Raw genomic sequence first — 57103 nt, 5'->3', positions numbered from 1 at the left:
TATAATCAAGTCTTATATTTCCTCCATACTGATAGCGGGGTAAAGCTCCGCCAAGCAACACCTTATCGTCGGTAGTGATCTTTCCATCATTATTCAGATCCTGGTAGCGGATATCTCCTGCTTTAGTGTTTGCATTTAGCACTGGTGCTCCCGCAACTTCTGCCGCTGTCTGAAATATCCCATTGGCTTTATAACCAAACCATTCATTGTATTCGCTGCCATTACGGATAATCTGATCACCTCTAAATTCTGTCCCTTTTAGATCTCCGATTTTTGATTTGGCGTCTGAAACGTTCGCTGCAACAGCGTAATTCACGTTCCCGATCTTATCTTTCCAGCCCATTTCCAGTTCCCATCCCTTCACATTTAATACCCCCGCATTTTGGTTAGGCTTGTCATATCCTAAGTAAAGCGGAATATCAAGCGGCAAAAGGATATCGTAAGTTTTCTTTTTATAGTAATCAGCAGAAACGGTTAACCTGTTATCAAGAAAAGCTGCATCTAATCCCACATCGGTGGTCTGACTGGTTTCCCAGCTGATATTCTCTACTGCATATACCTGTTGTCCGCCTCCAGTTAACGGGGTAACAACTCCATTCTGATAGAACAGTGCATTTGTAAAATCTATGGTTGCCTGGTAAGGATAGTAAGCGGGGTTATTGTTCCTGTCTAACAATCGTTCATTACCAGCACGGCCCCATGATCCTCTTAATTTAAGGAAAGAAAGCCAGTTCATACTTTTCATAAAGCTTTCTTCGGTAACTGTCCAGCCTGCCGAAACCGATGGGTATACCGCATTTCTGAATTTATCAGCAAATCGGGAAGATCTGTCTGAACGGATATTTCCCTGGATGTAATACTTGTTTTTATAATTGTACTGCAAGCGACTGAACAGGGAATGTAATCCTGATTCGTTTGCACTGCCCGAGTTGTCTCTCAGTTCTGTACTTCCGGCATTTAAGTAAGGAAAATCAACAAGGGCAAAACCGGTTCTGGAAGCACCCAAAGATTCAAGTGACCTGTAATTTTCTTCATAACCCACAAGCACATCAATGGTATGGTCTTTTGCAATCTCTCTGGTATAGTTAGCAAGCAACTGCCCGTTAATGCTAAAAGCCTCATTTCTGCCTTCGCTCAGGATAGTTTTAGGCTGGTTCACAATGGTACTTACACTGCCATCGGCATTGGTAAACTTTATTTGTTTAGAGAAATACTTGTCCTTATCCAGATCAAAAGTTGGTGCTACCTGCATGGTCAGCGTAAGTCCCTGAATGGGTTTGTAATTAAACATAATGCGACCGCTGATTTGATTTGCAAGGGTTTTACTAAATCCTCCCTCATTGATCTGGGCAATTGGGTTTCTGCCATCCTTTCCAAAAGCCAAAAGCCCGTTGGAATAGAAATCATCATAAATTGGAGGCATAATACGCGCCTCATAAATGGGATTGTAGTTGTTACTTAATTCATTTGCATTGCCTTTGTTGGTTGTTCTTTTATAGGCAACATCTAAGTTGATATTCATTTTGCTGTTCAGCTGCAGGTCGTTGTTGATACGAAACAGGTATCTGTTGTAAGATCTGTTGTCGTAAAATGCTCCGGCATCTGAATAGCCCAGCGAAGCCTTGGTTTTTATTTTATCAGTTCCCATGGTAAACACCAGATCATGGCGTTGGCGTGGGGCCGATTTATTGGTCATAACGGTTTCCTGCCAATTGGTATTTGGATACTTATCCGGATCTGCCAGGTTGTTTTCCAGGTACTTGTCGATACTTGATTGTGGAAAAGGGCCGGTAGAAGCACCATCATTAGTAGCCTGCTCATTAAAGTAGCGCATATAATCCTGTACGCCTGCATATTCAGGTAATGCGGTTGCTCTTTGCACGCCATACTCGTAGTTATATTCCAGACTGCTCTGCCCCTGTTTAGCTCTTTTAGTAGTTACTAAAATTACGCCTGCCGCCCCTCTTGATCCGTAAATTGCAGCCGAGGCAGCGTCTTTTAGTACCGTAATGTTTTCAACATCATTTGGGTTTACATTATCAATATTGCTTACAGGCACCCCGTCCAGAATAATTAGCGGGCTGTTTGTTCCAATGGTAGTAATCCCCCTGATAGAGATGTTGGATCCGGAGCCGGGAGCACTGCTGGTACGGGTTACAGAAACACCGCCAACACTGCCTTGCAGGGCTTCAGAAACCTGAAGTGTTTGCCGCCCTCCTACATCCTTTGATCCTATTGAAGTTACTGCGCCGGTAAGGTCCTTTTTTCTTTGCGTACCATAACCAACTACTACAACCTCGGTGAGGTCCTTATTATCGACCAGCAGACCAATTTGAAGTGGTTTACCCGTAAGTTCAACAACTTGGTCCTGGTAGCCAACAAATGTTAACAGAATGGTTTTTGCTTCGGAAGGGGCATTTAAGGTAAACGCACCTTCCGCATTTGTACTTGTTCCCTGCCTGGTGTCTGTAACAGTAATACTAACACCCGCCAGAGGTTGTTTTGTGGTGGCATCGATAACTTTACCCGATACTTTTTTGGTTTGCGCGACGGCTGCATATTGCAGGCCTAAAAACATCGCCAGAAGTAATAATTTTCTTTTCATTTATATTTGGTTAAGTTTTAAAAAAGATTGTTATTTGTCAATCTGATTTAGTTTTGATTGGTTTAGTAAATTTATATCCCGTTTTACAGAATGAACCGCCAATACCATATCCAAAATATTGGTCAATATTTTAGATAACCTAACCAACTATAAAACAACCACTTACACCAGATGAATAGGTATTCTGAACAAGCTGAAAATTCAATATTTTTTCAACAGCTGGACATATGCTGTCAGAAGGTAGCTGAGCAGATCGGTGAAAAACCAATTTCTGATTGGACGAACAGCGACTATGTAAGGTTAAGTGGTTTATTGTCACGTAAAACATCCATTCATTTAAGCGAAAGCACCCTTAAAAGAATCTTTGGAAAATCTAAAACATCTACCCGGTATTATCCACAAAAGGCAACACGCGATGCCCTTGCGAAATTTATAGGCTACAGAGACTGGTACGAATTTGAGTTTAAGAATCCCATTATAGATGTAAAAACCGGATTAGTACAGAAGGCACCTGCAAAAACCCCTGAAACGCATAAGCAGGAAAGCAATAAGAAAATGTTATACTTTATTGCTTTTATAGTACTGGTTACGTTTATTGCGATAGTACTATTAAGAAAACCAGATACAGGCACGGATCTTTTTGCCCAGAACGTAAAGCTGAAGTGCATAAACCCCGAAGGACTTACTCCACATTCGGCTATATTTAAACTGGACGCAGCAGGACCATTGCCTGATTCATCTTCTAATTTCTCTGTTGATTTTGGTGATGGTAAGATAAAGAGGGTTAACCTCTCAGACAGCCTTTTTAATCATTATTACGAAATCCCAGGAAGGTACTACCCTGTGCTGTTGTATAAGAAAAGACCCATCGATACCGGATATGTTTATCTGCAAAGTAAAACCTGGAGTGCCATTACTTCTGTGATGCAGGATACCACAAGAGTATACCCGGTTTTAGTAAAAGATTTAGGCCTTAGAACGCCAATTACGGTATCAGCAAGAGAAGTTTACAGTGCCGGTGTGGATACCAACCGCACGTTCTTTGTTCATTTTTCACACGTAAGACCTACCAATATCAACGGAGATAATTTTGAACTGACGGTGCACGTTGCCTCTTCCGAAAACAGGGCCGGTGTAAGATGCTCACAAGCAGATCTGTTTATTTACGGAGAAAAGGATAAGCATGTGTTTGGCATCATTAAACCCGAATGTGTGGCCTGGGCACATTATCAGTTTTCTGAAGATGTTAAAGATGGCGCAAAATATGACCTTAGGGCGCTTGGACATGACCTGAGTACCGGCGCTGATTTAAAGCTTCGAATTGAAAACAAACAGGTTAAACTATACATCAACTCTAAAGAAGCTTTTAAAACACAGTACAACAAATCAATTGGTAAGATAATGGGAGTTAAACTGACAATAGCAGGAATAGGCTATTTCGAAAACTTACATATCTCAGACCTGAAGACAAAAGAAACATTCTGATCTTATTTAACAGGAACCGCTTTAAACTCGAATACGGAAACTTTTGTGTTATTGGTACTCACCGTTACAGAAAACGCATACTCCTTCCCTTTTTCAAATACCTGATCTGTAAGCAAACTAACTTCTGTTTTACCGTATGGCTGTAGTACCGGAACCGCTGCTATGCCTAAAGTTTTCTTCTCGTTACCAACAAGACAGGTAACTTCTAAAACGCTTTTTTTAGACACTACCTGGCCAAAATTTTCTACCTCTATTTTTAGTTTGGTTTTATTATTCTCTGAGCTAAATACCGGTTTACGGGCTGAAAGAATGGCCTCATTATAGTTTAACCATGGCACACGGGTGTATCCGTAAAGCAGCTTACCTGCGGTAGATTTCCCGATCAGCTTTGGTGCAAATTCCTCTTTTGTGATGCCACTGCCTTTGGCATCAAAATTTACAATCAGATCTTTGTTTGATTTTACCACACTTAATACCTTGCTGCCCCTGCCAAAGTTAACTTCTGTTGACGCCCCAAAACGAAGGGATTTAACATCTACATCTATTTGCGGGTTAAAGCCTTTTTCGGCTGCAATTTTAACGCTGATCACTTTGGTTTTAGCTGTCGGCATTTCCTTGTTCAGCATGGTCAGCAAAACCCCCGGGTTCAACGGTACGCTGATGTTTTTGGAACTATGGCGGTCGCTGGCTTTATCATCTGCCTTAGAAGTATCTATTACTGCAAAGTTCGCCTGAATAGCTCTTCCATAATTATCCTGAAGCACTTTAATACGTTCAAATTTATACCAGTCTTCCACCTGTCCGTCTTCATGTTTAGCTACTCCAATGGTATATGCCTCTCCGGGATCTGTAACCCAGTTAACCCCATCTTTTGAGCGTTGGTAAAAGGCGATTCTGCCTAACCAGTCGTTCACAATTAAATGGTATTGAACATTGTCGCGCCACACCACCGGATCCTCAAACTCGCCCTTTACATTGGGGTATACCCTTCTGTCGGTAATTTGATTGTAAGCAGAAATTCCTGTTTTACTGATCCATACACCACCACCTCTGCACACCATAAGGTAAGAGCCGTCTTCTCTTTGCGCAAAGGTTAAATTAGACAGGCCCTCGATAATCGGGCGATCTCTTTTCTCAAAATCAAAATGCTTTAATTCCCATGGCCCGTTTAAACTATTTGAAATGTAATATCCGTCAATAATATAAATCACATATCTGCCGTCTTTGATCCGGAAAACTTCAGGATTATGCCCTTTGCCTATAGTGTCTTTTACCACAAAAGGGCCAATTGAGTTATCGCTTACCGTATGGTAAACAATTGAATTTGGCCACTCGGCATGACCTTTCGCCGAACTTTCGAGCCAGCCGGCTACATAAAGGTGATAGAGTTTATCCGATCCTAAAATTATTTTCCCTCCCCAATAAGATCTGATGCGGTCTTCAATGCCATTATCTACGTACCTTGGCAATACACCTTTGGCACCCCAGGTATCACTGCTGAGCTTGCCTTTTGGCATAGGTAACAAACGATCTTTAAACCGCCCGCCTTCTACCAGCTGATCCCATTCAACAGGTCTTGGCCTTTCCGTTATTTGGGCAATAAGCATGCAGGGTGTTAAAAATAAAACACAAAGGATGAGGGGAATAAACAGGTACTTTTTCATTTCATGAGATCAACTAAATTCGGCAACAAATAAAGCACATTCTGAAACCCGTAATTTTGATTTCTTATCCATTCATTAAGTAATATTAACATTCAGTGATAATACTCGCCTATACGTTTCAAAAATTCTTCAGATTGTATCAATTTACATATAAGAGCTGAAACAGTAAATATTTTATAATAAACTTGTTCTTTAAACACACAAAGCCATTTATAAACATGAACGTTAAGAAATCACTCATCTTGGCATTTGCTTCGATCCCGTCATTGCTCTTTGCGCAAAACAGCCCTGGAAAGCAATATATATACAACCGTGCGCCGCTAACCGCCGACACGTACATACAGCTTCCCCTTGGCAGTATAAAAGCCAAAGGCTGGTTATTGAAACAATTGGAATTGCAAAAAGATGGCGCAACCGGACATGCCGAAGAACTTTATCCGGAGGCATCTAACCTTGGCCCTGAATCTGATTGGCTGGGTGGCAATGGCGAAGGTTGGGAACGTGTTCCTTATTACGTAAAAGGACTTATAGCACTGGCTTATACATTGGATAATCCTGAATTAAAAGCAAAATCGCAGAAATGGATAAACTGGACATTAGACCACCAGCAGGCGAACGGAGCTTTTGGCCCAGCAAAAATGAACGACTGGTGGCCAAGAATGCCAATGATGTATGCCATACAAAGTTATTATGAGGCTACCGGCGATGAACGGGTGATTGGTTTTTTTACCAAATATTTTAAGTATCAGCTGGAGAACCTGGATAAAAAACCATTAACGGAATGGAGCAAATCTAGAACCGGCGACAACATAGAATTGGTATTGTGGTTATACAACAGAACTGGCGAAAGGTCGCTGCTAACCTTAGCAGAAAAACTAAAATCACAGGCCTATCCTTGGGCAGATATCTATACAAATAACCAGTTCTACCATTATGGCGATGATTTCCATACCAAACACAGCGTTAGTGTTGGTCAGGCGCTTAAACTTCCGGCAATTTACTCACAGTTGAACAACACTCCATTTTACAGAGATGCAACTGAAAAAGGAATCTATAATTTAATAAGAGATCACGGACAGGCATCGGGCATTGCATCGGGAACAGAATTCCTGGCTGGCAGAAGTTCCTTTCAGGGAACGGAGACTTGTACCGTGGTAGAATGGATGCAAAGTCTGGAAACCACAGCCCGAATAGTTCATGATACACAGATTGGCGACAGACTGGAGAAAATTGCTTTTAACACCTTGCCATCGCAGTTTAGCAGAGACATTAAATCTCATTTATATTATACACAGCCCAACCAGGTGGTATGTAAGCACGGTAACTCTGGTTTTGATGAGGACTACGATGGAGGAATCCTTTTAAGTCCGTACCCCGGCATGGGATGCTGCAGGTACAACATGCACATGGGATGGCCTTATTTTGTAAAAAACAGCTGGGCAGCAACTCCTGATAAGGGTTTGGCCGTAATTGCCTATGCCCCGGTTGAGCTGAATGCTTTTGTAGCTGATGCCGTTCCCGTTAAATTGAATGTGGTGACCAACTATCCTTTTGAAGAGCAGATCAGAATTAAAATAGACTTAGCAAAGGCTGCCACTTTCCCATTGAAATTAAGAATACCCGAATGGTGTAAAAATCCGCAAATAGCGGTGAATGGCAAAGCATTATCGAATGTTAAAATCGGTCAGGTTTATACCGTAAACCGATCATGGAGCAGCAATGACGAGGTAGTACTTAATTTCCCAATGGAAGTAAAAGTATCAGATCAGGTAAACCAATCGGTTACTGTAGAACGTGGCCCCTTGGTGTATGGATTACAGATGAATGCTAAATACAGTATTCGTAAAAAACATCCTGTAGAAGGCTTTTTTGACTATGAGGTGTCCTCTGCTTCGCCCTGGAACTATGGATTGGTGATAGATCGTAAGAATCTGGCTGCTTCGGTAAAAGTTCAAAACACAGCTATGCCCGAGAATCCGTTTATCCAAGCCACTACGCCTGTTAAACTGAAAGTCTCTGCAAAGAAAATACCTTCATGGACCATGGCTTATAATAAAATGCATGCCTTTGAAGTACCAAGAAGTCCGGTTGCTTCATCGGAACAGACAGAAGAAATAACCCTTACTCCTGTTTAAAGAAAACTTTGACAATGCTACAGTTAAAGACTGGTTGTTATATGGCGGCAGCTGGTTTATTAAAGATGGAGCAATCCACGCCGCATCTAACAAAGGTTCCTGGGGATATGGGATCCATGGTTCAAAAGCGATTGCGAGCAGTACCATGTTTAAGGACCTGAGCTACGAGGCCACCGTACAGCTAAACTCAAAAGGAAATGCCGGTCTGGTTTTTAGAGTGACGGATGCGGTACTTGGTGCAGATATGTATAAGGGCTATTACCTGGGAATTGATGCAGAAACAGGCACGATCCAATTGGGCAAATCATCTGACCAGAAATGGGTTGCACTTGCATCAGAACAGCAAAAATTAGAAATAGGAAAGTCATACAAGGTTAAAATAGAAGCCAAAGGCAGTGACATTAAGGTATACTTTAACGGATCAGAAAAGCCATTGATATCTGTAAAAGATTCAGAATTTAAAAGCGGTATGATTGGCGTTAGGGCCTATGATTCACTGGCAAGCATTGATAATTTACTTGTTAAAGAAGTGAAGTAAAAAAAGGGGTATCAAATTGAAACCCCTTTTTATAATTTATACCCTTCCGGCAAATTAAACCTTTTTAGGAGGCAGATCAAACGCCACAGCCTCATGCTCAAAATGACCATTATGAGATCCATCGCAAAATGGTTTATTTTTTGAAAGTCCGCAGCGACAAATTGATAGCACAGTTCTGCCCTGCAATCCGTACACTTCACCATTCTTGTCAACGATTTCAAAATCGCCTTCTATCTTTACCGATCCGTTATTGTTAATTGTAAGCTTCGTTTTTGACATCTATTTTTAATTTTGGCCAAAGCTAAAACAAAGTAAACAGACCAGGCAAGATCATTTCAATTTAGAAACGTTCTCTGTTTAATCCATATTGCGGACACCCTTCGCCACCAATTCCAATTTTGAACTATCGGTTTCAGGAAACGGTATCTCTTAATAATTTAGCCTTGGCTGGGGCGTAATAATATTTAAACCATAGCTTGTCTGCTAAATAAAGTGTAAAGCCAAGTGGGAACGAGAGTAAAACAAGCGCCTTACCCCATCCGGTTCCTATGCTGTTATACTGGCGCAAAAAAGATTCAGAATGCATTCCGTAACGGGAGAGCTGAGCGGCTCTTTTGAAAAAGAATACGGGCGAGCTGAAAAACCAATGTGGCAGGTCTTCATTCACTACATCAACATCACACATAGTTAAACCTTTGGCATTTCGGATTCTGTTTGCTTTGCCACTCAGATTGCCAAAACCAGAGCCTGTTGGGATAAAATAAGTTCGCACTACTGTATTGATGCAGATGTACTGGTATTGTCGCCCCAACCTATTCCAAATATAACTTTCGGGTACAAATTTATAGCCCTCTGCTTCTGGATATGGATTCTTCTTTAACAATGCGGTACGCATTAAGCCAAATTTTTCACCTATTATTTTATACTTAAACTGAAATTCACCTCCTGTAATGGTGATGTGATCTGCAGGAAATAAGTCGCCGACAACCTGTTTTGTAATCGAATCCTCCACCAAAGCACATACACACCAATACTTATCCCTTACATCCGGTGAGAGGCTTTCCCATTCATCAACTAAGGTTTTAAGCCCATCGTGGCAAAGGGCATCATCGGAATCAAGTATTGCACACATTTCACCGCTTGCAAGCTTTACGCCCTGATTTACGGCAGAGGGCTTGCCCCCGTTGGGTTTCTGATAATAATTAATATTTAAAGGCGACTCACGCTGCCACGCCGACACGGTTTCTGATGTATCATCTGTAGAGCCATCATCAACAATAATCCACTCAAAATTTTTAAAAGACTGTTTGCTCAACGACTCATAACAACGATGAAGCGTATCAGCACGATTATAGGTAGGAGTGATAATCGATATAAACATAGCTATGCTAATAAATTAAAATATGGTGGTCCGTCTGGTCCTGACAAATGCCTGTTACGAGGTTACCGTAGCCAGCTAATCCCTATATTATCAGTAAGTTGAAATTACTAAAAAACTAATTGATATACAAGTAATATTAATGCAGCTATGCTCCTGCCGTCATAGCTGCATTAATATTGTATTTATTTTGAAAGTAATGCCAAAACCGCTTTACCAACTGCATGTGCAGACTGGGGATTTTGTCCGGTAACCAATCGCTGATCAGTTACTACATGCTCTTGCCAGGGGGCCGATTTTTCATAAATGCCACCTCGCTCAATCAGCTTATCTTCCAATAAAAAAGGAACAACTTTATCCAATTTAACGGCTACCTCTTCCTCATTGGTAAAGCCGTTCACTTTCTTACCAGCTATCAGGTACTTGCCATCGCGCAATTTAATGTTCACAATCCCTGCAGGACCATGACAAACCGCACTGACAATACCGTTATTTTCGTATATTTTAGTGGCTATTGCCGAGATTTCTTCGTTATCAGGAAAATCCCAAACCGCTCCATGCCCCCCTGCATAATAAATAGCTGAATATTCTTCGGGCTTTATCTCAGCAGGTTTTAAACTATGATTGATTTTATTGTGATAATATTGGTCGTCCCAGAATTCCTTATTTACTGCATCTCTTAAATCCAGGCCATCAACCGGAGGCTGACCTCCCTTCGGGCTAACAAAATCTATTTCATAACCCGCATCTTTTAGTACTTTCCAGGCATGGGTTACTTCACCCAGGTAATAACCTGTGGGATCACCGGTGCTTCCTTTTTTATCGTGGCTGGTAACCACAAACAGAATTTTCTTTTTCATAGTATTTGCTTTATTTTTTGATTGTGCCGCCGCAGACAAGGTTAGGGAGATGAAAATGGCACACGCAGCAAGAGCCATCATTCCTTTTTTGATCAAATTCATTCTATATAAGATAAAATATAATGATGCAAAGTTGGAACAATAATACGACAGCAAGAAGGATGCTAATCACAAAATAATTGTGATTACACGCACACTATGGATGGCTTAACCGGCTTAGGGTTTCTCTTGACACCCCTAAATAAGATGCCAGTAAAGTTTTAGGAAGACGCTGGAGCAATTTTGGATTCAGTTTAAACAGACGGTTATATCTTTCCTGAGGATTTTTATTGAGCAACAGCAGGATACGCTGTTGCAGTGCAACATACCCAACATTGGATTTTTTACGAAAGAAATTGGCAATGCTATGTAATTCATTGCACAGCTTTTCCTTATTATCTCTCGATAAAACAAGCAATTCACAGTCTTCTATACAATCTATAGCAATTGTTGCCGGGGTGCAATTCATGTAGGCCTGAAAATCGGTGATCCACCAGTCTTCCATGGCAAACTGCAGAATGTGTATCTTCCCGTCTTCGTCTGTATGGTAGGCTTTAAGCAATCCTTTTACTACCCAATACTCGTTGTGGACCTCACTATCTTCCTGTACCAGGAATTGATGTTTCTTAAGCTTTTTACTGCTGAACATTGAAGAAACATATTCGAATTCGGCATCCGTTAATGGAGTAATTTTTTCTATATGTTGCTTTAACGCACTATTCATTACAAAAACAGGTTTTTGAAGGAAAACAAATCTATTTACTTTTTTTGAATTTCTGCTCTGGCATGAAAGTAGTACTATCAATTTGTACTAAAACAAAAAGGAATGAATTTACCATCGTTTAAGCGGATCAATTTTAAAAAGGTAAGAACGGACATCCAGGGAAGCTTTAAGCAACTGGCAGCAGGTGGCTTTAAGCAGATTTTTAATCAGATTGACCAGCTGAACATCAAAAAAGGTGTGGATGCTATGGGGATCGATAAATTTACCAATCAATGTGCTTTATTGGCAGCAGGCTCAGGATTAATTACCGGAGTGGGTGGCGTTGGCACCATGCTTATTGGTACACCGCTGGATGTGATTAACATTATCACTCAGCAATTTAGGGTTACCCTGGCTATTTCTTACCACAATACCGGCAAGTATAAAATCAGTTTTGACGACTTTTTTAAGATTGTAGCCTCATCTGTTAAGGCCGATGCCAAATTGGCCATCAGCAAAAACATTATGGAAGAGGTTGCAGAGAAAATACTGATGAATTTAGGATCTAAATTAAGCAGACGCTTAGTACCGGTGGCAGGCGGCGTGATTGGCGGGACTATTAATTACTTATTTATTAAAGGTTTAGCAAATGAATTGAGAAAGAAGGGTACTTAAATCTGACTACAACAACAGTAGATTCGGCTACATACCCCTGCTTTATCCTGCAGACCTTTGGAGTATCAATAAAATTATACTCCGATGAAAATAACAATCACAGGTTCATTAGGTCACATTAGCAGACCATTAACCAAAACATTAGTACAACAAGGTCACCAGGTTACCGTAATAAGCAGTAACCCGGACAAAAAAACTGAGATAGCAGATTTAGGTGCCATACCTGCTATAGGTTCTTTAGAAGATGTAAACTTTTTGACAGAAACCTTTACCGGCGCAGATGCAGCATATACCATGGTGCCACCCAACAATTACTTTGACCATAGCCTTGATCTTCTTGCTTACTATCGCCAGCTTGGTCAAAACTACGCCGATGCCATTGAAAAATCCGGGGTAACACGCGTAGTTAACCTGAGTACCATTGGTGCCCATTTAGAACAGGGTTCGGGTATTCTGCTTGGTGCACACAATGTTGAAGGTATTTTAAATGGGTTATCGCCAGAAGTAGCCATTACCCACATCCGCCCTACATCCTTCTTTTATAATCTATATGGCTATACAGATATGATCAAAAACGGTGGCGTTATAGCCGCAAACTATGGTGCGGAAAGTATTATCCCATGGGTTTCGCCAATAGACATTGCTGCCGCGGTTGCCGAAGAATTAGTAATACCATTTACCGGCAGAAAAGTACGCTATGTAGCCAGCGAAGAACTTACAGGCAACCAAACTGCACGTATTTTAGGAACTGCCATAGGCAAGCCTGAGTTGAAATGGGTGATCATTTCTGATGAAGAAACGCAAAACGGTTTAGAATCAATTGGAATGAACCCCCGCATTGCAGCTGGCCTGACTGAAATGTATGCAAGTCTTCATAACGGTTTGTTGGCAGAAGATTATAACCGCAATAAACCGGCAGTTATGGGAAAAGTAAAATTGAGTGATTTTGCAAAAGAATTTGCCGCGGTCTTTAACTAAAATGATTAATTTGTGATATGGCCAGTACAGCACCCCATAGGTTTAAAACGATCAGCGAATTTCATAAGTTCAGGGAACTACCTAAACCCGAACATCCGCTGATTAGCGTGATTAACGTAGAAGCGATATCGCGTTTGCAAGACAGTGAACCGGTTAGTCTGGTGTTGGATTTTTACTGCATTGCGCTAAAAAGAAACTTTAATGGCAAAATGAAATACGGCCAGCAGGCTTATGATTTTGATGAAGGCATTATGACTTTTATGTCGCCCGGACAGGTTTTTAGCATTGAGGTGAACAATAACGAGAAATTGAAACATTCAGGATGGATACTCTATATCCATCCCGATTTTCTTTGGAATACCCCGCTGGCCAGAAAAATAAAGGAATACGAATACTTTGATTATTCTGTGCATGAGGCCCTGTTTCTATCTGAAAAAGAAGAGGAAATGATTTCCGCCATTATGCTAAACATTGAGCAGGAGTACCAGGCCAATATAGACAAGTTCAGTCAGGACCTTATTATAGCTCAACTAGAATTATTGCTAACTTATGCAGGAAGGTTTTACAACCGGCAGTTTCTTACTAGAAAAATAAGCAGCCATAAAACCTTAAACAAGCTGGAAGACCTACTTACCGAATATTTTAACAGTGACGATTTAATGAAAAGGGGCCTCCCTACCGTAACATACATTGCGGAAGCACTAAATGTATCACCCAGTTATTTAAGTGGGTTACTTAAAACATTAACTGGCCAAAGTACCCAGCAACATATACATGAAAAGCTGATTGAAAAAGCAAAAGAAAGATTATCTACCACAACTTTATCTGTAAGTGAAATAGCCTATACCTTAGGTTTTGAACATTCACAGTCGTTTAGCAAGTTATTTAAAAAGAAAACCAATCTTTCGCCTTTAGAATTCAGAAATGCATTTATTTAGCTAAATTATCCTAAAGAAAGCCAAACAGTAAAATATTCTTGGAAAGAAGTTTTGTTCAAATCAACTTATTGTTAACTTGGCACAGTTGATGCTTTTGTCTAAGGTATAGAAATGGCTCTTAATTGATAAATAAATACATATATGTTAATAATCAATAGTTTTGAAGAATATAAATCGCATTTAGGCAAAGAGTTAGGTATTTCTAATTGGCATAAAATAGATCAGGAACAGATTAATAAATTCGCTGATGCAACATTGGATCACCAATGGATTCATGTTGATAAAGAAAAAGCGGAAAGCGAAGGTCCATTTAAGGCTACAATAGCACATGGATATTTAACCTTATCGTTAATTCCATACTTATGGAAACAGATTGCCGATGTTCGCAACATTAAAATGGAAATAAACTACGGTATAGAGTCTTTTAGGTTTGGCCAGGCCGTTTTAGTTGACAGTGAGGTACAACTAAAGGCTAAGCTTAATTCGATAGCAAACTTGAGAGGTGTTACCAAAGTTGTTATTGAAGCTACGCTTATCATTAAAGATCAACCGAAACCAGCTTATACCGGGAATGTAGTATTCCTGTATCATTTTATATAACATATTTAAGATCGAATTTCACGACGCATAAACAGATAATAGGAAAGCGCAAAACAAGCTGCGGTTGCTCCTATAAGACCACTTACCTGAGGCCACACGATCATTAAGCTCTCTCTAAATGGCAAAGGCGCAGGTATTGCACCGGCCATTTGCTCCATCGTCATCGGGCCAAGACTTCGAACGGATGGCATCAGCATGGTTGTGCTCGCATCTGTATAAAGCTGGTTGGGTGCGATTCGCAACAGATCGAGGATAAACTCATTGTAACGCAGGATTTGGTCCTGACTCAAAAAACTGGGATCAGGCAGAATGGACCTGATTGCAAGGTTGACAATAATCTGGTAAAATACTGTAAAAAATAGCCATATACCTATAGCGGTAAGCGCTGAAGTAGCCGCTTGCCTGAACTTAATAGATAGTACGATAGACAAACTCAGCCAAAAGCCTACATAGATAAGGCTGATCACCACGAAGCCTAATATCCTTAACAGTTCCTGTGGCTCCATCCTTACCCCTGTCAGGATCAGACCTCCTCCTGTCATCAACAAAGTTAATACGAAGAATAAGGTGCCGACCATGATCATGGCACTTACAAACTTGGCCAGCAACAGGTTGTCCCTATAAAGGGGCTGTGCCATAATTCTTGTAAGCGTTCCGTTGTTCTGCTCTATATTGATCGCATCGAACCCCAGACTGATACCTAATAAGGGCCCAAGAAAGCTCAGAAACACATGGAAGGGCGGCGTGGAATTATCAGTGGTAGTTAATAACTTAAGGTATAGAAAAGTGTGATCCGGATCATTGGTATTGCTTATGGCTGAGCGGATATTACCTAAGGACACGTACATTGACCCAATGAACGTTAGTGTGATCAACCCGATCAGCACAATAAAGCGCCAGCTTCGGATATGATCTGCCATTTCCTTGTGAAGAACTACACCAAAGGGACTGGATTTCCGGATTCCTTTTGCGGTCTTATATATATTAATTTGACTGTTCATGGTTTTCAATTAATGTCTTCAAAATATTGTTGATAGATGTCATCCAGTCCATAGTCTTTTTGACGTACCCCAAGGATGTCGTATCCGTTTTCAACAAAAAAGCGGACCAGTGCCGGTGTAATGTTCTCTTTACATTCAAACACTATCGTTTCTTTATCCATTGTAATCTGTTTAATGGCTTCCCATTGCTCCAGTTCCTGTTGCAACGACCAGGGCTGAGGAATAGCATGTGCTGACTTTATAGATACAACATGTCCCATATGACCAAACAAATCGGCTGATAAGGTTTCTATATTGCCCTGGGCCAATAATTTGCCTTTTACAAAAATCCCTACCCGATCGCATACTTGCTGAACGTGATGTAAATGATGTGAAGAAAGCAGAACGGTCAATTCCTGCTCTTTGCTTAAACGCTTTATAAGTGTCAGAAACTCTTGTACGCCGCCCGGATCAATTCCCAGGGTTGGTTCATCAAGAATGATCACATCTGGTTGCTTAATTAATACTTCGGCCAGGCCAAGGCGTTGTTTCATACCTCGGGAGAAAGTTGATGTTTTCTTGGTCATCACCGAAGAAAGCCCAACAATCTCCATCAGTTCTGACGTTCGTATTCTGATTTCATTTTCGGAGAGGCCATTTAACCTTGCGATGTACTTTAGGTTTTCAAGCGCTGTCATGTTATCATAAAAGCCTAAACTATCGGGCATGTAACCTACTTTTCTTTTTACAGCAATAGGGTTACTTGTTGCATTATAGCCACAAACAAATGCAGTACCATCTGTTGGATCAGTAAGCCCCAGCATCATGAGTATAGTTGTGGTTTTACCTGCTCCGTTAGGCCCCAGCAGTCCAAAGATCTCGCCTTTACTGATATTGAGGCTCAGATCATCTACCGCTCTTTGAGGGCCATAACATTTGGTTAGGCCCTTCAGTTGTATTATAGGATCCTTCATTTCTTCTATCTTCTACCATACTTGCGGATCAGATAATATATCAGTGAAATGGCTAAGAGGATAACCAAAATACCGATCCACCCAGAGAGTAATGAGGTTGTAACAACCATCCTGAAGGCTGCCTGGGCGTTGCCATTACTATTTGTTGCGGTAAAGGTAGCAGCGTAGTCTCCTGCGATGGTCTTATCCGGAACTTTAAGCTTTGCAGTTACATTTACGCTTTTCCCCGGCTCCACTTGTTTAAGTTTGGCAGGTTCAAAGGAAGCTTCCCAATTAGTAGGCAATTGCGATGTGAGTTCAACATCATTCAATGGCAGCGTACCCGAGTTCTTTACCTCTAGAAGGATTTCCTTATGGTTACCGGAGGTAAGCTCTTCGCTCAGCTTCCCGGTTGGTGTAGTTAAGGTTATTCCATAGGACCCTTTTACAACTGCCTCCAGATTTAGGGACAGGGTATCCTTATTTGCAACTGCCTTTACAGGTATTTTGTACTTGCCGGGTGTGGTGCTTGCTGTGGCATTGATCTCTATAGATACATCTCGGGATGTACCCGGGTCAATATTTAAAGAGGCCACCTGATTACCATCTACCTTGTAACTGATCATCCAGCCGATCGGCAAACTCGTTTTGAACTCGTACAGGGCCTGCTTTGCAGATCCATTACGTAAGGTCGTATTGTAACGAAATGTCTCGTTCGTTGCGGCTTCGATATTGATCAGCCTTGCCGTAAAAGCTGATTTGCCGTCGATAGTTGCAACCTGACCTTGGGCATGCAATCCCGGGTGTAATCCAAAAAGGAATAGAAAAAACAATAAAGATTTGCACCTTCCATGAAGGTGGGTAAGTGAGAAATTTACTAACATGATCTAAACACTAGAATTTATAATAATAGCCTAAAAAAATGTCGGTTCAATAGTTTGTCTGTGAGAGCAAATCAAAAAAACAAAATAAAATTTTCAAACTGATTTAACATTTTTTAACATTTATAGGTCCTCAGCCAATTAATACGATTTCAACAAACAATCATGTACATCCATTGAAAACTACGGATCAATCCCAAAACTACCAGAGTGAGTGCTGTAGGTTTAAAAGTCGACGTTTAGAAACGGAAAAAGCCGTTCTTCTTATCGAAAAACGGCTTTTTTGTTAGTGGGCCATGATGGGCTCGAACCATCGACCAAAAGATTATGAGTCTTCTACTCTAACCAACTGAGCTAATGGCCCTGTAAAATCTTATTAGATTTTGCGAGTGCAATGTTACATATTTGTATCCAATTATGGAAACAGTTTTAGCACAAAAAATAAAAAATATTATTTTCGATTATGGCAACGTTATATTCGAAATAGACTTTGTAAGGACTCAAAATGCTCTTTTACAATTAGGTATAACCGATGTTCAGCAGTTCTTTGCCCATAAAAATCATAATGAAATTTTTAATGATTTTGAAACAGGATCTGTCTCTCCGGCCCAGTTTCGCATTAAAATACGCGAAGCAGCCAACAATCCAGGGCTGACAGACGAACAAATTGACAGCGCATGGAACAGTTTATTGATTGGTGTTCCCTCTGCTGCGGTACACGACACGCTGCTTAAAGTAAAAGAAAAATACCGCACTTTTCTACTTAGTAACAATAACGAAATTCATTACAACTGGATTGTAGATTACCTGAAACGGGAATATAATGTCGAGGATAATAACCACCTGTTTGAAAAAACATATTACTCTCAGCAAATGTTCCTTCGTAAACCAAATGTTGAGATATTTGAACAGGTCATCAAAGAAAACAACCTTATACCAGAGGAAACATTGTTTATTGATGACAGCCCACAGCATCTTGTTGGAGCTAAACTGGCAGGGCTTAATACACTTCTAATGGATAAGCACCCTAAAGATCTGGAGCAATTTTTAACTGATCATCATATCTTATAGTTAAATTTGCCGCATGACCGAAAAAAGATATAAATCTCTTAAGGAATTTTATCCTTTCTACCTGAGCGAACATAGTAATCTTACTAGTCGGATATTACATTTTATCGGAAGCCTGTTAGCCGTATTACTATTGTTTACCGCTGTATTGTTTCACGACTTACGCTTTATGATTGGCATTCCAATAGTTGGATATGGCTTTGCCTGGGTAGGTCATTTCTTTTTCGAAAAAAACAAACCTGCTACGTTTCAGTATCCGGCCTATAGTTTAGCCTGCGATTTCATTTTATTCTGGGACTTACTAACGGGGAGCCAGCCTTTTAAAGTAAAGAAGTAAATTTAACTTCACTCCGTCATCTCCTTTTAACCAAAGGAGATGACGTATTACAATCTTCTTCTTTTCTTTTCTTTTATAATCAACCCAAGCTCGCGGCTCGTTTGTCCGGCAATGGAAGTATTTTCCTGAGCTCTTCTGAAAAGATACGGCATTACCGCTTTAACTGGCCCGTAAGGCACGTATTTCGCTACGTTATACCCGGCGTCAGATAAGTTAAAGCTTAAATTATCACTCATTCCCAATAACTGGGCAAAATAAACATGAGGATGATTGTGCGCAATCTTATTCTGATCAAGCAAATCTGCCAATAACCTGCTGCTTTCTTCATTGTGAGTTCCGCAGACAAAAGCGATTTCATCAATATGAGCCATGCAATACCTTAACGACTCGTTATAATCAATATCAGATGCTTCTTTAGTAGGTTGTATTGGTGATGGATAACCCATTTCTTCAGCTCTTTTACGCTCCTTTTCCATGTAAGCACCTCTCACCATTTTAACCCCTAAAATATAGCCGGCAGCCTTCGCAATAAGGTGGTCTGCTTTTAAATCGGCAAGTTTATCATGACGGTACATCTGATAAGTGTTGTAAACAATAATGGTTTCTTTATTAAACAAACGCATCATCTCTACGGCAAGCTCATCAATTGTTTTCTGGATCCAGGTTTCTTCGGCATCAATCATTACAGGTACCTTTTTATCAAAGGCAGTTCTGCAGATCTTTTCGCAACGTTGCTTTACTTTTTCATATTCAGCTTCTTCATCTGATGTTAGTGCCTGTTTTGCATCCAACTTCTCAAGCAAAGCAAAACGGCCAATACCTGTAACTTTAAATACGGTAATTGGAATACGTTTGTCTTTAGCGGCCTGATCTATCGTTCTGATAATCTCTTCGCAGGTAAAATCAAAAACAGCTTCTTCATCTTCACCCTCTACAGAATAATCCAGAATGGTGCCTACTTTACCTGAATGAAGCTGCGTAATTGTTTCTGCACATTCGGCAATCGTTTCACCTCCGCAAAAGTGTTTAAAAATGGTGGCTTTAATAATACCCTTAATTGGTAAGCCAATGTTCAAAAAGAAATTGGTAACCGGAGGGCCAACTTTAGTTAAAAAATTACTGCTTATTATTTTAAAAAGCCAATAGGCGGCGTTTAATTCAGAGTTAGATTTGTTGCGGAAAGCAACTTCAGTATCATCAAAATTCAATGATTTTTTGGGGAATGTCTCCATTAGTGAATGTCAGTTAGTCAAATCGTTTGCAAAAGTATAAATTCCATAGCTACCACTGGTAGAACACACTATAAATAATTGTAATTTTGGCAGTAAAAAATTTTATCTAAGTTTGTCTTATAATGATACAATTTAAATTAGAAGGCGAATTCATTCCCCTTATTCAGTTGTTAAAAGCAACTGCACTTGTTCAAAGCGGTGGCGAAGCCCAAACTGTTGTTGAAGACGGTCTTGTAAAATATAACGGCAAGGTTGATTACCGCAAGCGATTGAAGGTGCGGGTTGGAGATGTAATTGATTTTATGGGTCAGAAAATAACAATCATTTAATGAACAAATTAAACAGTGCCGGACATACCATCCATTTTGAAGCAAATCTTGCCCCTCTGGTAGAAATTATAGAAAGCAGCAAATACAGCAAGATCTTTGTATTTGTGGATCGGAATACCGCAGAATTATGCTTACCTCAGTTCCAGGAAATGCTGGGAGATTTTACAGGATTTGATCTGATTGAAACAGATCCTGGCGAAGAGAACAAAAATATAGATTTTTGTATTGGCATCTGGAAAACACTATTGGATTTTGAGGCAGACCGCAAATGCTTGATGATAAATTTAGGCGGGGGCGTGATTACCGATATGGGTGGCTTTGTGGCTTCAACATATAAACGCGGGATAGATTTTATTAATATCCCTACTACCCTGCTTTCGCAGGTTGATGCATCGGTAGGTGGTAAAACCGGTATCGATGTAGATAATGTAAAAAATATGGTTGGAACGTTTACCCTTCCTCAAGCTGTATTTATTGAAACTTCCTTCCTTAAAACGCTGCCTAAAAGAGAACTGCTTTCTGGTTTTGCTGAAATGATTAAACATGGTTTAATTGTAGACAAAGACTATTATGCAGAATTGCAAAACAGCGATTACGAACAAATTGGGGCCAACGCTATTTACCGTTCGGTAGAGATAAAAAACGAGGTTGTAACAGAAGACCCTCATGAAAAAGGATTAAGAAAAATATTAAACTATGGGCATACTATAGGCCATGCGGTTGAAACCTATTCTTTAATAAACGATAAAAACCCTTTAACACATGGCGAGGCAATAGCCATAGGTATGATATGCGAAGGCTTCTTGTCGGCCAAAAACAATACGCTTAGCGAGGATGAGCTTAACAACATCGGTACCTATATTTTAAAATTATATCCTAAATATCACATTAAGGAAGAAAGTTTTGACCAATTATTGGAATTTATGCAAAGCGATAAAAAGAATGAAAACGGACAGATCATGTTCTCATTATTGAGCCGCATTGGAGCGTGTGATTTTAACTGCAGGGTATCAAAAAACGACATTTTGGATAGTTTTGCTTACCTAAACACCTTAACTTCCAAGTCAGAAAATGCCTAATATTTTGAACCACAACAAGAACCTTATAACAAACAATAAATAATTTTTTTAAATTAACTATTGACAAATTAAATTTTGTTAGTACATTTGGCGAAACGAAAAGAAAATTTTGAAAAATATCACTACATATTGGTTTGGTTACTTCTACTACTTTAGTAAGAGCCGGGACTAATATGCACTAGAATCTAATAAGATAAATGTATACGAAAAGTCCCGGTCTAAAGCCGGGACTTTTTTCGTTTAGAGAAAATAACAGTTATGATAATTTCATAACCATTAAAAAGGGAAAATATTCTAATGAAAAAAGGAACAAGAGTAGCAATTCAAGGCATTAAAGCTTCATTTCACGAAGAGGCCGCATTCAAGTTTTTCGGAAAAGACATTCAGACCATTGAATGTACTTCCTTTAAACACACATGCGAGGTTTTAGAAAACGATGGCGCAGACTTCGTGGTAATGGCAATTGAAAATTCAATAGCCGGAAGTCTTCTACCGAATTACACCTTAATACGTGAATACAATTTCGCTGTAGTTGGCGAAGTTTACCTGGCTATTCAACTTCACCTGATGGCACTGCCCGGTGTAAAGTTTGAGGATATCAAATATGCTACTTCCCACCCTATTGCTATTCGCCAATGCGTTGATTTCTTTGAAGATTACCCACAGATCCAGATCATAGAGAGCAATGATACTGCTGCCTGTGCGAAGCGCATTAAGGAAGAACAGCTTACAGATACAGTTGCTATAGCAAATACGCTTGCAGCGGAATTGTATGGGCTAAATATCATTGAAAGAAGAATTGAATCAAACAAGAAAAACTTTACCCGCTTTCTGATCCTTAAAAAAGGAACAGCTGAAGAAGGGGCTCCAATCAATAAAGCATCTATTTGCTTCCAGGTAAGTAACCATGTTGGTGCACTGGTTAAGGTGTTAAACATCTTTGCTGACCAGCAGGTTAACTTAAGCAAAATACAGAGCATGCCTGTGCTTGGCAAAAGAAATGAATATTACTTCTATGTAGATATGGAATGGAAAAACATGGAGGCTTATGATAAAGCTGTCCGCCAGGCCCTTAAATACACCGTGAACTTTAATATCATGGGTGAGTACCAGAAAAACGACAAAGTATAATTAGCATAAATAATCCAATTAAAATAAAATATTAACACATATAACCCCAAAACAATGAAATTACAATTAAACATTCAACCGCTTAACACCTGGCTTAACATCAACAATGAGCCTTTGATCATCTCAGGACCTTGTAGTGCAGAAACTGAAGAGCAATTATTAACTACAGCTCATTTATTGGCTGCAACAGGAAAAGTATCTGTTTTAAGAGCAGGTATCTGGAAACCACGTACTCGTCCTGGAGAATTCGAAGGAATTGGAAGTATAGGTTTAGAATGGTTAAAAAGAGCTAAGTTAGAAACTGGTTTACCAACAGCTGTAGAGGTTGCAAATGCTAAACACGTTGAAGAAGCTTTAGCTGCTGGTGTAGATATCCTTTGGATTGGTGCACGTTCAACAGTAAATCCATTCACAGTTCAGGAAATTGCTGACGCTTTAAAAGGTGTAGACATTCCTGTATTAGTTAAAAACCCTGTAAACCCTGATTTACAATTATGGGTTGGTGCTTTAGAGCGTATCAATGGCGCTGGTATCACTAAATTAGGTGCAATTCACCGTGGCTTCTCTTCATTCGAGAAAAGCTCGTTCCGTAACGAACCAATGTGGGAACTTGCTATCCAATTGAAAACATTATGCCCTGAGTTACCTATCATCAACGATCCAAGTCACATCTGTGGTAACAGAGAGTTAATTCCTTACATCTCTCAAAAAGCATTAGACTTAGATATGCAAGGTTTAATGATCGAGTCGCATGTTGATCCTTCTGTTGCGTGGACTGATGCTAAACAACAAGTAACTCCAGCTGCTTTAGCTGAGTTGGTTGATCGCTTAACAGTTCGTGAACCAGAAACTAAAAATGAAGCGATCTCTGATCAATTAGCTGAATTCCGTAAGCAAATCGATAAAATTGACGACATCTTATTACAAAAATTAGGTGAGCGTATGTCTATCGTTGCTAAAATCGGTGAGTACAAACGCGATAACCAGGTTACAATTTTACAGGTTAACCGTTGGGATGCCATCATTCAAAAAGGTATCTCATTTGCAAAAGCACTAAAGTTAGATTTAAACTTTACTGAGAAATTTTTGGAACTTGTTCATGGTGAGTCTATCCGTAAACAAACTGAGATCATGAACGCAGGCAAAGCCGAAAAAGGAATTGCAGCAGAAGCACACACAGAAGTTAAGTCTTAATAATGAGTAAACATGCGCTTGTTTCTTTTAAAGGAAGCAAACAAATAGATACAGAAATTACACTTACAGGCTCTAAGAGTGAGTGTAACAGAGCATTAATTATCAGCTCTTTGAGTAAGGGGACTGTAAAGGTTGATAATATGTCTAATGCTGCTGATACTGTTACTTTAAACAGTATATTAAATAATATCTCGCAAAGCAACCCACATCAACAAACCGTTGATGTGGGCCCTGCGGGTACTGCAATGCGTTTTTTAACAGCCATGCTCTCTACCCTACCTGGTAATTTTTTATTAACAGGAACAGAAAGAATGAAACAACGCCCCATTGGTATTCTTGCTGAAGCATTAAAAAACATCGGTGCTGATATTACTTACCTTGAACAAGATGGATTCCCTCCGTTAAACATCAATGGTCCGTTAAAACAAAGCACTGATACCGTTAAGATTAAAGGTGATATAAGTAGTCAGTATATTTCAGCTTTATTAATGATTGCGCCTATTTTACCGCTAGGTTTAACGCTACAGATTGAAGGTGAGTTAACCTCTCTTCCTTATGTTAAAATGACGTTAGACATGCTTCAGGAAGCTGGTATTGTGCATGAATGGTCTGGAAACAACATTACCATTAAACCACAGACTTTTGAAGCGGCTACACTTGCAGTAGAACCCGACTGGAGTGCAGCTTCTTATTGGTATAGCATAGCAGCGCTTGCTGAAAATGCACAGATCGGTTTGCCTTATCTAAAAGATAAAAGCTTGCAAGGCGATAGTCGTATCAGAGAAATTATGAGTGCCTTTGGGGTACAAACAGCAAAAACCAGCAAAGGAATTAACCTTACAACCACTGAAACAAACTTTAATGATGATATTCTTGATCTAAAAGATTGTCCGGATTTAGCACAAACCATTATTGTATGTGCCGCTGCTTTAAGAAAAAACCTTAAATTCACGGGTCTGGAAACCTTAAAGATCAAAGAAACTGATCGTGTTTTGGCTTTACAAAATGAGCTTTCAAAGATTGGTGTAACCTTAAATGAAGACAACTTTATTTATACACTGAACTGCGATCAGCTAAACTTCCCTGAAAGGGTATCTTTTGCTACTTACGAAGACCATAGAATGGCGATGGCTTTTGCTCCGCTTAGTCTGGTCATAAACGAAGTTGTTCTGGAAGAAATGGATGTTGTAGAAAAATCTTATCCTGATTTCTGGAAAGATTTAGTAAAAGCAGGGTTTACAGTTACAGAGATTTAATTAAAAACATAAAATAATTCTAAAATGGCAGGCAACACATTCGGGCAATTATTTCGCATCACTACCTTTGGGGAATCACATGGTGTGGCCATTGGTGTTATTCTGGATGGATGTCCGGCGCAATTGCCCATCGATCTTGATTTTATTCAATCAGAGTTAGATAAACGCAAACCGGGGCAATCTAAGATTACTACTCAACGAAAGGAGAGCGATACCGTGCAGATTCTTTCAGGAACATTTGAAGGAAAAAGTACAGGTACGCCAATTGCAATGCTTATTCCAAACGAGGATCAGCGCAGTAAAGATTATAGCCACAATACTGATGTTTATCGCCCCTCTCATGCCGATTATACTTATGATGCTAAATATGGCATTCGTGATCACCGTGGCGGCGGACGCTCCTCAGCTCGTGAAACAGCTGCCCGCGTTGCAGCAGGAGCTATTGCCAAGTTGTTGTTAAAACATCATGGTATTGAAGTTTTTGCACACGTATCTTCAGTAGGCAAAATCGAAGCACCTAATCTTGAAAGTAAAAACATCGCTGATTTGCTAGCTATCCGCGAAGAAAACATCGTTCGCTGTGCAGATCCCGCTATCGCAAATCAAATGATCGAATTTATTGATGGCGTTCGCAAGGATGGCGATACAGTAGGCGGAAAGATCAATTGTATTGTTAAAAACTGCCCTGTTGGCTTAGGTGAACCTGTATTTGATAAACTTCATGCAGATCTGGGTAAAGCTATGCTAAGCATTAATGCTGTTCACGGTTTTGAATATGGGTCTGGATTTAGCGGAAGCGAAATGAGGGGATCAGAGCATAACGATATCTTTTTAGCAAATGAAGGTCGGCCTAAAACGCTTACCAACTTCTCTGGTGGAATCCAGGGAGGTATTTCTAACGGAATGGAAATCAATTTCACAGTAGCCTTTAAACCGGTTGCAACAATTATGCACAATCAGCAAACCATAAATGCTGCAGGCGAAGCTGCAGAAATTAAAGGTAAAGGCCGACACGATCCATGTGTTGTACCTCGTGCAGTTGTAATTGTTGAGGCAATGGCAGCATTAGTGCTAGCCGATCATTTGCTTCGAAACAGATCAAGCAAATTAGCATAACAGAAAATCAACAAAGTTAATTTAGACTCTCCTTAGATCATGGTCTAAGGAGAGTCTAAGTTGACTCTGATCAGAGTCTGAGATAACTCTGAAGAGTTATCTTCTCTGGCAAGTCTGTTTTTAGAATATAGAAGGGTATTTTGATGCGTTATTGTCGTGCATAATTTGATACACGGTTTCAATAATATCATCAACAGATGGCTTACTAAAATAATCTCCATCTGATCCATAAGGCGGACGGTGAGCTTTAGCAGTAAGCGTTCTTGGCTGTCCGTCTAAATGGTAATAACCATTTTGCGCTTCAAGTACCTGTTGTAAAATAAATGCAGCGCCTCCACCCGGAACATCTTCATCAACTACCAATAACTTATTTGTTTTCTTTAAAGATTCTGCACAAATCCGTTTTGTATCAAAAGGAAGTAGTGTTTGAGGATCGATTATTTCAACTGAAATCCCTAACTGGGCTAATTCTTCTGCTGCTTCTTCAACAACTCTTAAAGTAGCTCCATAAGATACAATGGTAACATCAGTTCCTGTTCTTACGATCTCTGCCTCTCCAAGAGGAACAGTGTATTCGCCAACATTTTCCGGTAGTTTTTCTTTTAACCTGTATCCATTCAGACATTCAATAACCAGAGCAGGTTCATCAGATCTGAATAAGGTATTGTAAATACCTGCAGCCTGTGTCATATTACGCGGAACGCATATATGCAAACCTCTTAATGAGCCCAAAATCATAGACATTGGAGATCCTGAATGCCACACGCCTTCTAACCTATGTCCACGGGTTCTGATGATAACAGGCGCTTTTTGACCGGCTTTAGTCCTATAAGATAAGCTTGCCAGGTCATCACTTAAAATATTAAGTGCATATAGTAAATAATCGAGGTACTGAATCTCTGCAATAGGKTTTAAACCGCGCAAAGCCAGACCAATACCCTGACCAATAATTGTCATTTCTCTAATACCGGTATCAGTGATCCTTAAATCACCATACTTGGCTTGCAGGCCTGCAAAACCCTGGTTTACGTCGCCTATTGCGCCTAAATCTTCACCAAAGGCTACTAAACGCTCATCGCGTGCAAAATTAGCGTCAAAGCAAGCGTTCAGTAATTCACGGCCGTCTACCATTTTACTTTCCTCAGTGTATTCGGGAGCCACCTGTTTAACCAATAACGGACTTTCTATACCATCGGTAAATAGCTTAGAATTGTACCTGTCTTCGTTTAAAGAGGCCTGGCTATTATACCAGTTTATCAGTTTGTCTCTCTCTGGAGAAGGGTTATTAATGCTAAGACGTAATGTTTTTCTTGCTGAAGAAACAACCTCCTTACGCAATGCATCGGGCGTACTGGCAAGTAGTGAAGCAATTTTACTGATAGCAGGATTGCCGTTGGCAATTCTGTTGATCATATCGATTACCTCTTCCTTCTCTACTTTAATGGTAGCTAAGAATTCATTCCATGCCTCTCGTTGGGTTTCACGTACAAGTTTCTTTGCAGTTGCTTCCAGCTCAGTAATTTCTTCTTCTGTAATAATAGCTGATTCAAGCATCCACTTACGCATCTGCAGGTTGCAGTCATACTCACGCTCCCACTCCAAGCGATCTTTATCTTTATAACGCTCATGAGAACCGGAAGTAGAGTGTCCTTGTGGTTGAGTGACCTCTGTAACATGTATCAAAACGGGAACATGTTCAGTTCTGCATACATCTATAGCACGCTGATAGGTTTCGCACAGTGCCGGATAATCCCAGCCTCTTACTTTAAATATTTCGTAGCCGGCTGCATCTTCATCTCTTTGAAATCCTTTTAGAATTTCTGAAATATCCTCTTTAGTAGTTTGATACTTGGCAGGAACTGAGATTCCATAAGCATCATCCCAGATAGACATAGCCATTGGAATTTGGAGAACACCTGCAGCATTAATAGCTTCAAAAAACACCCCCTCGGAAGTAGAGGCATTACCAATGGTACCAAACGCAACTTCATTGCCGTTTACCGAGAAATTTTTAAGATAACTTAAGTCGGGATTTTGCCTGTATAATTTGGAAGCATAGGCCAAACCTACTAAACGGGCCATTTGACCACCGGTTGGCGCAATATCAGACGAAGAGTTTTTCATCTCCGTCAGGTCTTTCCAGCTACCGTCTTCATTAAGTGAACGGGTAGCAAAGTGACAATTCATTTGTCGCCCGGCAGATGCAGGATCAGCCTCAACACTTGGGTTTGCGTATAACTGAGCAAAAAACTCTTTTAGTGTACAAATTCCGGTTGCAAAGGCAAAAGTCTGATCTCTATAGTAGCCAGATCGCCAATCGCCATTTTTAAAAGCTTTGGCCATTGCTATCTGAGGAATCTCCTTACCATCACCAAATATTCCAAACTTCGCCTTACCCGTCAACACTTCTTTACGTCCTAATAAACTAGCTTGTCTACTCTCGTAAGCTATTTTATAGTCGTTAATAACAATCGTTTTGAAATCATCAAAACTTAACTCTGAAGCATCAATTGGGTTCGTTGTAAGTTTACTATTTGGCGTCATAAGCAAATCAGTTATGGGGCAAAGATACATAAATTCTAAAGTATGACTTAACGGTGTGAGTTAATTTATATATTGGAATACTTTTTGAATTATCGTTTAAAACATTAAATTTGTTTTAAAACCCACATAAGATGAAAAAGTTATTATTACTATTTACATTAATTTTAGGAATAAGTGTTGCATCAAATGCTCAATCTAAACCAGCGGAGTTTAAATTTGACAAAGAGACTTATGACTTTGGAAAAATCCCTTTGAACAAACCTGCTTCTGTAGATTTTAAATTCACTAATATAGGAGATCAACCATTGATCCTTAGCAAAGTTGAAACAACTTGTGGCTGTACAGTACCTGAATACACCAAAACTCCAATCAAAAAAGGAGAAACAGGAACAATTAAAGTTACTTATAACCCTACTGCAGCACTTCCATTTAGCAAAAGCATTACTATAACTTCTAATGCTAAAACAACTACTAAAGTTCTTTACATCAAAGGCGAAACTGTAGCTGGAAGCACTAAATAGAATCCAATAAAGATATTTCTAAGAAAAGACCTCGTTAATCAACGAGGTTTTTTACTTTTGTACCATGCCAAGGATTTCAGAGAAAGGGGTACAAATGCCCGCTTCGCCAATTAGAAAATTAACCCCGTTTGCTGATCAGGCAAAGAGGGACGGAAAAAAGGTGTACCATTTAAATATTGGACAACCTGACATAGCGACGCCGGAAGTGATGTTAAATGCCATCAAAAATATTACATTCAATGTGTGGGCCTATACTCCTTCTGAAGGTACACTGACCTATAGAACTAAACTTGCCGAATACTATAATAAACTTGGGTACAACATTACCCCTGAAGATATTTTGGTAACTGTAGGCGGATCTGAAGCTATCACCATAGCCATGCAGACCTGTATTAACGAAGGCGACGAAATTATTGTTCCTGAGCCTTTTTATGCCAACTATAATGGGTTTGCTTGCATGAGTAATGTGGTTGTAAAACCAATATTATCGCATATAGAAAATGGTTTTGCACTCCCTCCAATAGCTGATTTTGAAAAGTTAATTACCGATAAAACCAGGGGTATTATTATTTGCAATCCAAATAATCCTACAGGTTATTTATACTCAAGGGAAGAGCTGGAAGCCCTTAAAGCTCTTTGCTTAAAATATGACCTTTTCTTGTTTTCTGACGAGGCTTACAGAGAGTTTTGCTATGATGGCAGAGAATTTATCTCTCCTTTATACCTCGATGGAATAGATGAAAATGTAGTGGTAATAGATACCGTTTCTAAACGCTACAGTGCTTGTGGTGCAAGATTAGGTTGTATTATCACTAAGAACAAAGAAGTAATCCAATCGGCATTAAAATTTGCCCAGGCCAGATTAAGTCCGGGTATGGTTGAACAAATTGCCGGAACAGCAGCAGTTGATACCCCTGATAGCTATTTTGAGGAGGTAAACAAAGAATATACCTTAAGAAGAGATACATTGGTAAAAAGGTTAAATGCTATCGAAGGAGTGTTTTGCCCTAATCCGGGCGGTGCTTTTTATGTTGTAGCTAGATTACCAATAGATGATGCTGATCAATTTTGTCAGTGGATACTGGAAAGCTTTACTCATGATGGCGCAACCGTTATGATGGCTCCTGCTACCGGGTTTTATTCGACTGAAGGTTATGGAAAAAACGAGGTTAGAATGGCTTATGTCTTAAATACCGCCGACCTTAATAGTGCTATGGATTGTCTGGATATTGCATTAAAACAATATCCTGGTAGAACTATGGCATAATTTTAGTACTTTTGTATCTAAGCTGATGGTTTGAAAGGAGTAGTTAACCACACACCATCAGCACATATAATGGGCTCGTTCTGGATTTGACAGGGTGGCGCTGAGTATGTAAGCATGCAGTGCGTTGTACGGAGAGCACTTAAAAGATAACGTTCAAACTATAATTGGCGAAAATAACTACGCCTTAGCTGCCTAATTTAGAATTAGATAAGCTTTTGTTCCTCTAGCTGCTGCATCGTTAGGCTAGAATCCGGAGCATCGAAATAACGAAGCTGGCATTTGTAAGGTACGCTACATTTGTGAGATAAAGTACCTAAGGTGAAAGGTTAGGTCGGTTTCCAGCCCGCCAGATCCCTACAATTAATTGGAAAATAAGCATGAAGAAAGCATAATTTATCACACAACTGGACAAGGGTTCGACTCCCTTCGGGTCCACGGATTAAATGGAAAGGAGTGGTTAAGACAAGTTCTAAACCACTCCTTTCTTGTTTCAAAGCATTTTTTCTATATTTACTTGCTGCACCTAACCACAATATCCAACGCATTTTATTTACACCAAGGAAACACCATAAGTAAAAACCCATTTACACCATGAAAGCCAGTCTTAAGGTCCACATGTACACATCTAAACTTTACACCGATAATACGCATCCAATCGTGCTACAGTACATTATTGATGGTCGGGTTAAGAAGAAAGTTATTGCCAGGTGTAAATCAGATAACTGGAATTTCAAAACCAATCGAGTAAAAACAAATGTTACCAATGCTGCTCGTATCAATTCCTATATTTCAACGGAGTACGCAAAAGCTGAAAAGGAACTATACGATCTGAAGTCTGGTGATTTGCGTATTTCAGATATTTTCTCAGAAAAACGGAGGCTTACTTTGGGTGAAGCAATAGAATTAGAACTGGAACGGTTGAAGGCTGAATTTAAGTCAGGATATTATGACAAGATTTCTGCTTTAAAAAAACAAGTTAAAACGGGCGTACTATTATCTGATATCGATGAGAAGTGGTTTGATAACCTGATATCCAACTATGTATCTAAGGGGAATAAAAATAATACGATTATCATGAAGATTAAGCAGCTTCGTGGGATTATATTAAGATATTCAGATAAAGGCGTAACCAGGGAGATTAAACAGGTTAAAGTAGCATCAGAAAAAACAATAAAACTTAAACTAACCAGCGTTGAATTAAAGGCATTGGAAGAATTAAAATTACCTGATGATGATCTGCTTACCGCCACGCGTGATATTTTCCTTATGCAGGTATATTTGCGTGGGATAAGAGTTGGAGACTTACTACAAGCAGAGGCAAAACAATTTGAAGATGGCCGGTTTATGTATACGGCAGATAAGACCGGGAAGGGATTAACGATAAAACTAATACCCCGCGCTCAGGAGATATTGGATAAGTATTCTGGCAAGCACGATAAGCTATTTCCATTTTTTACATGGAGGCCTAATAAAAAGCTATCAAAGTTTGAAAACGAACGGGCCAGGTTGAAGCATAAAGAAGTATGTACAACAGCTGTTAATAAGAATTTGAAGGTACTGGCGGTCATGGCCGGAATTAAAAAACCCTTATCCTCTCACATTGCGAAACATACTTTTGCTCGTATGGCTATCGATAAGATTAATAATCCAATGGTAACAATGGAATTATTAGGACATAGTACATTGGCTGTACACCAGATCTACTTAAATGATATAAGGCAAGATGATGTGTTGGATAAAGCTGCAGATGATATTTTTGGGGATTAATAGCATACCATTGATTTAAAACTATGTTATTTTTAATAACAAAGGAGTTAGGTAAAGAATTTCTCCTCGATTCTCTTTAAATACCTCTCATAATATTCTATACCTAATTCCGCTATCTCTATTGGGTCTTTGTGCCTTTTTATTGGCTGTCCATTATGCGCATTAGGTGGAGTAAATGCCACACCTCTATTTACAACGCTTATCGCTTCTATTCTGCCAGGAACAGCAATGATATCTATTGGATCTCCATCGTAGGTTTCCAAAACATTGTCTACAATTACCATTTGTTTTATGTGTAGGTCGCCACTTTTCGATGGTCTGATATTAACCCTATCTTGCTGTTTTACTACAACCTCCTGAATTGAGTGGTTATCTGAATCGCGCGCTTGATTCAAGTATTGTAATAGCGGGTCAGTTTTTCTAGCTTTAACATATGACCCGCGCCATGGTATAAATTTGTTTTTTATATGGTCACATTCGAATTCGGACTTTTGCCATGATTTTTCTATATAATTTAAAAAATCCCTCCAATAACTTTCAAATTTTACTGGGTTTGACTCTCCTTTCATTTCTTCCAGCCTTTGTTTGGCTTTTTCTAATTCTGTTCGAGACGCTTTTAGAACTTGTGACATATACTTGGTTTTTAATAAAATTAACCAAAAAATAATCTGATAGCAATTACAAATCTGTTTAAAATTTTATATTTAAGCTTAGTGTAATCGGGCGCCTATAACAAATTACATAAAACAGTCTAATTCCATTAACGTTTCCAATACCATATCGATGCTCCTACTACCAAAAATCCTATTAACCAAGTCCACCAAGGAATATGTATCGGATCTTTATCAACGATACTTGAACCCTCTTCATGCTTGTTACTAGCCTTACTCATCCCCTTAACATTGGACGATGAGGTTATATCATTTGCCTTAATTATCGTCCTATCAAACTTAATCGGTATGAGCTGTGGATGTAGCGTAGCCTTAGTTGTTAATATCCCCGTCAATGGATCTAATGTCAACTGAACATCTACCAGATCGCTTTGTATAGCCATGATACCACTAACTAAGCTATCCTTATTTAAATATACCGGCTGCTGAACAACTTTACCAGGAACATTAATCACAGTATCTGCTTGTTCTTTAATCGTAGTAATGGTTTTATCAATAGTCAGCCCTACACTATCCCGCTTAGTTTCAGTTTGACTGGTAAGGATAGAATACTGTTTTGATTTGAACACCTTTCGGAATGCCCCGCAACCACTGCATGCAAGTAGGCCGATCACGAATAATAGGTAGACTATCCGTTTCATGGTTTTTCGATTATAACACCCAACTCCTGAAATATTGTATTTATACTATCGACTTTCGTATTGATTGGAACAACTACTCGTTGGTAGGGTTTCAATGGTTCAACGTAAATCGGTTTGGCCCCGGCCAACAATAATGCAAACAGGGGTAATATTAAAATCCATTTCATTTCTTGATTTTTTTATTGATGTATTTTTCTTTAAATGAATTAACTGTTTCATTGAGTTTTCTAAATGAAGTATCTGCAGTTTTATTTAAACTATCTTGTTGGGCTTGTATGGGAAGCATCTGCTCAGTAACCTTTGAGTTCACGCGTTGCTCAACGGCCTTGTTGATCTTTTCATTGAGGGTGGTGATATCAGCAATTCTCAATTGTTGCAAATCATTGTTGATACTGAACTGCCAGAAGTTTAAAGCAACAGAGAGAATGAGAATAGTCCCTTGGACGTTCTTTTGTATTGCTCCAAACAAGCGGTCAAACATCCGTTCGATCCATGCACCTTTACGATCGATCATATCTTGTTTGCTACCAGGGACAGGGGATTGATTTTCTTCCATTAGGCCTCACTAAGTTTAGCCGGTGTTCCGTCTAGGTTTGCGTAATAATGTTTTTTAACTCCCAATGGCTGGCTTGAATTCCATATTGCCCTGCGAGCATGAGTTACCTCTGATTTTAGCATCCATCCAGGGCATACCATATTTGACTGATTACCGCCATAAGTACGAAAGTATTTATCGTTCTCGCCAATACAATAGGTCACATGATTACCACCAACCCTGCTTTTAATCAATGTATCGCCAACGCATACGTCTTTAATCTCTACTTTTCGTCCCCAAGTAGCCCACCAAATAGCAGCAGCAACTTGTGGAGCAGGCAATTTTAACCAGCCTGATCTAAGGGCACAAATACCTTTAAAAACGCCACACCAGGGCGACTCATCGGTTTTGATCCAACCAAATATCCCTAACTCTTTTAGCCATCCAATAATTGTTGGGTTATGCTTTTCCCCTGCAATTTCGGTTAACCCATTATGTCGTAATGCTTCTTGTAATTCCTTAGGAAGGTTAGGCTCTGTATTTAGCCATGAATCTATGCCAGTAAATAATTTTCCCATTGTATAAACCACCTTTTTAGGTGTTACACAAATTTACCTCCACGAACCTAACTATACGGATTGTGAGGCTTACTTGAAAGTGTTGGTAAGTTTAAAGCTTGGCTAACTCAATACCCAATTCATTCAGAACCCTCTTTGCGAGTTCATTATCCTTTTGAGTCCAGGTTCTTCCATCGGTTCCGTTTAACTTCCTGCTAAGATAAGTCTTTGCTGATTTATTATCAGGCCACATCTTTCTTGCAATGTATCCTAAATCCACGGCTGTTTGTTCAATAATGTACTTTTTGAAGTCCATATTCAAATATAGCAAATACATCTGTGAAAATAAAGTTTCACAAACACTTGATAATGTGAAACAATAGTTGCACATTTAATCTATGAAAACAATTGTATTAGCAGTATGTGTGATTCTAGGTGTTACCAGCTGCGAAAAGAAATGCGATAAGCCAGAAATTAATAGCGATGCTGTGCATAAAGTGATTAATAGTAAGAAGATATCTTAAGTTGGACTTGTTATCAAACCATTTTTCACTCTTAGGAAAGCGTTTGTACCAACGCCATTCAAATACTCGATATCGCCAGTGAAAACCGGATCTCCATCTAAAGTTATATCTCCACCTATTTCTACGTTGCCTGCAACAGTGAAATCTCCTGTCGTGGTAATGCCGTCCTTTGATATTGTTGTTTGTTCTGCATCATCAAAGCCTGCCTTAAACACTCCATTTGTAGAAATCTCTTTTCTTCCGAATGTTGAATATCCATTAGCATCTGTAGGAGAAACTCCAACCGACACTCCGGGCCCTAAAATAGCATAGGTATATCTAAACTCCCCAGGTGTTCCTGTTGGTTTCTTCCATAAGTAATCCTTGGGATATGACCCATCTGGATTTAGTACTGGTGCATCATATGTCTGATATGTCCCCTCGATAGCACTATCATCATCCAACTGTATCAACACCTGCTCCAAGGCATTGTATATCTCTATATTATTCTCTGATTCCAGTATCTGTACCCGCTTTCCTGTGGCTTTGGTCCTAAGGTTTTGAACAATTAAATCAATAAACTCAGCAGAAGTAGCTATTATTTTACCGTTCAACACCACCCCCTCCTCAGTAAATGCGATTTGAGCCAATATATTTTGAAAGTTGAAGGTGCCCTTATCAAGGTTAATATTGCTTACTCCATTATTGGCCACAATCTCACCGGTTGCAATTTGCCCACCAGTAACCCTTGTATACCCCCTTAACGAAGTAAAAAACCTATCACCATCGATAATCGAACTTATCACCCCAAACGGGAAGTAATATAACAAAGGATCCGATTCAACAGCAATCTTAGTAGGCGACTTTATGACCTGAGCACTATTGGCAGCCCGTGAAGCACGTATATAAATATAGTATGGAATATCATCTACAAGGCTGGCTGTTAGTCCTGTCACATCCCAAATACCTTTATGCTCAGTATACTGTTCATGAAACACATGTCCATCAGTAGCAATGAAATCTGTTAGGGTTGTGGTACTGGTTATATTAGTTTGATACGCCCCTCCATCAACAGTGATCAACAACATTTCCGCTTTCAACGTATCTAGCAATGTAGTCAACTGCATGGTAGTTTTCCAGTTCTCTCGGCTACGCTGAACATTCATGATCTTATTGAGGTTCAATGCTTTCTTAACCTTAGCAGTTTCATTGTATTGTCTTACGATCTCTGCAGAATTAACCACATCAGACAATTGCATGGATAGGTATTTGAACTCCTCATGCAAATCCCTAACATATCCAATCATCCGGATATCCTTGTTAAGTAACAAGTCAAGATCTTTCACCCCGTAGAAATCACCTAAGCGTAAAACAGTGCTATTTCGTTCAAAGTAGAAGTGGTCAGGCAATACTTCGTAAGCTGTTTTAGGTGGTGCATTTTTAGTTACATACTCTGCTCCTGCTGTCAATAACCTATTACTAGCATCAGTAACGTAGGAATCAGGCATTTCAATATCGAAGATGTAATACGTATCACCAACCTGTGGATGCAAAGTATCATTTGGCAGGGACTCTTTTTCTAAATCACTTTTAACAATGGTGATTTGCTTGGTAGTTGGATTATACCCCCCTTTTTGAATCTCAAAGTTGTAGCCGGTAAGTGAACCAGACAAGAATGAAATCTTAGCTGATAAACCTGGTAATAGTTGCTCATTGATATCAAAGTCTAAACCACTATCGCTGAATTTGAATATACCATCTATAGCGCTGATTGTACCTATTCGTTCCGGACGTATATCATCAAACACCACATCAGCCTCAATTTCATCAGGGCCGTATTTCGTACTCTGAATGAAGTCCATACCAGCAGGTAATTGTAATCGCTTCTGGCCAAACCTATAATCAGCAGGTAGGTTTTGAGTTGAACCTTGAACAAACAATCTGCTGAACACATTGCTTGAATCAACATTGGTTCTACGTAAGCCACCCTTTAATCCTTTATCATATCCGTATTCAAACTTATACCCCGTAACTTCACCGCGTTTTGCAAAATGAATAACCTGATTGGTTACGCTCCACTCTGTTTTAAAAGCCTCACAAATCTGGCTCATGGCTTGTAGAATGTTTTCTCCGGAGAAGGACAAAGTTTGCATTTCAGACTCATCACAATCCCCAATGGTCCAGCCAGCAAGGTTTCGATTGGCATTGACAACAATCATCGTCAGGAAGTCTAACAAAGTTCCCGTAAACTGCCACTCTATAACTTTAAGTTGGTTTTCGCCATCATATCCCCTGAACTTCCATTTGCTCAATTTATACCATTGCGCTTTGAAGGTTAGACTGTAGTCGAAATTTTGAGTGTGGTTTTTAGTTGGCTCAGCCAATTCATACAACTCATAACGTTCTCCCCATACATCAACATAATCCCCAATTTGGAAGTGAATAGCATTCGGTACATTGAAGGACATAGGCACAATATCCTTTGTCATGATCTCCTTTTCCTGCTGTCCAGTCGGCCTTATATTAGCAATCTCGTATGTATTTCGTTTGATGGAGTAGTTCACATACAAAAATACCTTTGGTATAAAGGGTAGAGGACTTGTGAAGCTTACTTGGAATGATTGGTAAGGAATGCGTATATTCAATACCTAATTCTAAATTAATGGAGGCCATATTTATAAGTAAAATTGATAATCTAATTATCAGAGAGCTTTTTTCTTTTACCCACATGGGTTTAACATATACTAATGATAAAAAACTTGTTGAGAATCTAACTACTAACAAATTATTTATTGAACAAATTGGCACTCAAGCGTACAAAAACCTAATGAATGCTGATTTTTTTATAATAAGGAAAGAGATTATACATGATGAAGAAAAGCTAATATTACCTGAAAGATTTCGTAAATTTTCTGAGGCGTCCAGAAGTTCCTTGCCCATCTTTTGGATGTTTACAGATAATAGCATTTTCTGTCCTTTTTCCGCGGTACTTCATCCGCTGTTCACCTCCACAAATTACACTCTTTCCCTTAATTCAAATGCATCAGGACTATTCGATAAGATAACATACAGACCAGAGCAGCTTATTGAACAGTTAATCCAATCTAAGCAGATTTTATCATTCAAACTACAAGAGTTTAAACGTCCAGATATTAAAAATCCGCATGAAGATGTCTTAGGAAAGATGATGGGCTCTAAAATAAGTTAATGCTACCTATCCCGTATTAAAAATATCGTTCTACGCAGGAGCATTAGAATGCTTATTCACAACGGACGGAAGCGAAATATCTCACAAAGTTGCTGAACGTGTAGCATTCTATATACATCAAGAAGCCTCAAAAACTAAAAAAGAGATATACAAAACAGTAAAAGATATTTACGATGTAAGATCTAAGTTTATGCATGGTCAAGCATTGGATAGCAAAAAACATAAAGACAACCAGGTGCTGATTGACTTTTCGATATCGATTGATCATATCCTTAGATTAATAATGCAAAAAATAGTATTTAAAGACTCCGATATTTTTCTGGACAATACTAATCTTGAAGCATTTTTCAAAGACTTAGTTTTGGGTGAAGATTGATATTGTTAATTTTTCCAAATTAAACGCTCTTTTATGAAAAAAGGAAAAGAATACGAATTACTAGTTGAACAAATCTATAAGGAGTTAGAAGGCGATGCAATCATAACTCAAGATGACCATATTTTTGGATTGGATACAGGAATCGAACGGMAAATAGACTTATCAATTAGATCTAAAATATTAGATATAGATATATTAATAATAGTGCAAGTCAAAGATTGGACAAGAAAGGCAGACGTGAATACAATCGGTCAATTTAAGTCGGTTATAAAAGATGTTAGGGCTCAAAAAGGTATTTTAATTTGTAATACTGGCTTTTCTGTGCCAGCTATTGATTATGCAAAAAAGGAAAGAATTGAGGTTTATTCTGCTCATTCAGCTATTAAAAAGAAATGGTCAATGGAACTATCCATACCCGTGATAAAGACAGAGCACGCTTGTTTTTTAAACTTTTTAGCATCCCTCGAGAATGCACCTACAGAATGTAATAAAATTGATGACTTCAGTTACATTTTTATGAAGGATGGAATTATTTTAGGGAGATCCGAAATGTACAAAAGATACTTTATTAACAGGCAACCAATCGATAAAAGTGGTAAGTTAATTTACTTCGACGTAGATCCAGAAGGACTGTTTTGCATTAATCCAACAAGCGGGATCTCGACAGCGGTCGTACGTCTGCAAATAGTATATCGATATGAAGGTCATGATGTAAAATCAACCTCAATTTCACCTGCTGACTACAGAGTATTAAAAAATCATTTAAATGAAGAAATTATTACTTCACATGTCGAAATATCACCTTCATTATTCCCAAAATTAATAGGTGGTTCAACTTGGACTACTAAAGACATATCAAATTTTGATAAAAACCAAGCCCATCTAGAAGTTGTAGCATTTAGGTATTCTGAACTATACATGTATAGTTTAGGGTTTAGGCCTGCCCAAGTGAATAGAAAATAAACTACTAAACCACTACCAAATTAGCCTGACCACTCTCTGATATTATACCTACTCTGTAATCATTACCAGCAGGGACAACAACCGAATGAGAAGTTGCATATTGTAAACTTCTATAAAATGGTAAACTATCATATTCTGCACCACCAGTAGCAACACTAAATAATACTATTTTACAAAGCATATTTGTAGTTCCTGAAAGTACACCACCCGTTATACTGAAAGATCCTGTTGGCCTAGCTAATGTTCTATAATTGGCACTCACTACTTCTTTGATTCTTATTGACATAAAACCCTCTTCTTTCGAAAGAAGAGGCACCTCGATCAAATATTGGTCACTACCCAAACTTATCGCCTTGCCGTAATTCAATGAAATGAATTTCCCTGCAAGAGAAGAAGCCGAAAGATCAATGCTTATGGTTAAAGGCGTATTGATTTTATCTAATGGAACATCATTAAGTATTCCACTGGTTGAAGTTGACTTAAATTGATCATACATATCAACAACTATATGAACATCTCCATTCAACTCATAAGCAGTAGCACGATGAGATAATTCCCTTAAGTACATGTACTCCAATGCCTCACCATTACTGCAAGTGTGAATGAAATTTGAACCAACAGCCGATCTGACAACGCTCAAAAATTCATCTAACGAAGCTATACCTGATACTGCTGCCTTTGCCGCGTGCCAGTGACAAAAATCCCTATACCAACCACCGTTTGCTAACGTTAAGGCAATTTGAGCCTGGATATAGGTAGTTGCTTGCGCTTTAGTGAAACCATCATTATTCCACATATCCCACCATCTTGAGGTTGATGGGTACGTATTCCATGTTTGTCTGGAAAATATTGAGCTCGTTGGTATGCCTAGTTTGCCAGAAATCTTGCTATTGCCATAAAATGTATTTCCAGTAACGCCATTTACAGATGGTGATGGAACGCTGTTTCTAACACCTAACCATCTCGGAGCTTGCAGAGGAAACATATTGGTAATACCAAGACGATAACTACCACCAGATACCGATCTACCTGTAAGGGATTTTAGCCAGTTCTGAACATAGGTAATCACACCAACGTACTCACTCAAATTACTTGTACCTGATACCGAATTTATAACATCATATCCGTACGCTCCCGCACTTAGATCGTACATTTGCTGGCCATGGTTCGGATACCTGTTTGCCTTGGTAGTTCCGGCAGTTACAGGAAATACGGCGGCACCAGCTGATGTCCACGTTGTTACACCCCAATCAGGAATAACTTGAATTACTCCTGTAATTGGATTTTTCCAATATTCAGTTGGATAATATATGTCATGCCTCATTAAACCAGAGGCTTCAGCCTCAGAGATACCTACGCTATAATTTCCAGTTATATTATTTACAAAAGCACCTAAACAGAAATTATTTTTAAAGCCATATTCTTCAGCAGCAAAAATACTATTCTGATATCTATCATCAGTCTGGTGTGAAAATGTCATTACAGCATCGTACCGATGATTACAAATCCTGGTAGTTATACCCATACCCTTAGGCCAGAATTTTACTTTCATCATACTCTCCTAACTTTTATGGAGTCATTAGTTGTATCAATCCACGCATCACCAATTACCACACCAACTGGTGGTGTGCCTGCTCCCTCAGGTAATAAGGCAATTAATGCGCCTGTTTGAAGTGATGAAACGGACAAATCAACAAATTCAGGGCTGTCAGCTTTATTTAGGTCCTGATCAAATGTCTGCCCTCCACCTCCACTACTGGCTAAACTTCTTCCAGCCATCTCATAGGCTTCCTGTTTGAAAACATCATATGGTTGTAATACACTACCCTCATTAACGCGTGCAGTACCTTGCCATACTGAATCAGCATCTAAAGGACGTCTAATCGTTACCCCTAAATATTTTGAATCAGCATCAGAAGTATAAGTTTTTGTATCACCAGAATTAAAAGTACCGTTGTATTTGTGATCTGTATTCGGCAGACCTTCACTTGGACTACGTTTGTAAAATGAACTATTACCGGTTCCTCCGAGATTTATTCCTCCGAATGCATATGGGGTTGGAATCGGGAATTTGGTCATACGGGTAATCGCTGTTATCCATCCTGGACTTGGGGTTAAATTTCCAGTTATATTACTTATAGCATAATCATAAAGAAACCCTCCTTCACTCCAATCCCCGTTATAATCGAGTCTTTTAGGGTTAAATAAGTTTAAACTTATAGCCCTTGATTTGATAGCTGAAATTAGTAGTGTATTTACTTCTACCCACCCTTTGTTTGTCGCATTAAACGAATCAACAGGGTCAGTCACGGAATTACCTGCTTCAAGAGCTTTAGCGGAGAATGATTTTCCATCTATCGAATATGCTAATGGGATGTAGGCTTCATACGATGTGGCAACATCTCCCTTTTCCCATTGTAGGTTAACCCATCCCGCATCGTTAGCCTCATCTAATCTAACAGTATAATCAACAGTTACTGCTCCAGTTGGTGCAGTTAATGAGGCAGGAATCGCAGACCCGGTAATTACAGTGCCCACTAAAACATTGGATGCATTTTTAAAAGCAATACTTTTGCCTGAAGCAAAAGCCATCCCCGACAATTTATAATGCTGACCCGAAATAACAGGTTGCCCAACTATCGATTTCCGGTTTACATTAGTAGTACTCCCTAAATTACCTAATGAGTTTATTGAACCTTGAACAACTCGTGCAGTATTAGCTTCATTCTTACCGCCGGGCCTCGTATTAATCCCTGTCTTTTGCAGGTAATTATCTAGGGTCATCGTGAAATAGTCAATTGTCCAAACAGAACCTGTCCAATTAATATACCCCTGAGAATTGGCAGGCAAAATAACGCCTCCAAAATTGGTATATGTACCGGCCTGATTAGCCGTATAATATACTGGAGTGGTTTGCGTACCAGGATTCATTGAAGGGGTTGCCCGCCCGGCATACTGCCCCTGAGGGATTTCACCTTGAGCAAATGGCAAATCATTCCATGGAGTAAATCCGTCGCCTATTTTAAATTTGATAGGGTTAGTGTCAATAACAACACCAATCTCTCCCTCCTTTAATATCTCATTAAGCGCAGACCATAAAACGGCAACACGCCTACGCATTTGAATCCTACCAATTACTATTTGCTCAGCCATTCCCGTCTAGTATATAAATTGTTTCTTCTTGTTGTTGAAGCGTCACTGTTAGTTCAATATTGAACTTTGCGCTTATAGCTCCAACGGTATTGATAAAATCGAAATTCGTAGCACGATTGTATTTGATATTATAAGTGACGCCAGTTGAGTATACAAACCACTCCTTGATTAATCCATTGCCTAACACTGCAAATAATGCTGCTTTCTTAACTAAGAACTCAGCCATTGTAGGTGCGCTCAACACACTATCCAGAGATACATCATAATCATCAAGCTTGGTGGTCAACCGATATTCACGACCATCACGTTCAGGCCAGCTTTGAGATTCGGCTTCTTTAAGGTCGGCAGGGCGCTCCATGCTCTTCAGTCCGTTTGTGAACCAAAGACCATAGGCGTCATATACCTCAATACCATTTATATCAGCCTGATTTAACATCCTAACCCTATAGTTGTTTTAAACATACCCATTGCCTGACAAAGCATTTTTATTGTCGTTCATCTTCTTATCGATACTCACCAACGCTGTTTCGATTTTCTCCAACCTATCAGTGTTCGTTGCCGTTTTCCCCGTGTTTTGCTCGATCTTTATCAATGATGCTAATTTACCCCTTCCTATCTCCAACATTTCGCCCATGGTCATACCAATTGGCTTTAATAAGTCCCTTACTTGGATTGTAGCAAGTTGAGTTCCTCTTAATACGCCTTCCAATTTATCTGCCTGGTTAGAGGTGATCGATTCGATACGGCCTTTCATGGTTTCGGGTTGATTCCCGCCTCCAGTGTCGGTTAATTTAACTCCTGATATGGCTTCTAAATCCTTTAGCCTCTGCTCCCCTGCAGTAGTAGCCTTATCATAGGATAACTTTAAGGTCGCTATTTCTTCTTTAGTCAATCCTCCTTTTGACAAGTCAGCAAATTCTGTATAAAAGGACTGTAACTGATCTTGGATGAACTTACTCTTAAACCCATTCAGGATAGATTTACGTATAGTTTCTTCAAATGTTTTGCCGAAATCCCCAACTCCATCAGTCAGTGTAGAAATGAAACTGTCGGCCAAGGAATCCAAAGATTGTCCTACATATTCAGCATTTAATTTATTTACTATATCTATAGCCGCCTGTTTCGCATTTATTAAATTCTCTACTAGTTTTTGAGTGCCTTCATCGATTGGACCACCCTCAGCAAGAGCACTTAACTCCTGAACTGTTAATTTTGAAATATCACCAATCTTACTAAGTTGTCCTTTGTAAAACTTATCAAGGAACGCGTCCCTTTTAAAGAAATCCCCTCCGGATATTTTCTTCGGATCTACACCTTCATTTATTTGCTTTAAGAAGCTATCTGTTAATAAATCACCAGTGGTTTTAAAATTATCAGCAACGTCAGCAGCATATTTTGCTTCACTTTCTCTTGCTGTTTTTAAAGCCTGGTCATACTTTAAAATCCTATCTGTTCCGTAAGCTTCATCTATAAGTGAAATTTGGCGTTCTAACAGCTTATTAGAAGCTTCTTGTTGTCTATTTTGAATATCTCTTGCATATTTAGCCTCAGCTTCACGTTGCGCAGACTTATCAAACAACTTGAAAATAGATGAGAATATTGATGCTCCTGCACTAAAAATAGCAAAGCCGGAGGCTAACTGTCCAATAGAACTAAAGTCCTCCAACCCATTCTTTCCTTTCCCACTGAATTTCTGCAGATCGGCCATATCCTTTTTGATATTACCAACCTGGCCTACAACGTTTCCTAGGGTAGAAAGTAATTTCCCGAAGTTCTCGTCAACACCTGAAACAGCGCCGGCAACATTATCAATTTGATTTGCCAGATTTATAAGCCGATCCGGTAATCTATCCGCTATGGCTTCTTTGGAATCTCCAAATAATTGTTTCAGTTCAGACTCTAATTCTTTGCTTATAACTACTCCTTTAGATTTAAGGAGACTTAAAGCGTCCTCAGCATTAGAGACGACTTTTAGTGCATTTTCATCAGACAGCCGATCTATTCCTGCATACAATTCCTTAAACGCATCAATTTCTTTTAAATGAGCATCACCTAATGCAGCAAGTTTTGTCGCATGTTGTTTATCCAGTTCTGCAAGTCCCTCGCTTCCGCCTTTTGCTAATACATCAATTCTGTCTTGTTTATATTGGTCCTCTAGCGATAGTCTTTCTTGTTCGAATGATCTAAGAGATTTAATTAAATCATCCTGCCTTTTTTGCTCAACTACCCCCTCGGCCTTAATTCCAAGCTCCAAGAACTTCATCCTCTCCGTCATAGCCCCAGTAAAACCTTTTGCTGAACCGAAACTTAAGATTTTATCATATTCGTCCTGTAAGATATCAGCATATTTTTTACTAGTATTTATTTCGGCACCGAAGCGTTCATTAGCAGCTTTCTTACCTAATTCCGTTTTATAGGATTCGTACTGTTCATATAGGCTTTTTTGAACCTCTAATGACTCTTTTAGTTTCTCGGTGTCTTGTTTATATTCAATAGAGATGATTTGAGCTTTCATTGCCGGAGCAAGTCCAGACCCATCTACTTTAAGTTTGTTTTTAGGATTCTCGTTGAATACACGGACTTCTTCAGTTATTTTTGCAAACTTATCTTTAACCGCCTGGACTTCTTCTTCATCCTTTGTGAGTGTTTTTCGAGAAGCCTCATTCTGAATATCCGTTATTTTTTTCTGTAAAGTTCTTTGAGCATTTACCTCCCGTTCTGCCTGGCGCTCCAATTTTAGCTTTGCCGCTTTTTCTGCTGCAGATTCTTCTGTGCTTGTTGCTTTGGCTTCAGGAATCAGCTTCTTAACGGCTTCCATCCTTGCTTTAGTCACATTAACTATATTTTCTAAAGATTGAATGCTCGTTTTTCCTCCATCAACCAATGCCCCTGTTTTTACTCCTTCTTTATAATCTGTTAATGCTTTTGTGGCCTTTTCATAAGCCAAAGACAACTCTTCATATGCAAACGTGGTTTTCTTTGCATCTCCGGAAGGAATGTTTAATGTATTGCTAATTGCTTTATTAGCTTGCTCAGTAGCTTTACTAATGCTTTTCATTGTATCTGCTACAGATGAACCAATAGTTAACCTAGTCCAAAATTCACTCCAGCTATCAGAGTTTACCATTTTGAATATTGTACCAAAGATTTCATTGAATCCTTTTAGTACAGTTTCAAAGAATTTATTGGTATTCGTGCTTTCGGCTACAGCTCCCGAAAATATATTGAAGAATTTTTCTGTTTCAGCGTTCAGTCCCTCTACCTTTTTGGTTGTTTCCAAACCAAATGTTTTTTCCAGTTCGGTAGCAAGAGCAGGCAATAGGTCGGCAGCAAGAACTTCACCTTTCTGAAGCATCTTGTTTAATTGTGTTTCTGTTACCCCTATGGACCTTGCGGCTATTGAAAATGCACCAGGTATACGCTCACCTAATTGGCCTCTTAACTCCTCCGCTTGAACATTGCCTTTAGAAATCATCTGCTGCAGTGCGCGTAATGCCCCCTCTGTATCTTCGCTGGAAAGCTTTAATTTTGATGCCGCACCGGCAACTGCATTGAATATTCGTTCTCCTTGTTGAAAATCAAAGTTTGAAGCAACTACAGCTCCAGTAAATGATTTATAGGAAGAAACCAGGGCATTGTAATTTACACCTAATCTATTTGCAGTATCAAGTAATTGTTCAAGTTTAGCATCCGCAAGGTCAACGGATCCAAATGTGAATTCTAAAGAAGTTCTGACTGCTGATGATTTTAACGACTGTGTAAAAGTAGCACTGATAAGTTGCATGGCGGCTGCCGCAGAAACATACGTTGCTACGAATCCCGCGAGTTGCCCAGAAGCTCCTTTTAGGGCCGATGAATAGAAGCCAACTTTACGCTGGTGGTTACCCATACCTTCGTCAAACTTCGTGAGTGATTTATTCAGTTCATTGTATTCTTTTACCTTACTCTTAAGTTCCGGGGTAAGTTTTTTTAAGCCATTTTCATAGCTTTTCACTTCAACCCCTAAAGCCTTTAATCTAGCTTGAGCAGCAAAATAAGACCCATTAACCTGCTCTTGTATTAATCTTGCCTCTTTAGCCTCTTTAGTTGACTGTTGTCGGGCAATGGTATTCTGCTTTTGTTTGGCAGTTAACTCATTTAGAGATATCGCTCCCTGCTGCCATTGGTTCTGTAACTGCAGATTCTCTTGCCTTAACCGCTCGGTTTCCAGTAATGAATCCCGGATGGCTTTAGTCATACCGACATTAGCCTGAGTGAAATTTGATGTGGAAGCTGCAGGGGCAACACCTACTTTAGCCAGCATCTTTTCAAAATTGTCTATATCCCTTTTAGCTTGAGTGAAATCTACCTTTGCTTTAAAATCTAATAATTCGCCCATAACTTAAAATATTTCGTCTGAATCCTTTGTTTCTATTACTTCTTTATCCTCACTATTTGTTTTCGGTATACTAGCCAGATACAATACAAAGTTGTCCCAGCTTAGATTCCATTTTACATCCCATTCTGACCACCCGAAGTGTTTGCAAGCTGATCCGATGTTTGAATGAGGGAGGCTATTAACTCGCTCCCGTCCGCTGGACTCGTCTGTTGATCCAGTATCCCTACTGTTCCTGTCATTAAGACGATAGAATTCGTAAAAGAATCCATTCTTAAACTACTAAAAACAGCTTTCAGTGCCTCATACATCTCATCAGCATCAAGGTTTAGTTCAATAAACTGAATTAACTCTTGATCTGGCTCTAAGTGATTATTTTGAATAGCTGCCGCAACTATATAAGCGATAGTAGGCATGTGCTCTGGAATGAATTTTAAATTATCACTTTTATGTGAATACAATGCCTTTGGCAATTGTGAGGCCCGTCCAGCGACACGGTACATATTCGCAACTACACAGGGTTTTATTTCGTATGTTCTACTTGTTTCAGCATCCTCATATCTCACAATTTCTTCCGTATATGACTGCGGTGCAATTGGCCGTCTGAATATCTTATCCCATATAGTTCGTTTTACTATTATAGGTTGAGCAGCACTCACGATTATTTTTTTAGGAGGCTGAACATTTTTCACTGGAATTGTGAGTTTATGAAGTGGCTTTCCTGTAAAAGTGTCTGCTATTGATTGTAGAATAAAATTCTGTTCCATTTTGTAGTTGAAATTAAAAAGCCCTATCTGAGACAGGCAGGGCTTTTATTTGATTGGGACAACTTTAATTACTTTTTAATCTTTTTCCCGTCATTAGATTTAGCGGCTTTCGATAAAGTCTCTGGTAGTGGAGTCAATTCTGCGTCTTCTGGTAACTCTTTCAAAAAGCCAGTCCCCTCTTCTCCATGTCTTTGAGCGAGATCATTTGATACCTCTCCTTTCCATCCAGTAACGTAATGTGATCTTGTAGCTTCTACAAAAAAATCGCTAACTACTTCTACCTTAACCATGACTAAGGAGTTGTTGAGTCAATTGGCGCTCCTGCCTCAGTTACCCAAGTTTTGATTGAAATCGCATCAAGTAAAGTAGTAGTGGTTTTGAATGAACCAACTTTACCAGTTAAAAGCAATTGCTGTAACGATGTTTTATTTAAGTTGTTCACATAACTTAAAGTCACTGCTACGTTTGGAAGTACGATAATTTGTTTACGACCATCTTTCATGCTGCGAGTTGTGATCTCTAACATTACATTAGCGACTTTACGTTTAGCAAGGTTCACGATTTTTGTGGTAGCTGATGTGTAAACAATGTTTTCGAACATCGCCATTACAATTGGGTCCTGTTGAAGTAATCCGATTGTGATTTGATCGGCTTCTCCTGGAGCTGCGAATGTTACAAACGCAACATCTTTATCCTCCGGAACAAGATCAGTTAAAGTGTCAGAGTTCCGGGTGTACGCAACTGCGTCCGCCACATACTCTAACTGAACCGCTGAAGCTAATCCAGTTGTAATTGCCGCTTCTGTTGTTACTGCGGGTGCGACTCTAATTTTTTCTACTCCGCCTACTGCATATGTTGCCATAATTTATTTGTTTTAATGCCCTAAGGCGGTTTTTAAATACCTGTGTTTTCTCGAATTGAATGGTACTGATATCCCATGTGTAAATGATATGAACCATCAGCGTCTCTGTTAAATTTTGGACGTTCATCTATCCATACTCTAAATGTTGGTTTAAACTGATTATCTACTAGGCCTACTATCACTTTGCCGAGTTCCCGTAGCCTGGTCTGATCTGTAACCATTATACCGGATTGTTTTATCTTTGGAACATATAACCTTATGTTTCCGGCTCCGTCTTGATCAGGATCATCGTTCACGCCAAGCGCAGTCACTACGACATCTGCCTTTATACTGTTGTCAGGACGAATGTTACCATAAACTTCACCATCGATTAAACTTGTGAACGAGGGTACATCTATTAATCCTCTAACATCAAGAACCATGTCTATACCGTCTTTCATTCCTTATTCCTCCATAGATTTCGTAGAAACTTAGCAAAAGCTCCAGATGCCAGTTTGGTAACATCAAAATCGTACGTCTCCTGAACATAACTCGCGTAATATTCTCCAGCGACCAATACCAATGCGACATCATCAGACTCACTATATTCTTTCGCTGCTCTCTCTGCTGTGGCTTCTCCTTTCTTCCGTCCCTCGTCGCCTGATTCTAACAAAGGAAAATATGACTCAAGAACTTTACCCTGCCTAACTATTGCAAAACCAACTGATGACACCAAATTGAAAGTCCTATTGGTATATGGCTTACCGGCTAATGTTTTATTCCTCGCGGCTGTAGTATACTCGGTACCTTTTTCGCGTAAAAAAGCAACGATTTCATTAACACGCTCCTCAATTCGCTTTTCTATGTACGAATGAATCTTGCTTTGATTAAAATTTGCCTCTATACTAAACATCACATCTACATCCTAATTGTCCACGATAAACTTCCATAACTGGGCCCTCAAAAACTACCACATCACCATCAGTAACCTTAATGTTTTCATATAATGATGGCATTTGAGATCCCTTTACAAATCTGATTCTACCCTTCTGAAAAACAGGCTGATTAACTTCATTCGTAAACTGTTTGCCATTTTCAGAATGGTACCTACAAGGAACAGACATAGTGATATCCTCAGTAGGAATTGGAAATCCAGTTTCCGGATCTGTTTGTGGCTCCGTTCCTGGTACGCTCCAGGTAGCTATGTGCGGTTGAAAATCCATTACCAGAATAGTCTTTGTTTTACAGTTGGTTTAATTGGTAAAAAAGGATCTACCATCCCCCACTTGCGCATTATCCATGAATATATCCCACGCAAGTCTGACGAATACTTAATGCTTACATCATCCTCTTTAACCTCTACCGTTTGAATGGTAGATAAAAGAAGCCCCGCCCAAATCATATCAACCGCTTTACCATCTGTCTCAGGGCTATATGTGGCACTGCCATCCAATCCTGCTTCAAGTATTGCTAAGTCAAGTTCCTCGCTAGTTACGTTAAGCGATCTTGTTTTGGTTGAAAGGGCTTCTTTTATGGTCATGATTATGCTTCTTCTATTAAACCGTTAGCAAATAATCGTCTCTGAACTTCTTTGTCTAAATGGGACACATCCTCACCTTCAGTATATTCCTGAGTGAAGTCTTTCGAATCACGGAATGATTTGCCTGAGGCAACAACATAATCAGCATCTTCATCAAAATCATCTTCAACGGATACAGCGTTAGGAGTTGATTCCTTATTGGCCTTAACTAAGGCTTTTTTAAGGTCAGATATTTCGTCTGACAACGATTTAAATAAAGGATCAAATATTCCTACTAATGCCTTTACAGCCCACTCAGGTATTTCTTGTTTTTCCTCGTCATCACCCTCACTCACTTGATCAGGAACATCAGACTTTACAGGGACTTGAATGGTATCGCCAACTTTTACTCCTGACTCAGCCAATTCCGGGTTAGCGTCCAAGTCCTCTTGTACCACTATGTGGTCAAACAACTCTTTATTTTCATTACTCCCACTACCTTGAGCAGAAGCACTGTCGGTTTTAGCTTTTCCCATTACGCTTGAACAGTTTTAGAATCCAATAAATAGATCTCATCAACATTGTTGATTACTGGCAAAACCAGTGCTTGAGAAGAGGTAAACTCTTTCAATGGATCAACTTTGTGGAATTTAGAAACCAAGATGAATTCATCAGCAACCTGATAGTCAACTGCTTTATTCTTGTGAACCATTTCAGCAAGAGTACCCCATGTAAGTGTACCTACCTCAGTAGATGTTAAGAATACAACAGCACCTTCGGCCCAAGGCTTACGGTTGGTTTTAGTACCGTCACGTTCTGTTTTCACAGTACGGTTAACGATATCAATAGTCCAACCGTATTCGCCCAAGATGAACGATTTCGCCTGATCCTTATTTGGGATCGGCAACACTGATGAAGTATTTACAGCGATACCTAATGAACCTGCATAGCGCTCTTTGAATTCTGTTGATTTCAGCATGTTGTTGAAGGCAAACGTATCCATCATTACCGTAGTAATGGTATCTCCATTTGCATCAGCAGCATCTTTCACCCTGTTAAAATCACTCAAAGGAGTTCCTGTCGCTCCTGCTGACCATACCACTGCTACCCCAAACTTGTTGGATGCTTTGTAGCCAAAGTCAACACGAATACCTAAGCCTACATTTTCAGTGTCAGGTATAAGTGTAATCCCTGTAGATAGAGCCTGAAGAAACATATATTCCAGACGCTCATAAATACCTGTGATACATTTCGCGGTATCTTGAAAGAGTTTAGCTACAAGTGCGCTTTCCTGAATTGCAGGGCTATTAGCCAGGATATTAAGGTCAGTCATCGTGCGTTCATTCAAGGCTAGTTTCATACCCAATTTAGGAATGTCACCATCTGCTTTTGAGATTGAATCACGTTTTTTTAATGGTAGTGCAGAGTCCATTGAAACGACATCTGCCGCTACTGTAGACCCATCTACGTTAATTGAATTCCATTTCAATGTAGGAGAATATTCCTTACGGAGCATCGTTTTGTGACGATAAGAATCCGGTACTTTTGTGCCGTTGATTTTCTCAACAACCTTCGCAACTAAGGGTTTGAAATACTTCGCTACCCATGCGGTGAATAATGATGGTTCCATAATTAATCTGCTCTATAAATGATTTGTGGTTGAGCAGTCTTAATCGCTGCCAGAACTGAACTGATAGTATAAGCCTGAGCATTTGGATTTACAGTACCTCTATCCATCAATCCCGCGAACGGTCTTGTGGTTAAAACTGTATTGTCCATTACATAAGGCGAAATGGTATGATTTGCAGGTAATGCATCATAAGCTGCACCGGATACCGGCCACGGCTTAAGGTTACCTGTCGCGGTTTCTTGGATGATTACGTGTCCTCTTGGAATTACATCCGAGGCCCAACCAGTAACATCCAAAGTAGCACCGCCAACTTTACCGCTGATATATTCAACAATCACAATTGAATCGTTTCCTGTATTCAGTGATGTTGCAGCGTTAGCTAAATTTCCAATTGCTGTTGACATTTGTTGTTAATTAAAGTATTGAATCTACTGCTGCTTCTACCTCAGCAGCTGAGGCTTCTTTTTTGCTGCCAGCACCGCCAGCACCGCCTACAGGTTTAAATACACCTAATCCATCGTTGGCATCTTCTTGTACAAATGCTTTAGCGCTTTCAGACTTGCTAGTTAACCAACCGGTGAAGTGATCTTCATCCTTGAAGTTTAGAAGATCAAAGTCAGCAAGAGCGTCTTTTTTGTACACATCAGAAGTACCCTCCAATGCTTTAGCGTATTGTTCCCTACGGGTATTTGTCACTTTTTCAGTCCCCATTGCTGAAATTGCCTGTTCCTGTTTGTCGATCTTTGCTAACAGAACTTTTAACAGCTTATCAGTTGAGCTTTCATTTGGATCTGGTTCTGGCTCAGGAGTTTTCCCTTCCTCAATAGCTTTCAATCTCAATGCTTCTTTATCATCAGCAATTTTCTTTGCTTTTGCCCTTTCGTGATCATCTAATGCCGCGATATCCTTAAAAGGAGTCAGGTCATTAATCGCATCCAGATTTGCATCAATTAGGGTGTCGTCCGATTCGTCCGTTAATCCCTTTTCAGCACGTAATACAATTGCATCGATTCTTTCTTTTGATAGGTTCACTCCTGCTGCTTTTGCTTTCAGTCGTGCTGCAATCTTAATTTTAAGTGACATAATAAATTTGTTTTTTGGGTTTGTTGCTAAGTTGCATCCGTTAATTACTCGTACTACACCTTGCGAATACCCAAATTTAGCCCTATAGCAGCTCCCACTAAAGTAACCTAGCTTACTACACGTAGCTAGTAAGTGTATGCCAATTATTCATTAATGCATATACAACGACGCAACACTTGACTAATGCTAAATATTTTAGTAATTTTACAGTCCAAAAATTTAAAGAATGAAATTTATTAAGTTTAAAGCTGCTTATGGTGATGAGGAACGGGAAATAGTGATTAACCAAGTCAGCGGTAGTCTTAACGGGATTCATATTTACTTTGAACCCTCTCCTAACCGATATTGGGTATTGGGTAGTATTAACTATGCATTGGGCAAATGGAGAGTTAATTGGCTTGTACCGACCGAAAAGACTGTTCACCAGGAGCGTTATGTTACGGACGATAGCGATGCCATTTTAGATAGATTACAAGATGCTGGCTGGTTTGAAAACAATCACGATATTTAGTATGTTTAATCCCTAAACTTAAAACCATGTGTTACCACGTTTCATTTAAGGCAAAGGCTCATGATCTGATTAAAGCATTTGACGCACCCTTTCCGGAGGCAACAAATATACAGGAATACTATCATGCAAATGGTTTTACCTTACCTAAACTGCCCGTATTAGTGAATGATCCTAGTGGAAAGAAGTTAGAATTAATTCGATGGGGATATATCCCGGAGGATATTGAAAGCCTGGACCAAGCGACAAAACCTAAAAATGCGAGGCTGAATGCGAGAGCCGAAGGTGTTTGGTACAATTATAAAGATTCAATTTATACTGGAAGATGCATTGTACCGGTGAGTGGCTTCTTCGAGTCTAAACATGTTGGTAAGGAAAAAGTGCCCCATTACATCCACCCAAAAGAACATCAATTCTTTAATCTTCTCGGTGTGCATAATAAATGGATAGATTCCTTAAGTGGCGGTTATATTGATGCATTTACAATAATAACTGGTCCAGCAAACGAGTTAATGGCTGGCATACATAATACAGCTAAACGAATGCCTTTGATGATCGATAATAATCAAATTGAAATGTGGTTAGACCCAGAATTAACAAAATCACAGATTAAAGATCTTATGAAACCATGCGATGATCGGAATATGGCAGCTTACCCAGTTTCAAAAATCCTAAACGAAAGGGTTGAAAGTAATATCCCTGAAATATTAGAGCCAGTGATCAACCCTACTAGGTAGGTGAACTAATTGATGAACATGAAATGTAATTATGGATTTTGGAAAAGTAGCAGATAGAGATATACAGTACATTGATTTTACATTGCCAAACGATGGTGTGTCTGTTGAACAAACCGTGCCGGGGGTGCCTACAAATACAAAGTGCTATGTAGGTTGCTCAAAGTGGGGACGTCAGGAGTGGATAGGAATGATTTATCCACCAAAAACCAAAGAAGCGGATTTCTTAGAAGAATACGCCAAGCATTTCGAATGCATCGAACTTAATGCGGTTTTTTATTCAATTCCCAATCCTAGTTTAATAAGAAAATGGTATGAGATGGTTAAACGCCCTGGCTTCTTATTCTTCCCTAAGATGAGTAGAACTATTACCCATATAAAGCGATTAAAGGATGTCGAAACACCATTGGGCATGTTCATGGGAGCAGTAGGAGAACTTAAAGAATACCTTGGGCCTATACTGATACAGGTTGGCGACAATTTTCCTCCAAAAAGTTTTAATGACCTTGAAACGTTCATTGGATTATTACCAAAAGAACACAAATACTTTATAGAGTTAAGGCATGAAGAATTCTTTTCTGATCGTAAAGAAGTGTTAGAATTGTTTATTGATAATCATATTGGTTGGGCTATAACCGATGCTTCAGGACGTAGGGACGTACTCCATATGGAATTAACCGTACCTGAAATTTATATACGTTTTGTTGGAAATGGCTCTAATCACCAACAATCTGATTTTGATCGCATTGATGCGTGGGTTCAGCGTTTAAAGGAATGGGGTAGCAAAGGACTAAAAGCTGTTTATTTTATTGTCCATCAACATGACGAAAAAAACACCCCAATACTTGCGGACTATGTGATTAAGCAATTCAATAAGCATATGGGATCAACCATACCTACCCTGAAATTTATTTAGCCTCGTCAATAATCTCCAACAATCGATCTAACCGCCATCTTACCGGCTCCTTAACTCGTTCGTGCGTACCCATACGAAGGATTGTTATTTGTTTATCCAGGAATAAAGCCACATCTGGCACCGTTGCACCTGGCCTCAATTCAATTCGCCCTTGTGGTAATTCTATCCCATGAAATGCTGCTTCGTAATCTTCTGCTGTAACATATCCCTTACTCATGCCGCGAAGGTAGGAAACTATTTCAATTCAAGCTCCGTATCGTTCAATTCAAAATAAAAGTTCTGTAATCTGTGAACGTATTTTAAATCGTATTTAATAGCACAATGGTAACCTTCTTCTTTGTAATCAAACCAAACATCAAAGCCGTCAACATCAATTAAAATCTGACGATCACCGTTTTTTACGTAGAAATATTCTTCATCTTTACGCTCTAAACCAAGTGCTACCAGCCATTCTTCAGTTACTAGTATTGGTGCAATGTATTCATGAATAATCACCTTGTCCTGAATTTTTACACTGGATTCATTGACCTCTTGTACCCTGCTATTTTCAAAAGCTGCTACAGGTTTTTCAATTGAAGCAAAATTTGCGTCTATGTAATTACCAATTCTTAGTTCGGTGGCTTTCATAAGTGCTAATTTAGTTATTTTAATCAAACCGACTCACATCTAAACGTATCTTTTCTTTCAGTATCCCAATGCTCTTGAATATAACCTAACGCTAACATTTGGTCAATATCCTTTTCATACAGGACGTTAACAAACGGCTCGTGGGTGTTATGACCACAGCAACTGCCACCGGTCGATATACCTAAACTCCATAAGTACTTAATCTCTTCAAAAATACACGGATCAATGCTAATAGTGCCAGACAGCCCTTTATTTAACCTAGCCTGTTTATAAGCAGACATATGCTCAGGTATATCCACTAAGATCATCTGATCATAGCATTCCTTCGTTTGGGGTATTATGTTTTTACAGTTACACATTATTTTATTGTTTTAGTTATTTGTTCTACTACCCATCCCATTAAATAAGCTTGTGGCTCATCGTTGTCAATGTCCAACTGGATATGGGCGCTTTTAAATATTTGGTTTACGATATGGACTGATTCGTGAGCGATAACACTCGATGGAGCAGTTGGTTTAATCAGTAATAATATTTTGTGCCGACCTGGTATTAAAAATGATTCAAAATCCTCTGCATCTTCCTTTATATCCATTTCATTCAAGGCTAATTGCAGATTTGGTGCAACTACAATTTGAAGTGATTGATAGTACAATGGGACTTCTATGGTTGTTGTTTTCATTAAGGCAATTCTGGTAAGGGCGTCCAATGAGTTGCATTAAAGAAATTACCAGCACGTTCGTTATTTTTGAAGAACCTATCAATGCTTTCAATATAATAACCTACTTCCATTTTGTTTTTATCCTTATTAATCAATACAACCAAAGTAAGTTTTTCTGGCTTACCATCATTCACGTTTATCCATTTAAAAGCCCATTTTACCCCTTCAACAAACCCTTCATTAAATGGCTCTGCTTTGGTATTATTACATAATAATTTATATGCATTAGCAGCATTGGCCGCTTTTTTTATCTGTTGTGTTTTCATCTACTTCTTAGTTAGTGCTTGTTCTGCTATTTCTTTAACCTGCCTTAGTATCTCTTCACCGTTCCATCTTATCGTAATAGACTTTGACCTATTAAATGGAGAAATAGTTACTATCCTTTCTAAGCATTTTCTGAATATGTTGTTTTCAGATCGTTCTTTCTTAAACCATTCACTAAGAGTTTTGATATTTTTATCTCTTATCTCCAAAGCCTCTTCCAACTCCTTATTTCTAGCCTCCAATTCATGACAATACTGTTGT

60 protein-coding genes, 1 tRNA gene and 1 other RNA gene (1 of these 62 cut by a window edge) are annotated in these 57103 nt (G+C 39.2%); 24 read left to right on the top strand and 38 right to left on the bottom strand.

Features of this window, described 5'->3' with window-relative positions:
* Positions 1 to 2605, bottom strand: the 5' portion of a protein-coding gene (locus AC1DDX_RS02370; RefSeq protein ID WP_337716543.1) for a SusC/RagA family TonB-linked outer membrane protein. It extends 446 nt beyond the left edge of the window; only the first 2605 of its 3051 coding nucleotides appear in the window; it begins with the start codon at positions 2603 to 2605; the stop codon falls past the left edge of the window.
* Between the two features lie 171 nt (positions 2606 to 2776).
* On the opposite strand from AC1DDX_RS02370, the gene AC1DDX_RS02365 reads away from it, so the two are divergent.
* Positions 2777 to 4090, top strand: a complete 1314-nt coding sequence (locus tag AC1DDX_RS02365; protein WP_337716541.1) for a hypothetical protein — start codon at positions 2777 to 2779, stop codon at positions 4088 to 4090.
* Between the two features lie 2 nt (positions 4091 to 4092).
* On the opposite strand, the gene AC1DDX_RS02360 is transcribed toward AC1DDX_RS02365, so the two are convergent.
* Entirely contained in the window at positions 4093 to 5754 is a 1662-nt protein-coding gene (locus AC1DDX_RS02360) for a glycoside hydrolase family protein (protein ID WP_337716539.1), read from the bottom strand.
* A 218-nt stretch (positions 5755 to 5972) separates the two neighbouring features.
* On the opposite strand from AC1DDX_RS02360, the gene AC1DDX_RS02355 reads away from it, so the two are divergent.
* Together AC1DDX_RS02355 and AC1DDX_RS02350 are read left to right on the top strand one after the other, a co-directional pair.
* Positions 5973 to 7889: a beta-L-arabinofuranosidase domain-containing protein gene (locus AC1DDX_RS02355; RefSeq protein WP_477621752.1), complete on the top strand. Its 1917-nt coding sequence runs from the start codon at positions 5973 to 5975 to the stop codon at positions 7887 to 7889.
* A 34-nt stretch (positions 7890 to 7923) separates the two neighbouring features.
* Positions 7924 to 8427, top strand: coding sequence for a 3-keto-disaccharide hydrolase (locus AC1DDX_RS02350; protein ID WP_477621751.1), 504 nt, complete (start codon positions 7924 to 7926; stop codon positions 8425 to 8427).
* Positions 8428 to 8481: 54 nt separating this feature from the next.
* Here the strand turns inward: AC1DDX_RS02350 and AC1DDX_RS02345 are convergent, their stop codons facing one another.
* The 4 genes from AC1DDX_RS02345 to AC1DDX_RS02330 all read right to left on the bottom strand — a co-directional run bounded on the left by AC1DDX_RS02345 (position 8482) and on the right by AC1DDX_RS02330 (position 11428).
* The gene (locus AC1DDX_RS02345; RefSeq protein WP_337716535.1) at positions 8482 to 8706 is read right to left on the bottom strand and encodes a CDGSH iron-sulfur domain-containing protein; all 225 of its coding nucleotides are present in this window, start codon (positions 8704 to 8706) and stop codon (positions 8482 to 8484) included.
* Positions 8707 to 8839: 133 nt separating this feature from the next.
* Positions 8840 to 9808, bottom strand: a complete 969-nt coding sequence (locus AC1DDX_RS02340; RefSeq protein WP_172659755.1) for a glycosyltransferase family A protein — start codon at positions 9806 to 9808, stop codon at positions 8840 to 8842.
* A 182-nt stretch (positions 9809 to 9990) separates the two neighbouring features.
* A complete protein-coding gene (locus AC1DDX_RS02335) occupies positions 9991 to 10767 on the bottom strand; it encodes a type 1 glutamine amidotransferase domain-containing protein (protein WP_246269421.1) in 777 nt (258 codons plus the stop codon).
* A 94-nt stretch (positions 10768 to 10861) separates the two neighbouring features.
* Positions 10862 to 11428: a Crp/Fnr family transcriptional regulator gene (locus AC1DDX_RS02330; protein WP_172659754.1), complete on the bottom strand. Its 567-nt coding sequence runs from the start codon at positions 11426 to 11428 to the stop codon at positions 10862 to 10864.
* A gap of 102 nt (positions 11429 to 11530) precedes the next feature.
* On the opposite strand from AC1DDX_RS02330, the gene AC1DDX_RS02325 reads away from it, so the two are divergent.
* From AC1DDX_RS02325 to AC1DDX_RS02310, 4 genes are all read left to right on the top strand, one after another.
* Complete coding sequence (locus AC1DDX_RS02325; protein WP_288878969.1) at positions 11531 to 12082, top strand: hypothetical protein; 552 nt, start codon at positions 11531 to 11533, stop codon at positions 12080 to 12082.
* 84 nt (positions 12083 to 12166) lie between these two features.
* Entirely contained in the window at positions 12167 to 13060 is an 894-nt protein-coding gene (locus AC1DDX_RS02320) for an NAD(P)H-binding protein (protein WP_288878968.1), read from the top strand.
* A gap of 17 nt (positions 13061 to 13077) precedes the next feature.
* Positions 13078 to 13998: a helix-turn-helix domain-containing protein gene (locus AC1DDX_RS02315; RefSeq protein WP_172659751.1), complete on the top strand. Its 921-nt coding sequence runs from the start codon at positions 13078 to 13080 to the stop codon at positions 13996 to 13998.
* Between the two features lie 141 nt (positions 13999 to 14139).
* Positions 14140 to 14598 (top strand): MaoC family dehydratase, encoded by a 459-nt coding sequence (locus AC1DDX_RS02310; protein WP_172659750.1) that lies wholly within the window; start codon positions 14140 to 14142, stop codon positions 14596 to 14598.
* Positions 14599 to 14603: 5 nt separating this feature from the next.
* Here the strand turns inward: AC1DDX_RS02310 and AC1DDX_RS02305 are convergent, their stop codons facing one another.
* From AC1DDX_RS02305 to AC1DDX_RS02290, 4 genes are all read right to left on the bottom strand, one after another.
* A complete protein-coding gene (locus AC1DDX_RS02305; RefSeq protein WP_288878967.1) occupies positions 14604 to 15599 on the bottom strand; it encodes an ABC transporter permease in 996 nt (331 codons plus the stop codon).
* A gap of 5 nt (positions 15600 to 15604) precedes the next feature.
* Positions 15605 to 16552, bottom strand: coding sequence for an ABC transporter ATP-binding protein (locus tag AC1DDX_RS02300; protein WP_288878966.1), 948 nt, complete (start codon positions 16550 to 16552; stop codon positions 15605 to 15607).
* Between the two features lie 5 nt (positions 16553 to 16557).
* Positions 16558 to 17415, bottom strand: a complete 858-nt coding sequence (locus AC1DDX_RS02295) for a COG1470 family protein (protein ID WP_288878964.1) — start codon at positions 17413 to 17415, stop codon at positions 16558 to 16560.
* Between the two features lie 287 nt (positions 17416 to 17702).
* Positions 17703 to 17776, bottom strand: a tRNA-Ile gene (locus AC1DDX_RS02290).
* Between the two features lie 53 nt (positions 17777 to 17829).
* Between AC1DDX_RS02290 and AC1DDX_RS02285 the strand changes: the two genes are divergently transcribed.
* The gene (locus AC1DDX_RS02285) at positions 17830 to 18483 is read left to right on the top strand and encodes an HAD family hydrolase (RefSeq protein ID WP_337716534.1); all 654 of its coding nucleotides are present in this window, start codon (positions 17830 to 17832) and stop codon (positions 18481 to 18483) included.
* Between the two features lie 13 nt (positions 18484 to 18496).
* Positions 18497 to 18817, top strand: coding sequence for an Mpo1-like protein (locus AC1DDX_RS02280; RefSeq protein WP_172659745.1), 321 nt, complete (start codon positions 18497 to 18499; stop codon positions 18815 to 18817).
* 47 nt (positions 18818 to 18864) lie between these two features.
* On the opposite strand, the gene AC1DDX_RS02275 is transcribed toward AC1DDX_RS02280, so the two are convergent.
* The gene (locus AC1DDX_RS02275; protein ID WP_288878962.1) at positions 18865 to 20049 is read right to left on the bottom strand and encodes a proline dehydrogenase family protein; all 1185 of its coding nucleotides are present in this window, start codon (positions 20047 to 20049) and stop codon (positions 18865 to 18867) included.
* A gap of 122 nt (positions 20050 to 20171) precedes the next feature.
* Between AC1DDX_RS02275 and AC1DDX_RS02270 the strand changes: the two genes are divergently transcribed.
* From AC1DDX_RS02270 to aroC, 6 genes are all read left to right on the top strand, one after another.
* On the top strand, positions 20172 to 20378 hold the full coding sequence (locus AC1DDX_RS02270) for an RNA-binding S4 domain-containing protein (protein ID WP_048906717.1): 207 nt from the start codon (positions 20172 to 20174) through the stop codon (positions 20376 to 20378).
* On the top strand, positions 20378 to 21457 hold the full coding sequence (aroB, locus tag AC1DDX_RS02265) for a 3-dehydroquinate synthase (protein WP_337716532.1): 1080 nt from the start codon (positions 20378 to 20380) through the stop codon (positions 21455 to 21457). Before AC1DDX_RS02270 ends, aroB begins: the two co-directional genes overlap by 1 nt.
* 297 nt (positions 21458 to 21754) lie before the next feature.
* Complete coding sequence (locus AC1DDX_RS02260) at positions 21755 to 22588, top strand: prephenate dehydratase (protein WP_172659742.1); 834 nt, start codon at positions 21755 to 21757, stop codon at positions 22586 to 22588.
* Positions 22589 to 22642: 54 nt separating this feature from the next.
* Complete coding sequence (locus AC1DDX_RS02255; protein ID WP_172659741.1) at positions 22643 to 23782, top strand: chorismate mutase; 1140 nt, start codon at positions 22643 to 22645, stop codon at positions 23780 to 23782.
* Between the two features lie 2 nt (positions 23783 to 23784).
* Positions 23785 to 25038 (top strand): 3-phosphoshikimate 1-carboxyvinyltransferase, encoded by a 1254-nt coding sequence (gene aroA, locus AC1DDX_RS02250; protein WP_288878958.1) that lies wholly within the window; start codon positions 23785 to 23787, stop codon positions 25036 to 25038.
* Positions 25039 to 25062: 24 nt separating this feature from the next.
* On the top strand, positions 25063 to 26154 hold the full coding sequence (gene aroC / locus AC1DDX_RS02245) for a chorismate synthase (protein WP_172659739.1): 1092 nt from the start codon (positions 25063 to 25065) through the stop codon (positions 26152 to 26154).
* Positions 26155 to 26274: 120 nt separating this feature from the next.
* On the opposite strand, the gene AC1DDX_RS02240 is transcribed toward aroC, so the two are convergent.
* Positions 26275 to 28698, bottom strand: a complete 2424-nt coding sequence (locus AC1DDX_RS02240; RefSeq protein ID WP_477621750.1) for an alpha-ketoacid dehydrogenase subunit alpha/beta — start codon at positions 28696 to 28698, stop codon at positions 26275 to 26277.
* A 131-nt stretch (positions 28699 to 28829) separates the two neighbouring features.
* Here AC1DDX_RS02240 and AC1DDX_RS02235 point away from each other — a divergent pair, with 131 nt between their 5' ends.
* From AC1DDX_RS02235 to AC1DDX_RS02220, 4 genes are all read left to right on the top strand, one after another.
* The gene (locus AC1DDX_RS02235) at positions 28830 to 29219 is read left to right on the top strand and encodes a DUF1573 domain-containing protein (RefSeq protein ID WP_068891054.1); all 390 of its coding nucleotides are present in this window, start codon (positions 28830 to 28832) and stop codon (positions 29217 to 29219) included.
* 64 nt (positions 29220 to 29283) lie between these two features.
* Complete coding sequence (locus AC1DDX_RS02230; RefSeq protein ID WP_288878955.1) at positions 29284 to 30486, top strand: pyridoxal phosphate-dependent aminotransferase; 1203 nt, start codon at positions 29284 to 29286, stop codon at positions 30484 to 30486.
* A 71-nt stretch (positions 30487 to 30557) separates the two neighbouring features.
* Positions 30558 to 30924, top strand: a transfer-messenger RNA (tmRNA) gene (gene ssrA / locus AC1DDX_RS02225).
* 153 nt (positions 30925 to 31077) lie between these two features.
* Positions 31078 to 32253, top strand: a complete 1176-nt coding sequence (locus AC1DDX_RS02220) for a tyrosine-type recombinase/integrase (protein WP_477611983.1) — start codon at positions 31078 to 31080, stop codon at positions 32251 to 32253.
* A 47-nt stretch (positions 32254 to 32300) separates the two neighbouring features.
* Here the strand turns inward: AC1DDX_RS02220 and AC1DDX_RS02215 are convergent, their stop codons facing one another.
* The 6 genes from AC1DDX_RS02215 to AC1DDX_RS02190 all read right to left on the bottom strand — a co-directional run bounded on the left by AC1DDX_RS02215 (position 32301) and on the right by AC1DDX_RS02190 (position 37649).
* Positions 32301 to 32885, bottom strand: coding sequence for a hypothetical protein (locus AC1DDX_RS02215; RefSeq protein WP_477611982.1), 585 nt, complete (start codon positions 32883 to 32885; stop codon positions 32301 to 32303).
* A gap of 128 nt (positions 32886 to 33013) precedes the next feature.
* On the bottom strand, positions 33014 to 33565 hold the full coding sequence (locus AC1DDX_RS02210; RefSeq protein WP_477611981.1) for a hypothetical protein: 552 nt from the start codon (positions 33563 to 33565) through the stop codon (positions 33014 to 33016).
* A 163-nt stretch (positions 33566 to 33728) separates the two neighbouring features.
* On the bottom strand, positions 33729 to 34121 hold the full coding sequence (locus AC1DDX_RS02205; RefSeq protein ID WP_477611980.1) for a hypothetical protein: 393 nt from the start codon (positions 34119 to 34121) through the stop codon (positions 33729 to 33731).
* The gene (locus tag AC1DDX_RS02200; RefSeq protein WP_477611979.1) at positions 34121 to 34678 is read right to left on the bottom strand and encodes a TIGR02594 family protein; all 558 of its coding nucleotides are present in this window, start codon (positions 34676 to 34678) and stop codon (positions 34121 to 34123) included. Before AC1DDX_RS02200 ends, AC1DDX_RS02205 begins: the two co-directional genes overlap by 1 nt.
* 91 nt (positions 34679 to 34769) lie before the next feature.
* Positions 34770 to 34994 (bottom strand): hypothetical protein, encoded by a 225-nt coding sequence (locus tag AC1DDX_RS02195; protein WP_477621749.1) that lies wholly within the window; start codon positions 34992 to 34994, stop codon positions 34770 to 34772.
* A gap of 183 nt (positions 34995 to 35177) precedes the next feature.
* Entirely contained in the window at positions 35178 to 37649 is a 2472-nt protein-coding gene (locus tag AC1DDX_RS02190; protein ID WP_477611977.1) for a phage tail protein, read from the bottom strand.
* Positions 37650 to 37777: 128 nt separating this feature from the next.
* On the opposite strand from AC1DDX_RS02190, the gene AC1DDX_RS02185 reads away from it, so the two are divergent.
* Complete coding sequence (locus tag AC1DDX_RS02185; protein ID WP_477621748.1) at positions 37778 to 38368, top strand: hypothetical protein; 591 nt, start codon at positions 37778 to 37780, stop codon at positions 38366 to 38368.
* 409 nt (positions 38369 to 38777) lie between these two features.
* Complete coding sequence (locus AC1DDX_RS02180; protein WP_477621747.1) at positions 38778 to 39707, top strand: restriction endonuclease; 930 nt, start codon at positions 38778 to 38780, stop codon at positions 39705 to 39707.
* Between the two features lie 4 nt (positions 39708 to 39711).
* On the opposite strand, the gene AC1DDX_RS02175 is transcribed toward AC1DDX_RS02180, so the two are convergent.
* The 15 genes from AC1DDX_RS02175 to AC1DDX_RS02105 all read right to left on the bottom strand — a co-directional run bounded on the left by AC1DDX_RS02175 (position 39712) and on the right by AC1DDX_RS02105 (position 53075).
* Positions 39712 to 41262, bottom strand: a complete 1551-nt coding sequence (locus AC1DDX_RS02175; protein ID WP_477621746.1) for a hypothetical protein — start codon at positions 41260 to 41262, stop codon at positions 39712 to 39714.
* Positions 41259 to 42860 carry a hypothetical protein gene (locus AC1DDX_RS02170; RefSeq protein ID WP_477611973.1) on the bottom strand — a complete coding sequence of 534 codons (1602 nt, stop codon included), beginning with the start codon at positions 42858 to 42860 and terminating at the stop codon, positions 41259 to 41261. The genes AC1DDX_RS02175 and AC1DDX_RS02170 overlap by 4 nt, the downstream gene beginning before the upstream one ends.
* Positions 42853 to 43296, bottom strand: coding sequence for a hypothetical protein (locus AC1DDX_RS02165; protein ID WP_477611972.1), 444 nt, complete (start codon positions 43294 to 43296; stop codon positions 42853 to 42855). Before AC1DDX_RS02165 ends, AC1DDX_RS02170 begins: the two co-directional genes overlap by 8 nt.
* 18 nt (positions 43297 to 43314) lie before the next feature.
* Positions 43315 to 47238 (bottom strand): tape measure protein, encoded by a 3924-nt coding sequence (locus tag AC1DDX_RS02160; protein WP_477611971.1) that lies wholly within the window; start codon positions 47236 to 47238, stop codon positions 43315 to 43317.
* Positions 47239 to 47351: 113 nt separating this feature from the next.
* Positions 47352 to 48002, bottom strand: a complete 651-nt coding sequence (locus AC1DDX_RS02155; RefSeq protein ID WP_477611970.1) for a hypothetical protein — start codon at positions 48000 to 48002, stop codon at positions 47352 to 47354.
* A gap of 68 nt (positions 48003 to 48070) precedes the next feature.
* On the bottom strand, positions 48071 to 48292 hold the full coding sequence (locus AC1DDX_RS02150; RefSeq protein WP_477621745.1) for a hypothetical protein: 222 nt from the start codon (positions 48290 to 48292) through the stop codon (positions 48071 to 48073).
* Positions 48293 to 48294: 2 nt separating this feature from the next.
* Positions 48295 to 48864 carry a hypothetical protein gene (locus AC1DDX_RS02145; protein ID WP_477611968.1) on the bottom strand — a complete coding sequence of 190 codons (570 nt, stop codon included), beginning with the start codon at positions 48862 to 48864 and terminating at the stop codon, positions 48295 to 48297.
* A 32-nt stretch (positions 48865 to 48896) separates the two neighbouring features.
* Positions 48897 to 49304 (bottom strand): hypothetical protein, encoded by a 408-nt coding sequence (locus tag AC1DDX_RS02140; protein ID WP_477611967.1) that lies wholly within the window; start codon positions 49302 to 49304, stop codon positions 48897 to 48899.
* Positions 49301 to 49756 carry a hypothetical protein gene (locus tag AC1DDX_RS02135; RefSeq protein WP_477611966.1) on the bottom strand — a complete coding sequence of 152 codons (456 nt, stop codon included), beginning with the start codon at positions 49754 to 49756 and terminating at the stop codon, positions 49301 to 49303. Before AC1DDX_RS02135 ends, AC1DDX_RS02140 begins: the two co-directional genes overlap by 4 nt.
* On the bottom strand, positions 49749 to 50066 hold the full coding sequence (locus AC1DDX_RS02130) for a hypothetical protein (protein WP_477611965.1): 318 nt from the start codon (positions 50064 to 50066) through the stop codon (positions 49749 to 49751). The genes AC1DDX_RS02135 and AC1DDX_RS02130 overlap by 8 nt, the downstream gene beginning before the upstream one ends.
* A complete protein-coding gene (locus AC1DDX_RS02125) occupies positions 50066 to 50383 on the bottom strand; it encodes a DUF6706 family protein (protein WP_477611964.1) in 318 nt (105 codons plus the stop codon). Before AC1DDX_RS02125 ends, AC1DDX_RS02130 begins: the two co-directional genes overlap by 1 nt.
* A 2-nt stretch (positions 50384 to 50385) precedes the next feature.
* Positions 50386 to 50898 carry a hypothetical protein gene (locus tag AC1DDX_RS02120; protein WP_477611963.1) on the bottom strand — a complete coding sequence of 171 codons (513 nt, stop codon included), beginning with the start codon at positions 50896 to 50898 and terminating at the stop codon, positions 50386 to 50388.
* Positions 50898 to 51992: a major capsid protein gene (locus AC1DDX_RS02115; RefSeq protein ID WP_477611962.1), complete on the bottom strand. Its 1095-nt coding sequence runs from the start codon at positions 51990 to 51992 to the stop codon at positions 50898 to 50900. The genes AC1DDX_RS02120 and AC1DDX_RS02115 overlap by 1 nt, the downstream gene beginning before the upstream one ends.
* A 2-nt stretch (positions 51993 to 51994) precedes the next feature.
* Positions 51995 to 52396: a hypothetical protein gene (locus AC1DDX_RS02110; RefSeq protein ID WP_477611961.1), complete on the bottom strand. Its 402-nt coding sequence runs from the start codon at positions 52394 to 52396 to the stop codon at positions 51995 to 51997.
* A gap of 10 nt (positions 52397 to 52406) precedes the next feature.
* Positions 52407 to 53075, bottom strand: coding sequence for a hypothetical protein (locus AC1DDX_RS02105; RefSeq protein WP_477611960.1), 669 nt, complete (start codon positions 53073 to 53075; stop codon positions 52407 to 52409).
* Positions 53076 to 53301: 226 nt separating this feature from the next.
* Between AC1DDX_RS02105 and AC1DDX_RS02100 the strand changes: the two genes are divergently transcribed.
* From AC1DDX_RS02100 to AC1DDX_RS02090, 3 genes are read left to right on the top strand one after another with little or no spacing between them, the layout of a single operon-like run.
* Positions 53302 to 53586 (top strand): hypothetical protein, encoded by a 285-nt coding sequence (locus AC1DDX_RS02100; RefSeq protein ID WP_477611959.1) that lies wholly within the window; start codon positions 53302 to 53304, stop codon positions 53584 to 53586.
* Positions 53587 to 53612: 26 nt separating this feature from the next.
* The gene (locus AC1DDX_RS02095) at positions 53613 to 54320 is read left to right on the top strand and encodes an SOS response-associated peptidase (protein ID WP_477621744.1); all 708 of its coding nucleotides are present in this window, start codon (positions 53613 to 53615) and stop codon (positions 54318 to 54320) included.
* Positions 54321 to 54351: 31 nt separating this feature from the next.
* Complete coding sequence (locus AC1DDX_RS02090) at positions 54352 to 55233, top strand: DUF72 domain-containing protein (protein WP_477621743.1); 882 nt, start codon at positions 54352 to 54354, stop codon at positions 55231 to 55233.
* Here AC1DDX_RS02090 and AC1DDX_RS02085 read toward each other — a convergent pair.
* The 5 genes from AC1DDX_RS02085 to AC1DDX_RS02065 all read right to left on the bottom strand — a co-directional run.
* Positions 55226 to 55450: a DUF6965 family protein gene (locus AC1DDX_RS02085; RefSeq protein WP_477611955.1), complete on the bottom strand. Its 225-nt coding sequence runs from the start codon at positions 55448 to 55450 to the stop codon at positions 55226 to 55228. The genes AC1DDX_RS02090 and AC1DDX_RS02085 overlap by 8 nt on opposite strands.
* A 17-nt stretch (positions 55451 to 55467) precedes the next feature.
* Positions 55468 to 55860, bottom strand: coding sequence for a hypothetical protein (locus AC1DDX_RS02080; RefSeq protein WP_477611954.1), 393 nt, complete (start codon positions 55858 to 55860; stop codon positions 55468 to 55470).
* A gap of 358 nt (positions 55861 to 56218) precedes the next feature.
* On the bottom strand, positions 56219 to 56539 hold the full coding sequence (locus AC1DDX_RS02075; RefSeq protein WP_477611953.1) for a hypothetical protein: 321 nt from the start codon (positions 56537 to 56539) through the stop codon (positions 56219 to 56221).
* A complete protein-coding gene (locus tag AC1DDX_RS02070; protein WP_477611952.1) occupies positions 56539 to 56844 on the bottom strand; it encodes a DUF551 domain-containing protein in 306 nt (101 codons plus the stop codon). Before AC1DDX_RS02070 ends, AC1DDX_RS02075 begins: the two co-directional genes overlap by 1 nt.
* Positions 56845 to 57103, bottom strand: a 259-nt coding sequence (locus AC1DDX_RS02065) for a hypothetical protein (protein WP_477621742.1), incomplete at its 5' end; no start/stop codon positions are given. It lies immediately after the preceding gene.

Source organism: Pedobacter sp. 10L46_2 (assembly GCF_056395165.1).
Note: the sequence above shows the minus strand (reverse complement) of the source record. Positions and strands in the feature narration are given on the sequence as shown.

What these genes read in the sequence shown, in the direction of transcription:
- AC1DDX_RS02220 (WP_477611983.1), top strand. Translation starts at nt 31,078, where the DNA reads ATGAAAGCCAGTCTTAAGGTCCACATGTACACATCTAAACTTTACACC.
- AC1DDX_RS02315 (WP_172659751.1), top strand. Translation starts at nt 13,078, where the DNA reads ATGGCCAGTACAGCACCCCATAGGTTTAAAACGATCAGCGAATTTCAT.
- AC1DDX_RS02295 (WP_288878964.1), bottom strand. Translation starts at nt 17,415, where the DNA reads ATGTTAGTAAATTTCTCACTTACCCACCTTCATGGAAGGTGCAAATCT.
- AC1DDX_RS02280 (WP_172659745.1), top strand. Translation starts at nt 18,497, where the DNA reads ATGACCGAAAAAAGATATAAATCTCTTAAGGAATTTTATCCTTTCTAC.
- AC1DDX_RS02275 (WP_288878962.1), bottom strand. Translation starts at nt 20,049, where the DNA reads ATGGAGACATTCCCCAAAAAATCATTGAATTTTGATGATACTGAAGTT.
- AC1DDX_RS02200 (WP_477611979.1), bottom strand. Translation starts at nt 34,678, where the DNA reads ATGGGAAAATTATTTACTGGCATAGATTCATGGCTAAATACAGAGCCT.
- AC1DDX_RS02155 (WP_477611970.1), bottom strand. Translation starts at nt 48,002, where the DNA reads ATGGAACAGAATTTTATTCTACAATCAATAGCAGACACTTTTACAGGA.
- AC1DDX_RS02110 (WP_477611961.1), bottom strand. Translation starts at nt 52,396, where the DNA reads ATGTCAACAGCAATTGGAAATTTAGCTAACGCTGCAACATCACTGAAT.
- AC1DDX_RS02210 (WP_477611981.1), bottom strand. Translation starts at nt 33,565, where the DNA reads ATGAAACGGATAGTCTACCTATTATTCGTGATCGGCCTACTTGCATGC.
- AC1DDX_RS02310 (WP_172659750.1), top strand. Translation starts at nt 14,140, where the DNA reads ATGTTAATAATCAATAGTTTTGAAGAATATAAATCGCATTTAGGCAAA.
- AC1DDX_RS02080 (WP_477611954.1), bottom strand. Translation starts at nt 55,860, where the DNA reads ATGAAAGCCACCGAACTAAGAATTGGTAATTACATAGACGCAAATTTT.
- AC1DDX_RS02360 (WP_337716539.1), bottom strand. Translation starts at nt 5,754, where the DNA reads ATGAAAAAGTACCTGTTTATTCCCCTCATCCTTTGTGTTTTATTTTTA.
- AC1DDX_RS02305 (WP_288878967.1), bottom strand. Translation starts at nt 15,599, where the DNA reads ATGAACAGTCAAATTAATATATATAAGACCGCAAAAGGAATCCGGAAA.
- AC1DDX_RS02330 (WP_172659754.1), bottom strand. Translation starts at nt 11,428, where the DNA reads ATGAATAGTGCGTTAAAGCAACATATAGAAAAAATTACTCCATTAACG.
- aroA (WP_288878958.1), top strand. Translation starts at nt 23,785, where the DNA reads ATGAGTAAACATGCGCTTGTTTCTTTTAAAGGAAGCAAACAAATAGAT.
- AC1DDX_RS02145 (WP_477611968.1), bottom strand. Translation starts at nt 48,864, where the DNA reads ATGGCAACATATGCAGTAGGCGGAGTAGAAAAAATTAGAGTCGCACCC.
- AC1DDX_RS02340 (WP_172659755.1), bottom strand. Translation starts at nt 9,808, where the DNA reads ATGTTTATATCGATTATCACTCCTACCTATAATCGTGCTGATACGCTT.
- AC1DDX_RS02325 (WP_288878969.1), top strand. Translation starts at nt 11,531, where the DNA reads ATGAATTTACCATCGTTTAAGCGGATCAATTTTAAAAAGGTAAGAACG.
- AC1DDX_RS02130 (WP_477611965.1), bottom strand. Translation starts at nt 50,066, where the DNA reads ATGGATTTTCAACCGCACATAGCTACCTGGAGCGTACCAGGAACGGAG.
- AC1DDX_RS02075 (WP_477611953.1), bottom strand. Translation starts at nt 56,539, where the DNA reads ATGAAAACAACAACCATAGAAGTCCCATTGTACTATCAATCACTTCAA.
- AC1DDX_RS02165 (WP_477611972.1), bottom strand. Translation starts at nt 43,296, where the DNA reads ATGTTAAATCAGGCTGATATAAATGGTATTGAGGTATATGACGCCTAT.
- aroC (WP_172659739.1), top strand. Translation starts at nt 25,063, where the DNA reads ATGGCAGGCAACACATTCGGGCAATTATTTCGCATCACTACCTTTGGG.
- AC1DDX_RS02260 (WP_172659742.1), top strand. Translation starts at nt 21,755, where the DNA reads ATGAAAAAAGGAACAAGAGTAGCAATTCAAGGCATTAAAGCTTCATTT.
- AC1DDX_RS02270 (WP_048906717.1), top strand. Translation starts at nt 20,172, where the DNA reads ATGATACAATTTAAATTAGAAGGCGAATTCATTCCCCTTATTCAGTTG.
- AC1DDX_RS02235 (WP_068891054.1), top strand. Translation starts at nt 28,830, where the DNA reads ATGAAAAAGTTATTATTACTATTTACATTAATTTTAGGAATAAGTGTT.
- AC1DDX_RS02355 (WP_477621752.1), top strand. Translation starts at nt 5,973, where the DNA reads ATGAACGTTAAGAAATCACTCATCTTGGCATTTGCTTCGATCCCGTCA.
- AC1DDX_RS02215 (WP_477611982.1), bottom strand. Translation starts at nt 32,885, where the DNA reads ATGTCACAAGTTCTAAAAGCGTCTCGAACAGAATTAGAAAAAGCCAAA.
- AC1DDX_RS02070 (WP_477611952.1), bottom strand. Translation starts at nt 56,844, where the DNA reads ATGAAAACACAACAGATAAAAAAAGCGGCCAATGCTGCTAATGCATAT.
- AC1DDX_RS02345 (WP_337716535.1), bottom strand. Translation starts at nt 8,706, where the DNA reads ATGTCAAAAACGAAGCTTACAATTAACAATAACGGATCGGTAAAGATA.
- AC1DDX_RS02125 (WP_477611964.1), bottom strand. Translation starts at nt 50,383, where the DNA reads ATGACCATAAAAGAAGCCCTTTCAACCAAAACAAGATCGCTTAACGTA.
- AC1DDX_RS02135 (WP_477611966.1), bottom strand. Translation starts at nt 49,756, where the DNA reads ATGTTTAGTATAGAGGCAAATTTTAATCAAAGCAAGATTCATTCGTAC.
- AC1DDX_RS02140 (WP_477611967.1), bottom strand. Translation starts at nt 49,304, where the DNA reads ATGAAAGACGGTATAGACATGGTTCTTGATGTTAGAGGATTAATAGAT.
- AC1DDX_RS02090 (WP_477621743.1), top strand. Translation starts at nt 54,352, where the DNA reads ATGGATTTTGGAAAAGTAGCAGATAGAGATATACAGTACATTGATTTT.
- aroB (WP_337716532.1), top strand. Translation starts at nt 20,378, where the DNA reads ATGAACAAATTAAACAGTGCCGGACATACCATCCATTTTGAAGCAAAT.
- AC1DDX_RS02175 (WP_477621746.1), bottom strand. Translation starts at nt 41,262, where the DNA reads ATGATGAAAGTAAAATTCTGGCCTAAGGGTATGGGTATAACTACCAGG.
- AC1DDX_RS02115 (WP_477611962.1), bottom strand. Translation starts at nt 51,992, where the DNA reads ATGGAACCATCATTATTCACCGCATGGGTAGCGAAGTATTTCAAACCC.
- AC1DDX_RS02190 (WP_477611977.1), bottom strand. Translation starts at nt 37,649, where the DNA reads ATGACAAAGGATATTGTGCCTATGTCCTTCAATGTACCGAATGCTATT.
- AC1DDX_RS02300 (WP_288878966.1), bottom strand. Translation starts at nt 16,552, where the DNA reads ATGAAGGATCCTATAATACAACTGAAGGGCCTAACCAAATGTTATGGC.
- AC1DDX_RS02120 (WP_477611963.1), bottom strand. Translation starts at nt 50,898, where the DNA reads ATGGGAAAAGCTAAAACCGACAGTGCTTCTGCTCAAGGTAGTGGGAGT.
- AC1DDX_RS02230 (WP_288878955.1), top strand. Translation starts at nt 29,284, where the DNA reads ATGCCAAGGATTTCAGAGAAAGGGGTACAAATGCCCGCTTCGCCAATT.
- AC1DDX_RS02105 (WP_477611960.1), bottom strand. Translation starts at nt 53,075, where the DNA reads ATGTCACTTAAAATTAAGATTGCAGCACGACTGAAAGCAAAAGCAGCA.
- AC1DDX_RS02100 (WP_477611959.1), top strand. Translation starts at nt 53,302, where the DNA reads ATGAAATTTATTAAGTTTAAAGCTGCTTATGGTGATGAGGAACGGGAA.
- AC1DDX_RS02195 (WP_477621749.1), bottom strand. Translation starts at nt 34,994, where the DNA reads ATGTATTTGCTATATTTGAATATGGACTTCAAAAAGTACATTATTGAA.
- AC1DDX_RS02285 (WP_337716534.1), top strand. Translation starts at nt 17,830, where the DNA reads ATGGAAACAGTTTTAGCACAAAAAATAAAAAATATTATTTTCGATTAT.
- AC1DDX_RS02160 (WP_477611971.1), bottom strand. Translation starts at nt 47,238, where the DNA reads ATGGGCGAATTATTAGATTTTAAAGCAAAGGTAGATTTCACTCAAGCT.
- AC1DDX_RS02085 (WP_477611955.1), bottom strand. Translation starts at nt 55,450, where the DNA reads ATGAGTAAGGGATATGTTACAGCAGAAGATTACGAAGCAGCATTTCAT.
- AC1DDX_RS02170 (WP_477611973.1), bottom strand. Translation starts at nt 42,860, where the DNA reads ATGGCTGAGCAAATAGTAATTGGTAGGATTCAAATGCGTAGGCGTGTT.
- AC1DDX_RS02205 (WP_477611980.1), bottom strand. Translation starts at nt 34,121, where the DNA reads ATGGAAGAAAATCAATCCCCTGTCCCTGGTAGCAAACAAGATATGATC.
- AC1DDX_RS02365 (WP_337716541.1), top strand. Translation starts at nt 2,777, where the DNA reads ATGAATAGGTATTCTGAACAAGCTGAAAATTCAATATTTTTTCAACAG.
- AC1DDX_RS02095 (WP_477621744.1), top strand. Translation starts at nt 53,613, where the DNA reads ATGTGTTACCACGTTTCATTTAAGGCAAAGGCTCATGATCTGATTAAA.
- AC1DDX_RS02335 (WP_246269421.1), bottom strand. Translation starts at nt 10,767, where the DNA reads ATGAATTTGATCAAAAAAGGAATGATGGCTCTTGCTGCGTGTGCCATT.
- AC1DDX_RS02320 (WP_288878968.1), top strand. Translation starts at nt 12,167, where the DNA reads ATGAAAATAACAATCACAGGTTCATTAGGTCACATTAGCAGACCATTA.
- AC1DDX_RS02185 (WP_477621748.1), top strand. Translation starts at nt 37,778, where the DNA reads ATGATTGGTAAGGAATGCGTATATTCAATACCTAATTCTAAATTAATG.
- AC1DDX_RS02150 (WP_477621745.1), bottom strand. Translation starts at nt 48,292, where the DNA reads ATGGTTAAGGTAGAAGTAGTTAGCGATTTTTTTGTAGAAGCTACAAGA.
- AC1DDX_RS02255 (WP_172659741.1), top strand. Translation starts at nt 22,643, where the DNA reads ATGAAATTACAATTAAACATTCAACCGCTTAACACCTGGCTTAACATC.